The 42,798-nt window shown below is 69.8% G+C and carries 36 protein-coding genes and 1 riboswitch (1 of these 37 running past the window's edge); of the genes, 26 read left to right on the top strand and 10 right to left on the bottom strand.

Annotated features, from left to right (window positions below; all coding sequences use genetic code 11):
• Positions 1-135 precede the first annotated feature (135 nt).
• On the bottom strand, positions 136-735 hold the full coding sequence (locus ACWEF2_RS13555) for a histidine phosphatase family protein (RefSeq protein WP_453814946.1): 600 nt from the start codon (positions 733-735) through the stop codon (positions 136-138).
• A gap of 144 nt (positions 736-879) precedes the next feature.
• Between ACWEF2_RS13555 and ACWEF2_RS13550 the strand changes: the two genes are divergently transcribed.
• The 10 genes from ACWEF2_RS13550 to ACWEF2_RS13505 all read left to right on the top strand — a co-directional run bounded on the left by ACWEF2_RS13550 (position 880) and on the right by ACWEF2_RS13505 (position 12,182).
• On the top strand, positions 880-1,734 hold the full coding sequence (locus ACWEF2_RS13550; protein ID WP_453814944.1) for a Gfo/Idh/MocA family protein: 855 nt from the start codon (positions 880-882) through the stop codon (positions 1,732-1,734).
• A 139-nt stretch (positions 1,735-1,873) separates the two neighbouring features.
• Positions 1,874-2,024, top strand: a riboswitch (cobalamin riboswitch).
• A 68-nt stretch (positions 2,025-2,092) separates the two neighbouring features.
• Complete coding sequence (locus tag ACWEF2_RS13545; protein ID WP_453814942.1) at positions 2,093-3,034, top strand: ABC transporter substrate-binding protein; 942 nt, start codon at positions 2,093-2,095, stop codon at positions 3,032-3,034.
• Positions 3,035-3,220: 186 nt separating this feature from the next.
• Positions 3,221-4,186: a FecCD family ABC transporter permease gene (locus ACWEF2_RS13540; protein ID WP_453814963.1), complete on the top strand. Its 966-nt coding sequence runs from the start codon at positions 3,221-3,223 to the stop codon at positions 4,184-4,186.
• A 79-nt stretch (positions 4,187-4,265) separates the two neighbouring features.
• A complete protein-coding gene (locus ACWEF2_RS13535; RefSeq protein WP_453814940.1) occupies positions 4,266-5,039 on the top strand; it encodes an ABC transporter ATP-binding protein in 774 nt (257 codons plus the stop codon).
• Positions 5,036-5,890 (top strand): adenosylcobinamide amidohydrolase, encoded by an 855-nt coding sequence (locus ACWEF2_RS13530; protein ID WP_453814938.1) that lies wholly within the window; start codon positions 5,036-5,038, stop codon positions 5,888-5,890. The genes ACWEF2_RS13535 and ACWEF2_RS13530 overlap by 4 nt, the downstream gene beginning before the upstream one ends.
• Positions 5,891-5,952: 62 nt before the next feature.
• Complete coding sequence (locus ACWEF2_RS13525) at positions 5,953-6,537, top strand: Uma2 family endonuclease (protein WP_453814936.1); 585 nt, start codon at positions 5,953-5,955, stop codon at positions 6,535-6,537.
• A 488-nt stretch (positions 6,538-7,025) separates the two neighbouring features.
• On the top strand, positions 7,026-8,627 hold the full coding sequence (locus ACWEF2_RS13520; RefSeq protein ID WP_453814934.1) for a hypothetical protein: 1,602 nt from the start codon (positions 7,026-7,028) through the stop codon (positions 8,625-8,627).
• A 5-nt stretch (positions 8,628-8,632) separates the two neighbouring features.
• Positions 8,633-10,189: a serine/threonine-protein kinase gene (locus ACWEF2_RS13515; RefSeq protein ID WP_453814933.1), complete on the top strand. Its 1,557-nt coding sequence runs from the start codon at positions 8,633-8,635 to the stop codon at positions 10,187-10,189.
• 145 nt (positions 10,190-10,334) lie between these two features.
• Positions 10,335-11,474 carry a sensor histidine kinase gene (locus ACWEF2_RS13510; protein ID WP_453814931.1) on the top strand — a complete coding sequence of 380 codons (1,140 nt, stop codon included), beginning with the start codon at positions 10,335-10,337 and terminating at the stop codon, positions 11,472-11,474.
• A 45-nt stretch (positions 11,475-11,519) separates the two neighbouring features.
• Positions 11,520-12,182, top strand: coding sequence for a response regulator (locus ACWEF2_RS13505; protein ID WP_453814929.1), 663 nt, complete (start codon positions 11,520-11,522; stop codon positions 12,180-12,182).
• Here the strand turns inward: ACWEF2_RS13505 and ACWEF2_RS13500 are convergent.
• Entirely contained in the window at positions 12,122-12,826 is a 705-nt protein-coding gene (locus ACWEF2_RS13500) for a hypothetical protein (RefSeq protein ID WP_453814927.1), read from the bottom strand. The genes ACWEF2_RS13505 and ACWEF2_RS13500 overlap by 61 nt on opposite strands.
• Positions 12,827-13,453: 627 nt before the next feature.
• Between ACWEF2_RS13500 and ACWEF2_RS13495 the strand changes: the two genes are divergently transcribed.
• Entirely contained in the window at positions 13,454-14,197 is a 744-nt protein-coding gene (locus ACWEF2_RS13495; protein ID WP_453814925.1) for an NUDIX hydrolase, read from the top strand.
• 13 nt (positions 14,198-14,210) lie between these two features.
• On the opposite strand, the gene ACWEF2_RS13490 is transcribed toward ACWEF2_RS13495, so the two are convergent.
• A complete protein-coding gene (locus ACWEF2_RS13490; RefSeq protein ID WP_453814923.1) occupies positions 14,211-14,786 on the bottom strand; it encodes a hypothetical protein in 576 nt (191 codons plus the stop codon).
• Positions 14,787-14,973: 187 nt separating this feature from the next.
• On the opposite strand from ACWEF2_RS13490, the gene ACWEF2_RS13485 reads away from it, so the two are divergent.
• From ACWEF2_RS13485 to ACWEF2_RS13450, 8 genes are all read left to right on the top strand, one after another.
• Positions 14,974-16,806, top strand: coding sequence for a 5'-methylthioadenosine/S-adenosylhomocysteine nucleosidase family protein (locus ACWEF2_RS13485; RefSeq protein ID WP_453814921.1), 1,833 nt, complete (start codon positions 14,974-14,976; stop codon positions 16,804-16,806).
• Between the two features lie 392 nt (positions 16,807-17,198).
• A complete protein-coding gene (locus ACWEF2_RS13480; RefSeq protein WP_453814920.1) occupies positions 17,199-17,831 on the top strand; it encodes a hypothetical protein in 633 nt (210 codons plus the stop codon).
• Between the two features lie 199 nt (positions 17,832-18,030).
• Positions 18,031-18,543, top strand: coding sequence for a nucleotide exchange factor GrpE (gene grpE / locus ACWEF2_RS13475; RefSeq protein WP_453814918.1), 513 nt, complete (start codon positions 18,031-18,033; stop codon positions 18,541-18,543).
• On the top strand, positions 18,544-20,127 hold the full coding sequence (locus tag ACWEF2_RS13470) for an Hsp70 family protein (protein ID WP_453814917.1): 1,584 nt from the start codon (positions 18,544-18,546) through the stop codon (positions 20,125-20,127).
• 3 nt (positions 20,128-20,130) lie between these two features.
• On the top strand, positions 20,131-22,653 hold the full coding sequence (locus ACWEF2_RS13465) for a hypothetical protein (RefSeq protein WP_453814915.1): 2,523 nt from the start codon (positions 20,131-20,133) through the stop codon (positions 22,651-22,653).
• 4 nt (positions 22,654-22,657) lie between these two features.
• Positions 22,658-23,824, top strand: a complete 1,167-nt coding sequence (locus ACWEF2_RS13460) for a TRAFAC clade GTPase domain-containing protein (protein ID WP_453814913.1) — start codon at positions 22,658-22,660, stop codon at positions 23,822-23,824.
• A 4-nt stretch (positions 23,825-23,828) separates the two neighbouring features.
• Positions 23,829-26,069 (top strand): GAP1-N2 domain-containing protein, encoded by a 2,241-nt coding sequence (locus ACWEF2_RS13455; protein ID WP_453814911.1) that lies wholly within the window; start codon positions 23,829-23,831, stop codon positions 26,067-26,069.
• Positions 26,069-28,210 carry a TRAFAC clade GTPase domain-containing protein gene (locus tag ACWEF2_RS13450; RefSeq protein WP_453814909.1) on the top strand — a complete coding sequence of 714 codons (2,142 nt, stop codon included), beginning with the start codon at positions 26,069-26,071 and terminating at the stop codon, positions 28,208-28,210. The genes ACWEF2_RS13455 and ACWEF2_RS13450 overlap by 1 nt, the downstream gene beginning before the upstream one ends.
• 119 nt (positions 28,211-28,329) lie before the next feature.
• Here ACWEF2_RS13450 and ACWEF2_RS13445 read toward each other — a convergent pair whose 3' ends face one another.
• The 3 genes from ACWEF2_RS13445 to ACWEF2_RS13435 all read right to left on the bottom strand — a co-directional run bounded on the left by ACWEF2_RS13445 (position 28,330) and on the right by ACWEF2_RS13435 (position 29,968).
• On the bottom strand, positions 28,330-29,169 hold the full coding sequence (locus tag ACWEF2_RS13445) for an IS5 family transposase (RefSeq protein WP_453814908.1): 840 nt from the start codon (positions 29,167-29,169) through the stop codon (positions 28,330-28,332).
• 262 nt (positions 29,170-29,431) lie between these two features.
• A complete protein-coding gene (locus ACWEF2_RS13440) occupies positions 29,432-29,752 on the bottom strand; it encodes a transposase (protein WP_453814906.1) in 321 nt (106 codons plus the stop codon).
• A gap of 9 nt (positions 29,753-29,761) precedes the next feature.
• A complete protein-coding gene (locus ACWEF2_RS13435; RefSeq protein ID WP_453814904.1) occupies positions 29,762-29,968 on the bottom strand; it encodes a hypothetical protein in 207 nt (68 codons plus the stop codon).
• A 66-nt stretch (positions 29,969-30,034) separates the two neighbouring features.
• Between ACWEF2_RS13435 and ACWEF2_RS13430 the strand changes: the two genes are divergently transcribed.
• The gene (locus ACWEF2_RS13430; RefSeq protein ID WP_453814902.1) at positions 30,035-30,619 is read left to right on the top strand and encodes a hypothetical protein; all 585 of its coding nucleotides are present in this window, start codon (positions 30,035-30,037) and stop codon (positions 30,617-30,619) included.
• Between the two features lie 55 nt (positions 30,620-30,674).
• Here the strand turns inward: ACWEF2_RS13430 and ACWEF2_RS13425 are convergent, their stop codons facing one another.
• Positions 30,675-31,235, bottom strand: coding sequence for a toll/interleukin-1 receptor domain-containing protein (locus ACWEF2_RS13425; protein ID WP_453814900.1), 561 nt, complete (start codon positions 31,233-31,235; stop codon positions 30,675-30,677).
• A gap of 105 nt (positions 31,236-31,340) precedes the next feature.
• Here ACWEF2_RS13425 and ACWEF2_RS13420 point away from each other — a divergent pair, with 105 nt between their 5' ends.
• The 5 genes from ACWEF2_RS13420 to trpS all read left to right on the top strand — a co-directional run bounded on the left by ACWEF2_RS13420 (position 31,341) and on the right by trpS (position 40,628).
• Positions 31,341-35,555 carry a tetratricopeptide repeat protein gene (locus ACWEF2_RS13420; RefSeq protein WP_453814898.1) on the top strand — a complete coding sequence of 1,405 codons (4,215 nt, stop codon included), beginning with the start codon at positions 31,341-31,343 and terminating at the stop codon, positions 35,553-35,555.
• Between the two features lie 130 nt (positions 35,556-35,685).
• Positions 35,686-37,752: a DUF6421 family protein gene (locus tag ACWEF2_RS13415; RefSeq protein WP_453814896.1), complete on the top strand. Its 2,067-nt coding sequence runs from the start codon at positions 35,686-35,688 to the stop codon at positions 37,750-37,752.
• On the top strand, positions 37,749-38,387 hold the full coding sequence (locus tag ACWEF2_RS13410; protein ID WP_453814894.1) for an SDR family NAD(P)-dependent oxidoreductase: 639 nt from the start codon (positions 37,749-37,751) through the stop codon (positions 38,385-38,387). Before ACWEF2_RS13415 ends, ACWEF2_RS13410 begins: the two co-directional genes overlap by 4 nt.
• A 60-nt stretch (positions 38,388-38,447) precedes the next feature.
• The gene (locus ACWEF2_RS13405) at positions 38,448-39,512 is read left to right on the top strand and encodes a threonine aldolase family protein (protein WP_453814892.1); all 1,065 of its coding nucleotides are present in this window, start codon (positions 38,448-38,450) and stop codon (positions 39,510-39,512) included.
• A gap of 150 nt (positions 39,513-39,662) precedes the next feature.
• Positions 39,663-40,628, top strand: a complete 966-nt coding sequence (trpS, locus tag ACWEF2_RS13400) for a tryptophan--tRNA ligase (protein WP_453814891.1) — start codon at positions 39,663-39,665, stop codon at positions 40,626-40,628.
• 97 nt (positions 40,629-40,725) lie between these two features.
• Here trpS and ACWEF2_RS13395 read toward each other — a convergent pair whose 3' ends face one another.
• Together ACWEF2_RS13395 and ACWEF2_RS13390 are read right to left on the bottom strand one after the other, a co-directional pair.
• Positions 40,726-41,025, bottom strand: coding sequence for a DUF3467 domain-containing protein (locus ACWEF2_RS13395; protein WP_453814889.1), 300 nt, complete (start codon positions 41,023-41,025; stop codon positions 40,726-40,728).
• Positions 41,026-41,121: 96 nt separating this feature from the next.
• Positions 41,122-41,709 carry a DUF305 domain-containing protein gene (locus ACWEF2_RS13390; protein WP_453814888.1) on the bottom strand — a complete coding sequence of 196 codons (588 nt, stop codon included), beginning with the start codon at positions 41,707-41,709 and terminating at the stop codon, positions 41,122-41,124.
• A gap of 176 nt (positions 41,710-41,885) precedes the next feature.
• Between ACWEF2_RS13390 and ACWEF2_RS13385 the strand changes: the two genes are divergently transcribed.
• Entirely contained in the window at positions 41,886-42,599 is a 714-nt protein-coding gene (locus tag ACWEF2_RS13385) for a DUF3105 domain-containing protein (RefSeq protein WP_453814886.1), read from the top strand.
• A 193-nt stretch (positions 42,600-42,792) separates the two neighbouring features.
• On the opposite strand, the gene ald is transcribed toward ACWEF2_RS13385, so the two are convergent.
• A protein-coding gene (ald, locus tag ACWEF2_RS13380; protein ID WP_453814884.1) for an alanine dehydrogenase crosses the window boundary here: on the bottom strand, positions 42,793-42,798 show its end. Its footprint extends 1,110 nt past the window's final position; only the last 6 of its 1,116 coding nucleotides appear in the window; its start codon lies beyond the right edge, outside the window; the stop codon is at positions 42,793-42,795.

Below are 42,798 nucleotides of genomic sequence, written 5' to 3'. Positions count from 1 at the left end.
CTGACGTTCGGCGACGAAACGCTCCACATGGGGCTGACGCTGATGCTCGGTGTAGGCGACCTCGTCGCGGTAGAGCTCGTAGACGATGCGGGTCGGGCCGACGCACGGCAGCCGGCTCTCCGGCCCGGTGCGGCCTCAGACGGGAGCGTTCCAGCTCAGCACGACCGGTTCGGCGTGTTCGAAGCCGAGCCGCGAGTGGGTGCCGGTGTCCAGGCGGAAGAGGCGGCCGTCCTGGGCGGGCAGGCCGAGCCAGCGGGCACAGAGCACCCGCAGGAGGTGCCCGTGGGCGACCACGACCACGTCGCCGCCGACGGCGCGCGCCCGCCCTATCACCCGGTCGGCGCGTGCGCCGACCTCCGCCGCGCTCTCACCGGGGTGTCCGGCGTCGCCGGGCACGACCCCGTCACGCCACAGATACCAGCCGGGGCGCGCCTCGCGGATCGCCGAGGTGGTGACGCCCTCGTAGCCGCCGTAGTCCCACTCCCACAGGTCGGGGTCGATCTCATAGGCCGTGTGGCCGGCGAGCTCGGTAAGCCCGGCGAGTTCCGCCGTGCGGCGGGCCCGCAGCGCGGGACTGACCAGGATCAGGCCAAAGGGCCGGTCCTTGACCAGCGCCGCGAGCGCCCGCGCCTGCTCCTCGCCCCTGCCGGTCAGCGGCAGGTCGGTGCGCCCGGTGTGACGCCCGTTCCGGCTCCACTCGGTCTCGCCGTGCCGCAGCAGAATCATCTCGTCCATACGCCGCCCATCATGCCGGTACGGTCCGCGCCGACCGGCCGGCGCCCCGCGACCTTCCCTCCGGCCGGGGTGGGCAAACCCGGAAGCGGAGACATGTCGATCGATGTTCGTCGGCGCGTCAAGAGATCGTGAGAAGCTGAGGCGGTGACGATATCTGTGGGCTTGGTGGGCGCGGGGCCGTGGGCGGAGATGGTGCACGCGCCGATCCTGGCAGCCGGGCCCGACACGCGCCTGGTGGGTGTGTGGGCGCGGCGCCCCGAGGTCGCCGCCAGATTCGGTGTCCCCGTCTTCGAGCGGATCGAGGAGCTGTTCGACAACTGCGAGGCGGTCGCGTTCTCGGTGCCGCCCGCCGTACAGGCCGAGCTCGGCGTGCTCGCGGCCAAGGCGGGCAAGGCGCTGCTGCTGGAGAAGCCACTCGCGGCCGACCTGGACGGAGCCAGGCGGCTGGCCGAGGCGGTCGGCGAGGCCGGGGTGCCCTCCCAGATGGTTCTCACCTGGCGCTACTCGGAGGCCACCCGGGCGTTCCTGGCCAGGGTGTCGGCCGTCGAGCCGTTCGGCGGGCACGCGGCCAACGTCTCCGGCTCCATGCTCGGCGGTGACTTCGCCACCCCGTGGCGGCTGGAGCGCGGCGCGATCCTCGACGTCGGCCCGCACATGATCGACATGCTGGACGCCGCGCTCGGCCGGGTCACCTCGGTCCGCGCCCACGGCAACCCGAGGGGCTGGGTCGGCCTGCTGCTGGAGCACGAGACCGGCGCGGTCAGCGAGGCGTCGCTGTGCATGAGCGTGCCGGGTGAGACACCCCCCTCCCACGTGGAGGTCTACGGCCGGCTCGGCCGGGAGTCGATCAACAGCGACCGGCTCGGTCCCGACGTCTTCACCGTGATGCTCGCCGAGTTCGCCGAGACCGTGGAGCGCGGTGGCGGTCATCCGCTCGACGCCGCGCACGGCCTGCGCCTGCAGGAGATCATCGCCACCGCGGAGCGGCAACTCGGTTAGGGCCGCGGAGGGGAACGCACACCGGCCCGTGCGGGGAACGCCCACCGGCCCGTGCCCCGCTCATCGGCACCGGCCACACCTTCGCGCGAGGTTGGTCACTCGCCCCCGCGCAGAGGCGGGCCGGGAGAAATCCGGAGGCAAACCCTTGACGTCCGGCTGTTCTGCGGGATTGATAACGTTTGTCTGACGCGCAGCGTGTAGCGAAGTCCGGTGTGAGTCCGGCGCTGTCCCGCAACTGTCATGATCCTTTGGATCGAGCCAGGTCGCCTGCCGCCGCGCCGACGTCGTCAACCCTCGTGGAAAAGGGTGATCCGTCCCTTTCGCGGGTCCCCTGCTCCGGTGACTGAAAGGACCTCGCGTGAGGCCCGTACGTACCGTCTTCGCCGGCGCGCTCCTCGGCCTGCTGGCCCTGGCCGGGTGCGGTCAGAACTCCACCGCGTCCGTGAGCTCGGCCACCCCCGCCGCCACCGTCGCGCCGGGTTTCCCCGTCACGGTCCAGGCGGGCAACGGCCCGGTCGTGATCCCGAGCAGGCCCGAACGGATCGTCTCCCTGTCCCCCTCCGCCACCGAGAGCCTCTTCGCCGTGGGCGCGGGTCCCCAGGTCATCGCGGTGGACGACCAGTCCAACCATCCGGCCGAGGCCCCCAGGAGCGACCTGTCCGGCTTCCAGCCGAACGTGGAGGCGATCATCGCCAGGAAGCCCGACTTGATCGTGCTCTCCAACGACACCGACGGCGTCGTCGCCAAGCTGGGCAAGCTCAACGTCCCGGTGCTGCTGGAGCCCGCGGCCGGCAGGCTCGACGAGGCCTATGACCAGATCACCGACCTCGGAGCGGCCACCGGCAACAAGGCCAGGTCCACCGAGCTCGTCGCCGGGATGAAGAAGCAGATCGAGGAACTCGCTGCCGCCGCACCCAAGGGCAAGAACCTCACCTACTATCATGAGCTGGACAAAACCCCTTATTCGGCTACGTCTACCACTTTCATCGGCCAGATCTACGGGCTGTTCGGCCTGACCAACATCGCCGACAAGGCTCCCGAGGCGGCCGGCGGCTACCCCAAGCTCTCCGCCGAGTTCGTCGCCAAGGCCGACCCCGACCTCGTCTTCCTGGCCGACACCAAGTGCTGCGGCCAGTCCAGGGAGACCCTCGCCAAGCGCCCCGGCTGGTCCAGGCTTTCCGCGATCAAGAACGACCGGGTCGTCGCCCTTGACGACGACGTCGCCTCCCGCTGGGGTCCGCGCGTCGTGGACCTCGCCAAGCAGGTCGGCGACGCCGTCCAGAAGGCCACGAACAGCTAAGTGACCGACCTCCCCCGCGCCCCCGCCCCCTCCGCCGCCGCGGGCGGCACCTCGCCCGAGACGTCCCCGTCGAACCTCTCGGGCGACGGCTGGGAGCCGGGCGTCCCCCCCGGCGTCACGGTCCGGAGGGCGCCACGACTCCGCCTGCCGGCGGCGCTGGCGGCGTGCGGCGTCCTGCTGGCGAGCATGCTCGCAGGCCTGCTGATCGGCGCGGCGGACCTGGCGCCGCGGAAGGTCGCGCTGCAACTGCTCGACTGGCTGCCGTTCGTCTCGGTGGACTCGGGGCTGTTCCCGATCGAGCAGGGACTGCTCTGGGAGCTCCGGCTGCCCCGGGTCCTGCTCGCCGTGATCGTCGGAGGGCTGCTCGCCGCCGCCGGCGCGGCCTATCAGGGGGTGTTCCGCAACCCGCTGGCCGACCCCTACCTGCTGGGAGCCGCCGCCGGGGCCGGTCTCACGACCACGGCGGCGATCGTGCTCATGAAGGGCAACGACAACGCCCTGCTCATCCCGGTCGCCGCGTTCGCCGGGGCCATCGGCGGTGTGCTGCTCGCCTACGCGCTGGGCAACGTGGCCGGCCGGGGCGGCGGGACCGCCACGCTGGTCCTCGCGGGTGTGGCCGTGTCGTCCTTCCTCACCGCGATCCAGACCTTCCTGCAGCAGCTCAGGGTGGAGGAGCTTCAGCGGGTCTACGCGTGGATCCTCGGCGACGTCGGCGGTGACTGGAGTCACATCAGGCTGGTCATCCCCTACGCCCTGGTCTCGGTGGTGACCATGTTGCTGCACGGCAGACTGCTCGACGTCCTCTCCGTCGGCGACGACGAGGCGGCCAGCCTCGGCCTCAACGTCGTCCGGGTCAGGCTCGTCGTGCTGCTGGCCGCCTCCCTGGCCACCGCCTCGGCCGTCGCGGTCAGCGGACTGATCGGCTTCGTCGGCATCGTGGTCCCGCACGTGGTCCGCCGTCTGGCCGGAGGGTCGTACCGGACCGTGCTTCCGCTCTCGCTGCTCGGCGGTGCCGCCTTCCTGGTCCTGGCCGACCTGATCGCCCGGACCGTGCTCGCCCCCGCCGAACTGCCCATCGGCGTGGTCACCGCCTTCGTCGGCGCGCCGTTCTTCGTGGCCGTGCTGCGCATGACCAGGGGGGTGGAGACGTGAGCGGACGGTGCCGTCCGGTCCGGCCAGCCCGGCCACGCGACCTGCGGAACGCGGCCGGCCACGGGACCGGGGCGATCGCATGAGTCACGTCCGGGTGAAGGGCCTCTCCGTCGTCCTGGAGGCGCGGACCGTACTGTCCGGGGTTGAGTTCGAGGTGCGCGGCGGTGACTGGCTCGCCGTCATCGGCGCCAACGGCGCGGGCAAGTCCACGCTGCTCAAGGCGGTGGCCGGGGTGCTGCCGTACTCGGGCGAGGTGCTCGTCGACGGCCTGCCCGCCCGCCGGCTCAGATCCAGGGACCGGGCCCGGCTGATCGCCTACGCCCCGCAGGCCCCGGCGCTCCCGGTCGACATGACCGTCTTCGACTACGCCCTGCTGGGCCGCACGCCGTACATCGCCTATCTGGGCCGGGAGAGCCGGGGGGATCGGGAGGTGACCGGGTCGGTGCTGGAGCGGCTCGACCTGTCCTCGTTCGCCTCTCGCACGCTCGGCCGCCTGTCGGGTGGCGAGCGCCAGCGGGTCGTGCTCGCCAGGGCGCTGACGCAGCAGGCCCCGGTGCTCCTGCTCGACGAGCCCACCACGGCCCTGGACCTCGGACACCAGCAGCAGGTCCTGGAACTCGTCGACCGGCTCCGGCTGGCCGACGGGCTGACCGTGGTCACGACCCTGCACGATCTGAGTCTCGCCGGGCAGTACGCCGACTCGATGATGCTCATCGCGCGCGGTAGGGTGGCGGCCTCCGGCGCCCCGGCCGAGGTGCTGACCGAAGAACTGATCGGCCGGCATTTCGACGCCCGCGTCCGGGTCGCCGTCGGCGTGGGCGGCCGGCCCGAGGTCCACCTGGAGCGCCCTTGACCCCCGACCGTCACGACGAGGGTGTGGCCGAGCCCCACCCGGTACGGGCGATGAACCCGAGCCCCCATCCCGGACACCCGGGTTCACCGGGGAACCCGACCTCTCGTCCCGGGAACCCGAGCCCCCACGTGGAGGACTCGGTCCCCTACCGGGCCCCTCAGCGGGAGGGCGTGGTCGGGAGCGGTCCGGCGTGGACGCTCGGGCTGAGCCGTCGCCAGGAGGACGGGGCCCGGCTCGCCTCGCTGCTGTGGGAGTTCGGCCCCGGCTGGCGGGCCGTCTCCTCGGCGATGGTCGGCGGCGGCATCGGCCCCCTGCGATGGGTGCTCAACGCCCAGGTGATCGGCGGCTACTCGCGGATGGACCCGGTGAACCACCTGCTGGAGATGGCCCCGCGGGGACCCGGCGTCGGCATGCTGACCGCAGCCTCGGTGGACCGGTTCACCCGGGCGGAGGACGGGGGAGTGGAGGCGGTGGCCACCGTCGGCCTGCGCGTTCCCACCTGGGCCGCGGCCCCGGACGGCGTCCCCGATCCCGAGCTCGCGCCGATGTATCTCCCGGGGACGATCAACATCATCGTCGCCGTCCCGGTCGCGATGAGCGACGCCGCCCTGGTCAACGCCGTCATGACGGTCACCGAGGCCAAGACCCAGGCGCTGGCCGAGGAGGGTTTTCCCGGTACGGGCACCGCCTCGGACGCGGTCTGCGTGGCCGTACGCGACGCCGGCCCGCAGGAGCTGTTCGGCGGTCCCCGCTCGCTCTGGGGCGCCCGGGTGGCCCGAGCGGTCCACGACGCCGTACGGCAGGGCGCCCGGGACTGGTTCGATCGTGACAGGCTGGCTACTTTGGGTTAGGAAATTGCGGGAAGTAGCATGTGCACAGAGGCGAGATTCCCGATACTGAGTGGGTGACCGCGATGGCAACGACGGAGCCGACGGCCAGGCGGACTGTTCTTCCAGGAGAGCCGCCGTTCACCGTCAACGACCTGCTCAAGTTTCCCGACGACGGAAACCGCTACGAGCTCTTCAACGGGAGCCTGCTGGTGAGCCCCTCACCCACGCCTATGCATCAGTATGCAAGCCTGCGCCTTGTGCGGATCCTCGAAGACGCCGCACCACCGGAGTTTCAGCCGCTGCAGGAGGTCAACCTCGGGGTGGGTCCCCGTGACTTCTTCATCCCCGATCTCGTCGTGGTGCGGACGGAGACCGTCCCCGCGACGGAGCTGATGTTCGCGCCGGACGACATCCTGCTGGCGGTCGAGGTGGTCAGCCCGAGCACCCGGTCGAGGGACCGGCACATGAAGAAGGCCGCCTACGCGGCCGCGGGCATCCCTCTGTACTGGCGGGTCGAGCTGTCCGAGGGGCCCTCGCTGTACGTCCACGAGCTCGCGGGAGACGAGTACAAGCCGGCCGAGAAGCACGAGGCGGGCAGGACGGCCGGCCTGTTCGCGCCGTTCGAGGTCGGCTTCGACCCCGCCGTGCTTCTGCGTCCGCGCGTCTGATCGGGCGTCCTCCCGCGCGGTTCCTCCGCGTCCGCGCGCCTGATGGGATCTCCTCCCCGCCCGAGCGGGCCTTCCCACTCTCCGGCCCTTTTCCCCGCGCTCATGCCGTTGCCTCCGCCGACGCCCGCACCATGGACCCGCGGCGGCCTTTTCCCCGCGCTCATGCCGTCGCTCCCAGGCATCTCCCCCCGGCTCCCCCCGGCTCCCGCCGGCTCCCGCGGTGCTCACGCGCCCTCGCCTCCCGCCCTCCACGCGGCTCCGTGGTCGGCGAGTGCGAGCCGATTAAAGATCACGTGCCGAGGCCTGTCCGATATGGCGTTCTTTGTTCCGTAATGCGGGTGCTGTGGCTGCTGTGCCGGTGGGCTCATCCACCATGCTTGCTTGCGAAACGCGGGTTATTTCCTTATCAAGCGCTTGTCTATGCACCGTTCTATTGACTTCTGCACTACGGTTGCCAGGCTTGTCCTTATCCCCCATTGGGAGTGGCTATGCGGCGGTTCGGTGTTGCTCTGGCGTCCCTCGGTGGCCTCGTTCTGGTGGCCGCCGCGGCGATCCCTGCCCTGGCTCACGAACACCCCAGCGGGATCACCGACCTGGTGACCCCGGCGGTGGTCAGGATCGAGGCCAAGGCCCGCGTCGACATCACCCTGTTGGATCACATCGGCGAACTCGTCCACGTGGAACGTAGCTACCAGGTGCCGATCGGCACCGGCACCGGCACCGTGATCAACCCCGACGGGGCCATCGTCACCCTCACCGGAGTGGTCAAGACCGACCGGGACATCGCGGTGTACGCCGCCAACAAGATCTTTGCCGAGCACCACAAGGTCAAGATTCCCGAGGACTTCGAGCGGCACACGATCAAGGACGACCGGCTCAACCACCACCTGCAGGAGTGCTACCCGCCCAAGCAGCCCACGGCGACCTGCATCGTCGACGTCACCACCGAGATCCACGTCTTCCCCAACATCTCCCCGCCGGACAAGGAGGGGTTCAAGGCCGAGATCGTCCGCGCCGGGGACAGCCCCGACAGCCCCGCCGTGCTGACGCCCGTCGGGCGCGCCGACGGCGGCGCCGGGCTTCCTACGGCGCCGCTCGCCGCCTCGGTGCCCGACAAGGACGGTTCACCGGTGGCGGTCGCCGGGTTCGTCGCGCGGCCCGCGGTGAACCTGCCGGAGACCGTGGACATCGCCCATCTGCGTGCCGGAGGGGCCGGCGAGGGCGGCCGGCGGTTCAAGGACCCGCAGAACAAGGTCAACGAGCCGGAGAAGCTGGGGGCGCTGGTCGACAGGGGCCTGCTCGGCGGGCCGGTGATCGAGGACAAGAAGGGCGAGGTCGTCGGGCTGCTGATCGGCGGTGGCAAGGACGGCCGGATGATCGGGGTGCGGGAGATCACCAAGGCGCTGGCCGAGGCCAAGGTCGCGCCCAGGCGCGGCCCCATCGACGCGGCCTTCGAGCAGGCGCTGACCCGCTTCCACACCAAGTACTACGGCGACGCCGTCCCCGCCTTCCAGCGTGTCCTGGACCTCTACCCCGGACACACCGTGGCCGCGGCGCACCTGAAGACGGCCCAGCAGAAGCGCGGTACCGCCGAGGACGAGGGGGCCAGGAGGGCGGACGCCGCCGCGGGGGGCGGATCCACGCCTCCCCTGTGGCCGTTCATCGTCGGCGGTACCCTGCTGGTGCTGGTCGTGGCGGCCGTCGCCTTCCTGCTCTGGAGGCGCGACAGGTCCGACGAGGCCACAGGGGGGGATCCCGGGCCGGGCCGTCCCACCGAGCCGAGTCGTTCCGCCGGGACCGGTCCGCTTCCCCTGAGCCCGTCGTCTCCGCCTCGGCGGCCGTTTCCCGAGGAGGTGGCCGATTCCACGGTGGTGGTCAGCCGATCCTTCCCCGCGCTGCCCAAGGTGACGTCCACCTCGCCCGGCCTGCCGGTACTGGTCGCACGGGACCCCGGGGCCGAGCCGGGCGCGCGGGACACGGGAACCCGGCCGATGGACACCGCCGCCCAGAAGTACTGCACCGCGTGCGGGATGCGGCTGGGGCCCGCCCACCGCTTCTGCGGCTACTGCGGTCACCCGTCTGAGACGTGACGACCGTGAACGACAGATCCCTGATCGGCCAGGAGGTGGCCGGCTACCACATCGAGGACCTCATCGGCAAAGGTGGCATGGCCGTGGTCTACCTGGCGGTGGACCCCCGGCTCAACCGCCGGGTGGCGCTGAAGATCCTCAATCCACTGCTCGGCGAGGACGACCGGTTCCGCCAGCGCTTCGTCCTGGAGTCGCGGACGGTCGCGAGCATGGACCACCCCAACATCATCCCGATCTACGAGGCCGACTCCGCCGAGGATGGCACGCTCTACATCGCGATGCGCTACGTCGACGGCCCCGACCTGCGCCGCCTCTTCTTCGACCGGGGGCCGATGCCGATCAGCCAGGTCAACCGGATCTTCGCCCAGGTGGCCGCCGGGCTGGACACCGCCCACGCGCACGATCTCATCCACCGGGACGTCAAGCCCGCCAACATCCTGATCGCCGGCCACACCGAGGGCGACCACGCCTACCTCACCGACTTCGGCATCACCAAGCACCGCACCTCGATCTCCGGGCTGACCCAGACCGACCAGTTCATCGGGACCCCCCGCTACATGTCCCCCGAGCAGATCAACAAGGAGCACATCGACGGCCGCTGTGACCAGTACGGCCTGGCCTGTGTGGTCTACGAGGCGCTGGCCGGTCGGCTGCCGTTCCAGCGTGACAACGAGATCGCGCTGCTCTGGGCGCACCTGGCCGAGGCCCCCACTCCGCTCACCACGCTCCGGCCCGAGTTGCCCCTGGAGGTGGACGGCGTCATGGCGCGGGCACTGGCCAAGTCGCCCGAGCAGCGCTACGACACCTGCACGGAGTTCGTCGCCGAACTCCGTGACGCGATCAGCGGCCAGTCCTACCAGCTCACCTCAGGCCCCTCGACGGCGGAAAATCGGACGAAGGGCCGGGCCGAGCAGGGGGCGGGGAGAAAACGCGGGGAGAGGTCCGGCCGGGGCGGCCGGAACATCGTCATCGGCGCGGGGGTGGCGATCGCGACGGTCGTCGCGCTGGTGGCGGTGCTCGCCACGGTCCTGCGGGGCGGCGACGCGTGGACGCCCTACCCGGGTTCGGCCGCCGTGCCGATCGCGTTCGAGCACCCCGGCGGCTGGACCCTGCGCCCGCACGCCGACGTGTTCGTGATGGCCTCGCCGAGGGGGGAGGAGTTCGAAGCGCTGTTCGGCACGCCGGTCACCGCCGACTGGGCGGCCGTGAACGAGATCATCAAGGACTCCCCGGGGGAGGCCGTCGGGATCTACGCGCAGACCCTGGACACGCTCGCTCCCAACGGCGGGGTCCAGCAGCTTCAGGAGACCCTGCAGTCCTCGCTGCCCGGCACGGTCAACGTGTTCTCCGAGGCGGTGCAGGTGCGGGTGGGCGGGGCGTCCGCGGTACGGCTGGAGGGGTCGATCGCCGATCCGCAGCGTGGCGGCAAGCTCGACTTCACCGGGTGGGCGGTGGAGCGGCCGGACGAACCGGCTCTCATGATCTACTTCTGCGCGCCCGGCACCTGTGACAGCGCACTCGCCAACCGGTTCGTCCGAAGTGTGACCTTCCCGAGGTTCTGACTTGCGGACCACTTGCAAGCGGCTTGTCTGAAGGTTTTGTCCTATATGCAAGGAGGACACGAAGGCTTAGTCTCCCCGCATGGCGGTTCCCTTCCCCCCTGCCCGACACCTCCGCACGGTACTGTTCGTCCGGCATCTCCGTACGGTGCCGATAGCCGACCTCCTGATCGGTCTCGCGGTCATCGCCCTCGGCACGCTGGAGGCGTTCACCGTCGCCGTCGAGTACGGCGCGGCCGAGACACCCGAACTGTGGTGGATCGGCCAGGCGCTCGTCACCGGCGTGCTGATCTGGTTCCGGCGTAGGGCTCCGGTCGCGGTCTTCATCCTGATGATCCTCGCCCAGTACCTCTGGCACCGGCAGGGCTACGAGCACTGCCAGACCTGGCAGCTGGCCTCCCTGCTGATCGTCTTTCACACGGTCGGCGCCGAACTGACCGTCAGACGGAGCCTCGCCTGGGCGCTGACCGGTGTCCTGGTCTTCGACTCGGGCGCCGTCGACCACCGCTGGCTCCCCTTCGAGGAGGTCGTCTTCCTGACGGTCGTCTTCGGCGCCGCCTACCTCACCGGCCTGGCCGTGCACGCCTACGCCACCAGGGCCCGCCACCTGGCCGACCACGCCGCCCGTTTGGAACGCGACAGGGAGCGCCAGGCCGCCGAGGCCGTCGCCCAGGAGCGGATCCGCATCGCCCGCGAACTGCACGACGTGGTCGCCCACAGCGTCAGCATGATGGTCATGCAGGCCGGGGTGCTCCGCCGTACCGGCGACGGGAACGACGAGATGCTTCTCGGCATCGAACGGATGGGCCGTGAGGCGGTCGACGAGCTGCGCGTCATGCTCGGCGCGCTGCGCATGCCGCTCGACGAGGCCATCCCGCAACCCGGCCTGGACCTGCTGCCCGGCACGGTGAGCACACTCGTCTCCTCCGGCCTGCGGATCACGCTCGCCGTCGGGGGTGAGCCGGTACGGCTCGCGCCGGGCCTGGACCTGTCGGCCTACCGCATCGCGCAGGAGGCCCTCACCAACGCGGTCAAGCACGCGAGCGACTCCGAGATCCAGATCACCGTCTCCTACCGCGAGAACTCGGTGGAACTGGAGATCCTGGACGGCGGCGGTGGCGCCCCGTCCGAGCTGTCGACGGGCAACGGTCTCGTCGGCATGCGTGAACGCGCCGCGCTCTTCGGCGGCACGTTCGAGGCGGGCCCCCGTCCCGAGGGCGGCTTCCGGGTCCGCGCCTCCCTGCCGATCTCCCACCAGGAGGTGCTCGCCGATGAGCGGATCAGATAGGCCGACGACGAGGCAGGCCGGCGCACGGCCGGGCGAGGGGGAGAGATGAACGTCCGCATCGTGATCGCCGACGACCAGGCGATGGTCCGCGCCGGGCTGAAGCTCGTCGTGGAGAGCGAGCCGGGCATGGAGGTGGTGGGGGAGGCGGCCGACGGCATGGAGGCCGTCGCGGTGGCCCGCCGTACCCGTCCGGACATCGTGCTGATGGACATCTCCATGCCCCGCATGGACGGCCTCACCGCGGCCAGGCAGCTCCTCGACCGGCCGGACCCGCCGAAGATCGTCATGCTGACCACCTTCGACACCGACGAGAACCTCTACGCCGCGCTCCGCGCCGGAACCAGCGGATTCCTGCTCAAGGTCTCGCCGCCCGAGCAGCTCGTCGAGGCCATCCGCGTCGTCGTGGGCGGTGACGCCCTGCTCGACCCGGCCGTCACCACCCGGGTCATCGCCTCCTTCGCCGGTCGCCACGACCCCGCGCCGCCGCCGCAGCTCGCCCAGCTGACCCCGCGTGAGCTGGAGGTGCTGCGGTCCCTGGCCCGCGGCCTGACCAACGCCGAGATCGCGGGCGAGCTCTTCGTCGGCGAGGCCACGGTCAAGACCCATGTGGCGCGGGTGCTGATGAAGCTCCATCTGCGGGACCGGGCTCAGGCGGTGGTGTTCGCGTACGAGTCGGGGGTGGTGCGGCCCGGGGCGGCGGTCGGATAGTAGGAGATCCACTCCTCCCGGCTCATCCTGAGCATCGTGACGCCGAGCCGGCCCAGCGCGACCGCCGGGACGGCCCACGCCACGACCGTCGCCGGGCCGTACGGGATCACCAGGGAGGTCCCGTATCCGAGCGCCACGACGAGCGGCACCCACCAGTGCGCGAACCCGGCCCGCCAGACGCCGACCAGCAGGATGGGCAGCCCGAAGATGGCGAAGAAGAGCCAGGGCATCTGGAAGCCGAACACGATGCCGGGCAGGTTCAGCATCTCGTCGAGAATCCTGGCGCTCTCCTCGGGGCTGTGGTGCCGCCCCAGCCACCACTCCACCGGGTCGGTCAGCAGCATGCCCGACAGGTTGACGTAGCCGAGCACGGTGAGCGGGCCCACGATGTGCCCGAAGACCACCGCCCGGCGGCGCATCACGTGCAGCAGCCCGAGGGCCGCCAGGGCCATCAGCAGATAGGCCCAGTGGTACATGGCCGACTGGACCTGCGCCAGGGCCGGGTTGTCGCCGTAGCTGACCGCCTCCCGGTCGTCGCCCCAGGTGCCGGGGTCGAGGACGACGGCGATCGCCTGGAGGAGTGGGGCGACGATCAGCAATGTGCCGGAGGCCACCCGCCTGAAGTCGGCTGAGTCCTTGAACATGGGAGTTTCCTTGCTGTGCGGAACTGTCGCACAGGACGCTAGGCCGCCACCTCCCACCCGGTCGTCCGCCGCTGGACGGATCCGCGCTCCCTCTCACGGTGTAACTCCCACGGTGTGAACGGGCGAGGGGCGCGCCCGTGACGGCACGTCCTCGCGATCGGCGTGAGCGCGAGCCGGGTTCGTGGATGAGGTGGTGGCGATGTCGCTGGGACACAACTCAGGCAAGGGGATTCCGGTCCAGACGGCGCGGATCGCCTGGGCGAGCAACCCGCGGGGAACCCCGGCGATGTGGGTTCGGGACCGGGTCTACGTCATTGTCGCTACCACGGTCTGGCTAAGACCCATGTCCGGCATGTTCTCACCGCCGCAGGCGCCAACCTCATTCGGCTCAGTGAGTACCTGCCCCCGCGGCCACAGAGACCTATCAGTCACTTCCAGCGACTTTGTCAGAATCAGCCACCCACTACCTGACCCACCAAAGATCACCAACAGCATCCGAAATCAGTGCCGGAGCTCGAGGATCTTCGTGATTCTGGAGAAAGGTGGAAACAGGGGGATGTTATAATCGGCGTGGCCGTGATAGTGCCGTCGACTTGAGGTCAAGGCGACCTTAGATATCCTGTCGTTGTGATAAATCGGGCATTGAAGTATGACGGTACGACGTCCGCCGCGGTGACCGTGGACTTGGTGATCTTCACAGTTCGCGAGGCAAGCCTACGAGTCCTGTTGATCGAGCGGGGAAAACCCCCTTTCGATGGAGGACTCGCCCTTCCCGGGGGGTACGTACGGGTGGGTGAGGATCTTGATCAGGCCGCCCTGCGGGAGCTGGCCGAGGAGACCGGGGTCGACGGTCGCGCACTCTACCTCGAGCAGCTGCGCACGTTCGGCGCACCGGGGCGTGATCCGCGCTGCCGGACCTTCACCGTGGCCTACCTCGCGCTTGGCCCAGACCTGCCCACTCCGGTAGCGGGTACCGACGCCGTGGCCGCCCGCTGGGTGTCCGTCGAGAGTGCGCTCTCATCCGAGCTCGCCTTCGACCATCTTGAGATCCTCAAGGAGGCCCTCGATCGAGCCCGGGCCAAGCTGGAGTACACGACGGTGGCCACGGCGTTCTGCCGCGAGCCGTTCACCCTCGCCGACCTTCGCCACATCTACGAAGTGATCTGGGGGTTCCCGCTCGATCCCAGCAACTTCCGGCGCAAGGTGACCAGAGCCGCGGATTTCGTGGAGGCCATCGGGGAGTTCAGGACGCCGGAGATCGGCCGCCCTGCCGCGCTGTACCGGCGAGGGCGGGCCACGCTGCTGTTCCCGCCGATGCCGCGAGGGAGTGATACAGGCCACAGAGCCATCCCGTCGCCCATCACCGCCTGATGTCGCAGGTGGCTCAGATGTGGCCTCGGACGGCGTTTCGGGTGAAAATGACGGTCAGGAGTGCCACCCCGGCCGCTTCGAACACGATGAGCGTGGTCAACACTCCGGAGTGCGGCTCGCGGATCCAGGCGACGAGCAGGGCCGCGAAGGCCGTGACGCAGAAGAGCAGCAGGTCTGCCATGAGTTGCAGGATCTTGCGGAAGCGCCGCCGCCGGTCTGCTCGGTGACGTCGTTCCCAGCTGAACACCTCGGTCCGCAGGTCGCCGAGGCTGACGAGTTCGGGAGCAACATTTTCCCGTATGTGCCGTCCGATCGCGGTCACCCGGTCGTCGTTGATGAGATACGTCCAGCCGAGGATCATGCAGACCGGGGGGAGCAGGACGAGCACGGCTGGCGCTTGGGCCTGGATGACCGCCGCGATCACCAGGGCGAACGCGCCAAGCGTGGTGTAGGCGAGGTTATCGCGGGTGGAGATGCGGACCCGCTGCTCTTCCTTGAGTTGCTCGTACTCGATTATCAGCAGTTCGGACGCGACCATGCTGCGCGAGGGCCGGTCCGGACCCCCGTGTTTCCCGTGCGTGATGCGCATCCGGCGACTCCCCTAATTTAGGTCACCTCAACCATAAATATCGTTTCCTATTCAGGTCAAGGTGACCATTTGGTAGCCTTCTGGCATCGTGAGGAGTGATCAGATGACACCGGACCGGCCGCGGATCTCTTTCAGGACCGCATGGGAGGCTGCTGGGGCGGTCCGGCGCGCCGAAAGCGGGCGTGCGGTGGTCAACACCTTGCGCCCCAGAGGGATCTTTGGCCTGATCCGGGCTCGCGGGCCGTTGTCGGTGGTCATCTACACGGCGGCGCGGGACGGACGGTTAGTCTGGCGGAACACCGGCGCGTTCGCCGTACTGGAACCTCCGCACAACGCGCGTTTCTCCGGCCGGCCACGAGGTCTGCTGCATCTGGTCGACAGGCGTTGGGAGTTCCTCCTGTTCGCCGGTCCTCCGGCGGTGCTGCTGCTGTCGGCGCTCTCGGCGTTCGCGCTGCGGCAGTGGTGGCCGACGCTGCTGTGGGTCGCACTGGCGCTGCCCCTGCTGGCGCTGCTGCACGTCGCCGTGCTGGTGCCCGCGATGCTCGGGACCGTGGTCGTCAGGTGGATCCTGGGTCTGCCGATTCGCGGCCGCCCTGATTGGTGGACGGTGGAGGAGATGCGCTTCCTGTACTGGTCGATGCCGCTCTGCCACTGCGCGGACCCCGTCCGGGCGCCCGCTCTGCTGGGGCAGGTCACCCAGCAACTGCGCGACCTGGTGCGCGCCCAGGTCGCGCGCGCGGTCGAGGACCTGGGTGCGCGGACGAAGACCGTTGAGGTCAACGAATCGCTGCTCTGCCTCCTCTCTGGGACGACGACCGGCACGATGCGGGACGCGATCACCGCGGCGACGGCGGACTCCGCCGCCGGCCGGGAGGCCGGGGTGACGTTCCTGACCACCGGGTCGCGACCAAAGGCGCGCTCCCCAAAGGTGACCGATTCGGGCTCGGGCCTCGCGCTGTACATGCTGGGGGTCACGGCCGTGGTGGGGGCCGAGGCGCTCCAGGTGGCCGAATGGGAGCGGGATGCCTGCGCCGCTGACTGCGCGGGCAGGCCTGCGAGCTACGGCACCGCGTTGCGCTGGCTCGCGTGGCGCCTGGTGGCCGATACCCCTGCCGGCCTGGTCCCGGTCACGACCCAGGCATGGGTGCTCGGATGGCTCAACACGGTCATGGGATTCATGATTGTTCCGCTCCTGCTGGTCACCGTCTGGCGGGCGAGGACGGCGTACCGGGAACGAGTCGCCAGTTTCACACGAAGGATGGGTCCCGTGTTCGACACCTCGAACGTCTTGATCATGGTTGCCACTCCCGAGGAACACCAGGCGGTCCTCAAGGCCGTCACGGATGTCACCGGAGCCACCCCCGAGCGTCTCAACCTGGACCATCACACGGCGTTCGCGCTGGGCGTGGTGAGCCGTGCCCGGGTGCTGTTGGCGCAGACGCGCCCCGGCTCCACCGACCCCGGTGGCGCCACGCTGACCGCCCAGTCGCTGATCGACCAACTCGATCCCGACTATCTGCTGCTCACCGGAATCAGCTTCGGCCTGCGCAAGGGGGAGCAGGCGTTGGGCGACATCCTGGTCTGCACCCAGCTGCGGGTCATGGATCACAAGAAGATCATCGAGCCTGTGCCTGGAACGCCGGTCGAGATCATGAGAGGCAATCGGGTCTCGCCGTCCGTGACGCTGCTCGACCGGTGCCAGAACGCGCGCTTGGCGCAGGACGGCCCCAAAGTCCATTTCGGGCCGCTCCTGTCCGGGAATGTGCTGCTCAACTCCTCGACCGCGCGCAAACGTATGATCGAGGCCGAGCCCGATGCGATCGGCGGTGAGATGGAAGGGTTGGGCGTCTACGCGGCGGCGGCGAAGGGCAAGGTCGACTGGATCGTGGTGAAGGCCATCTGCGACTGGGGGATGGGCAAGACCGACCGCTGGCATCCGGTCGCGGCGCGCAATGCGGCGGAGTTCGTCCTTGACGTGATCAGCAACGGCGGCCTGGACAGGCCGCCCAGGCGGCTCTGATCGGATCATCTCCAAAAGTCACCTTGACTCTAAGTATCATCGACGATATGGTCATCATGACTTAAAGGTGGCGAGGGGTCCGCATCTCGGTCACCGGGCCAGTCCACAGAATGCCGGTTCTTACCTTTTGCGTTGCGAGGCGCGTATATATCCGAAAATAGACTTGCCTCTCAATAAATGTCGCTCTTGGCGGTGGCTGGCATCATATTTCCATTCTTCGTGGTACCTTCCAACGAAGGAGGTCGGTGATGTTTGATAATCGCCCACAACTCCCGGGGAATTCTCCGGGGCGGCTGCCCGGCGGGACCGGTGGGGATCCGCCGGGCAGATCGTACCGATTAGCCGGAAGCGTCATAGCTGGGATACTTCTTCTGACGGTCGTCGGGGCTGGTGTGGTCTGGTATCTGAACGGCGGCATGCACCGCGAGTCGCTGGAAGATGCCGTCCTGGCCGGGGCGCGGCAGACGCGGGGGGCCGTCTGTCTGGACGTGGCTGGAGACTTCTCCAGCTCCATGAGTGACAACGCGACCACCAGAGGCGAGGCGCTCGCTCTGCTGAAGCCCTTCATGAGCAGGCAGATGGAGCCAGGTGACCTGCTGTCCGCCGTCGCCTTCGCGAGCACGGCCTCGATGACTCTCGCCTCGACGAAGGCCGCGGACCTGAGCGGGGTTTCCGAATCGGTCGGAGACCAGGTGCAGGGCCAATACACGTACTTCGCCCCCGCCATCAGGGCGCTCGACCGCGGCCACACCAAGGAGGGCACGAAGTGTGTCCGGCGCGTGCTCGTCGCGATCACCGACGGTGAGTTCGCGGACGAGGTGAACCGGCTCGTGCCGCTCATCCAGCGATTCGACCGGGTCTACCTGGCTGTTCCCGGTGAAGCGTCCGATTATCGGCCGCCGCTCTTCGCCAGCAGCAGGCTGGGCGCCGTCGTCACCCAGGGGTTCGGCGGTGCCGAGGACCTCAGTCTCCTGTACGGCAGGGCGCTCGCGGCTGCCACCGGCCAGCAACTTGTCCGCCGTTAACCCAAAGCAATGATCCTATTTAGCGAATAGTGTCCTTTGGTTCATTTTCGCCTAATTCTACCCATATTTGCGAACTATGGAACAACAACTCCCTTCACTCAATCTGGAACTCCAAATGTCGAATTCTCCCCCCAGTAACGACGCGCTGCCGGAATCTTCTCCGACAACGCCCCTGACAGACCTCGATTCTGTTTTGATCGTGCTGGACCGGCTTACCGAGGAGATGAAGGCCGAGTTCAAGCGCGACCACGATCGGGCAGCCCATCGTGAGGAGGTCATCGACCGGCTGCACGCGGAGAACCAGGAACTCCGCCGGGGGCTGCTTCAGGAGGCTCTGACGCCGGTCCGGGCCGGCCTCTACCGTCTGTACGACTTCGTCGGCCGTGAGGCGACCAGGCTCCGTGACGCGCCGGAAGGCGCCCCCCACGTCGGATCCCTCCTGGAAGCCATTGCCGCAGAGGTGGCCGAGGTGCTGGCCAGGACGGGAGCGGAGCTGCTGGAGGTCGCTCAAGGCGACCCCTACGACCCGTCCCGGCACCGGGCGACCAGAGCAGAGCCGGGTCCGGAAGGCCTCGTGCTGGCGGTGCTCGCGGACGGCTTCCACCAGGGGGAACGGGTTCTACGCAAGGCCGACGTGGTGGTCGGCAGGGCCGCCGATGACCGTCCGGCGCAGCCGCAGAGCCCGCCGGAGCAGAGGAGAGAGGACAGATAGATGGCCGTATACGGAATCGACCTGGGCACCACGTACTCGTGCATCGCCAGCATCGACCATGCTGGCCGGGCAGTGGTGCACCGCAACCGCGAGGGCACCGACACCACACCGTCCGTGGTCTTCTTCGAGACGCACGACAACGTCGTGGTCGGCCAGCCCGCCAAGGACAGCGCAGTCATCCACCCCGACCTGGTGATCAACCGGATCAAGCGCGACATGGGGCAGGACGTCGCCAGGACCCTGCACCAACGGCCGTACACGCCCGAGGAGATCTCGGCGTTCCTGCTCCGGAAGCTGGCCGAGGACGCGCAGGTCGCGACCGGAGACGTGGTGTCGGACGTGGTCATCACGGTGCCCGCCTACTTCGGCGCGGCTGAGCGCGACGCCACCCGCAAGGCGGGTCGGATCGCCGGACTCAACGTGATCGGCATCATCTCCGAGCCCATCGCGGCCGCCATCACCTACGGGGTGCTCAACCCGGCCGAGGACTGCCACATCCTCGTCTACGACCTCGGTGGCGGCACGTTCGACACGACCGTCATCACCCTGAGGGGCGGCGACATCGAGGTCGTGTGCACCGACGGCGACCACCGCCTCGGAGGGGCCGACTGGGACGACTGCCTGGTCGAATACCTGGCGGAGCGCTTCAGGCAGGAGCATTCCGATGTCGGGGACCCGCTGGAGAGCAGCGTGACCGAGCAGGACCTGCGCAAGATCGCCGAAGATCTGAAGAAGACGTTGTCCTCCCGCGTCAAGCACGCGGTGCGCGTGATGCACGAGGGGCGGGTGACCACGGTAGAGCTGACCCGGGAGACGTTCGAGGGACTCACCCAGGACCTGCTCGACCGGACTGTGGCCATCACGCGGCGGACCCTGGAGACAGCACGGGCGAAGGGGGTCGACCGCTACGACCATCTGGTTCTGGTCGGCGGATCGTCGAGTATGCCCGCGGTGACCGAGACCCTGAAGAAGGAACTCGGCCTGACGCCCCGGCTCCAGGACCCCGACCTGTCCGTCGCCAAGGGAGCCGCCCTGTACGCGTTCGAGGAGATCTACCGGCAGCTGGTGACCTCCGGGGAACGTTCCAAGGCGGAGGCGATGGCGTTGGAGGCGGGGCTGTCGAGTACACAGCAGCGGCAGATCGAGGGCCGGACGATCAAGACGGTCGCCTCACGCTCGTTCGGCATCGTCACCACGAACGGACAGACCCGCCAGCGATATGTCGCCCATCTCGTGCACGTCAACGACCCACTGCCGGCCGCGATCACCGAGGGCTTCGCGACCCTGAACGACAACCAGGACACCGTGGCCGTCCGGGTGATGGAACAGGCGGGCAGCACGGAGTCCGAACAGCTCGACGACAACAACAAGATCGGGGAGGGTGAGCTGCGCATCCCGCCCGGCAAACCCGCCGGATTCCCGATTGAGGTGACGTTCTCCCTGGACACCTCGGGTCTGCTACACGTCACCGCCCGGGAGAACGAGCGGGGTCAGCAGCTGGACCTCGACATCCAGATCGGTGGCATGTCCGAGGAAGAGGTCGCCTCGTCGCGAGCTTCAATGTCCCAGATCCGTGTGAGCTGACACATGGCGTTCGATGACGCCCGGTACCTGCGGGAGGTGCTCGACCCGGCCCGGCAGGCCGGCGGCGCGCCTCCCGCGGACCTGCGGCAACGCTACCAGATCCAGGACACCATGAGCGCCGCCGAGATCACGGAGACTGTACGGCAGGTCCGGCAGTGCTGGCGGCGCTCGCGGCAGATGCTCAAGTTCCGCAAAGTGATCGACGCCCTGGAGGTCGAGCACGCCGAACGCTACGCCACGATCTTCGAGGCCGTGGCAGGAGGCGACTCGGGCCCGCTGCGGGCCGAGATCAAGCAGTCCGCGGAGCGGGACGGCAAGCGCCTGGCCGACGTCCGGCGACGGCTCGACGACGCCGCGGGCAAGCTGCGCCTGTTGCCCCCCGACGTCGTCGCGGGCATCGCCAAGTCGGCCGGGGTCACCCTCCAGGACGCCGGCAAGCTGGCGGCCAAGCTGGGCATCGGCGTGCGCGAACCCGACGAGCTTCTCCAGTCGCCGCCGTACGCCGCCTACGCCAAGGTCCGGGCCGCTCTCGACACCCTGGGCCAGCGCCACCTGCTCGGCTTCGTTTTTCCCGACCAGCCGACCGGCATCCGGGTCCTGGGCGCGATCCCCGGGATCCTGGAGCAGGTCGCCAAGCTGGAGCGGGACGCGCAGCGCAAGACGCGTGGCCCGTGGACGGTGAGTGCGGACACCGTCTTCTCGGGCCTGCGTAACACGCCGGATCCGGAGGTGCTCCTGAGATACGACATGACCGCGAGGCTCCGGGAGCGCGTTCGCGAGCACCCTTACGACGACACGCTGATGCGGCACGCCACCGACGACCTCGGCCTCGATCCTCAGGACGCCAAGCGGCTGATCTTCGCGATTCGCCAGGAGACCGGTGTGACCGGAGGCCCCGCCGGGCGGCTGCGCGAACTCGTCGACGCCGGGGAGATACAGACGGCCGCCGACTTCGTGGAGGCGCTGCCCGCCGACGCGCTGGTCGGAGAGGCGGCCGAGCTGGCCACGGAGGTGCGTGCCCGGCTGGCGAAAGCCGTACAGCTGCGTGACGCCGCACAGGCGGAGGCTGACCCGGATCGGGCGTGGATGATGCTGGAGGACGCTCTGAGCCGGGCTCCGGACCTGCCGGGGGCCGAGGACCTGTTCGCCGGGCTCGCGCCGCAGCCCCCGGTCGATGTGCGGGCGCGCCTGGAGGGCGATGTGGTGGTCGTCACCTGGCAGGCGTCGCTGTCGCGCGCCGGTGAGATCGGCTACGAGGTGTTCCGGAACGGCGTCCCGTTCGCCGAGGTGACGCGGCCCGGAGCGCGTGACGAGTGCCTCCCGGTGAACAAACCTGTCACCTATTCAGTCGTCGCCCGGCGCAGGCAGGCCGCCTCGGCTCCCGTGGCCTGCGCCGCGCTGACGTTCCGGCCCGAACCGGACGGGCTGCGGCTCACCGCCGTGGACGGAGTCGTCATCGGCCACTTCCGCTCGCCCGCCGGGGCCCTGCGCGTGGTCGTCACCCGTGACGGCAGGCCGATCCTCGTGGAGGGCTCGGGCTTCCGGGACCGGAACCTGCGCAACGGGACCACCTACGAGTACCTCGTAGCGGCCGTCTACCCGGACGGCCGGGGAGAGGCGGTCACGCCCGGCCTGCGCAGCGCCGTCACCCCGCAGGCCAGGCCGGAGCCCATCGCCGAGTTCACGGTGGAATCCGACCCGGGCGGCCGGGACGAGCTGGTGATCCGCTGCGCCGAGCCGCCGTCGGGCGTGCTGGAGTTCCTGGCGCTCCCGTCCGAGCCTCGCTGGCCGTACGGGGCGAGCGTCCCGATCGAGGAGGTCCGCGCGGCCGGTCGGGTACTACCTGCGACGCCCACGCGCACCGGGCACGTACTGCGGTCGGTCCAGGTGTCCGGCGTGCTCCTGGTTGTCACCGTGGTGGGAGACACGGCGAGCATCGGGGCTTTCCGCGAGCACGTCAACCTGACCGCCCCGCGGCAGGTGAGCGCAGTACGCCGAGGCGGTGTGGTCCATGTGGGCCTGGAATGGCCCGGGGACGTGCCGGAGATCGAGGTCCGGTGGGGCCGCGAGCGGCTGATGGTCAACGCGGCCGCTTACCGGAGCCAGGGCGGAATCCGCCTCGACGTCCCGGAAGGAGAGGCGCCGATGATCGAGCTCGCGCCGACGACGGTCGTGAAGGGGACGCGGATCCGCGGCCCAGCGGTCCTCGTGCCGCTGCTCGCCATCGTCCCCATCAGGTACGACCTGCGGAAGAAAGGGCTGCTGGGGCGCCGTGAGCTGGTCGTCGACGTGACCTCGGATCGTCCCGCGCGGATAGCGCGGCTCGTCCTGGTGATCAAGGCGGGCCGGATCCAGCCCAGCTCGGCCGACGACGGCCGGGTGCTCGGTGAGTGGTCGGCCGTCGACACCCCGACCCGGCTGGTCGTCCCGCGGCCCAGGCAGTCCAGGCCGTACTGGCTGCGCTGTTTCGCCGAAGGCCAGGTCGAGCTCATTGACCCCCCGATACGCGTCCTGAAGGTGGGGTGAAGCCGTGATCACGTGCCCGTACTGCTTCGTCAAGACTCCGAGCAAGCGCATCGCCTTCCGCTGCCTGGGGACGACCGGGCGTACCGCCGGCTGCGCACCGGTGCCGGACCAGGCGCTCGGTGTGTTCCGCGGCGGCTCGACCGTGCCCGCGCTTCCGCCGGTGTTCGCTGTACGGCGGCCGGGCCGCAGAGCCGTCTGCCCCACCTGCTCCCGTGAGACCGCGTGGCGGGTCTGCCCGTCGTGCCACAGTCGGCTCTCCGCCGAGTACTGCGCGAACCCCGGCAAGATCGTCGCGCTGGTGGGGGCCAAGCATGCGGGCAAGAGCACCTACATCGCGGTCCTGATCCACGAGCTGATGAACCGGGTGGGAGAGGAGCTCAACTCCTCGCTCGTACCGTGCGACGACCGGACCATCGAACGCTACAAGCAGGACTTCGCCCGCCCGCTGTACGGCGAGCGCAAGCTGCTGGTCAGCACGCAGTCCTCCGCCAACGCCCCCCGCGACCCGCTGGTCTACCTGTTCACCCGGACTCTCGGCGGCCGACTGCGCAGCCGTACGGCCTCGCTGACCCTCGTCCTGTTCGACACGGCGGGGGAGGACCTGCGCCAGCGCGAGATCAGCGAGCTTCACCTGCGCTACTTGAACGCCGCCGACGCCGTGATCTTCCTGCTCGACCCGCTGGAGCTGCCAGGCGCGCAGACGGCCCTGAGCGGTGCGGCCAGGGAACGCGGCGGGACGCTCGCCGACGATCTCATGAGCGATCCGGCGGACGTCGTCGTCCGGGTGACCGAGATGCTGCGCAAGCGGAGCGGCGGCCGGCTGGCCATCCCCGTGGCCGTCGCCCTCAGCAAGATCGACGAAATGCGGGAGTCGATGGAGCGTCAGTCGGCGCTGCACCGAACCCGCGACCAGATCGGAGCGCTCGACCTGAACGACAGGGAAGCTGTGGACGAACAGGTCCGCGCGCTGCTCTACCAGTGGCAGGCGGGAATGGTGGACCGCTACCTGAACCAGCAGTACACCGACTACGCCCTCTTCGGGTTGTCCTCTCTCGGCGCGGTGCCGGAAGGCGAAACGGTCGCACGCAGCGGAATCCGCCCCTATCGCGTCGAGGATCCCCTGCTGTGGCTGCTGTATCGGTTCAAGATGCTCGACGGTATACGGAGGTAGCCCCGTGGCTTGGCAACTCCACTACACATCCGCGGAGGCTGGACCGTCCGGGCGCGCTGGCTTCCAGATCACGGCCGAGACGCCCGGAGTGCCGGCCGGGCTGACCTCGCAGGTCACGCCGTATCTCACCTACCGGCCGCCGCCGAGCATGCCGACGGCGCCCACACCTGACCAGATCCGCGCCATGCCGGTCGCGCTGTCGTACGGGCTCATCGGCCACCGGTTCGCCCTGGCCCGGTGCGTCTACCTCGGCCAGGACTACTCGGGCCGGTATGGGAACTTTCTGGGCCACGCCCTGATCTTGGGCGAGGACGACCTGGTCGGGCTGCGGCCGATCGAGTTGTGGCGGGCACCGCTGTGGGCGGACGCCCCAGTTCGGCCCGGCACCGAGCTGCCCGAGCTGGCCAACCCGATGCCGGGCACGGCGCTGGACCCCGAGTCCTTGGGGCAGTGGCTCAGGTCGAAAGGGCCGGACGCCTACCAGCGGCTGGGGATCCTGCTCGAACTCACGCGGCGCAGCCTCACCCAGGGGCACGGCCGGCTCGTCCTGGTCAGCGAGGACGGCGACGAGATCGTCCGCTGGATCGCGGTGATCTCCTATTCGCTGCCGTGGGAGGCGGTGACCCGGCTCTCGTTCGTCACCTACAGCGGGGACCCGGCTTCGACCGCGCAACTCATCGTGGGTACCACGCCGGACGTGTGGATCCCCTCCGATGTGGACGCGACGGTCGTCACCCTGACCGGGGAGCCGCAACCGATCGAGACCGGCCGGTTCTCCGACACCATGCGGGAGCTCTGGAGGTCCATGGACCTCGGCGGAATCGACGAACTCTCAGCGTTCGACGCGGACGACCCCGATACGGCGGCGGCGCTGGTGGCGCTCTGCCTGACCGGCACCGAACTCTCGGAGGCCGAGCAGTCGGCGATCGTCGAGTTGGTCGGCGGCGACCTTCCCGAGTGGGTGTGGCCCCTGCTGGGTCAGCGGGCCGAGCTGCTTGGCTATCCGCTGGCGGCGGCGGTCGCCGCCCACGGCCCGGCCGAGGCCTCCGGCCCGTGCGCCGCGCGCTGCGTCCTGCTGGCGCTGCGCGACCCGGGACTGGCCCCGCCCCGCGGACCGCTGCCCGACTCCTACCGAGGGCAGATGACGGTCGCGGCGCGCGCCGAACTCGACGCCGCCGACAGGCTGCCCCACTTGGTCGGCATCCTCCGGGTGGCGGACACGACCGGTCTCGAGCTTCCCGCCAGGCAGGTGGAGCGGGCCGCGGCGACCCTGGTCAGGTCCGGGCTCATCGGGGTCGCCGAGCAACTTGACCGCACCCCGTCTGGTGGGCGCGAGGCGCTGCTGGCGGGACTGGTCTCCGGCCTGGAACGCGCCCTGCCCCAGGTGCGCGCCGAGGTGCTTACGGCGGAGCTGTGCCGGTCGCTCGCCGACCGTGACCTGCGGTCCGCGCCCGCCACCAGCACCGTCGTGATCGCCTGGCAGGTCGAATCGGGACGTCTCGGCCGCGTGGACGCGACCGCCCGGCTCTTGGCTCTGGCGCACCCGCCGCAGGCGCTGGCCGAACGGGAGACGACGCTGGCGGGCCTCTGGCGAGAGGATCCGACGACCGCCGAATGCCGCCGGGTTATCGAGGCGGCCGGTGCGCGGATCCAGAGTTCGCCCACCCTGAGCAGCCTGCCGGCACGCCTGTTCGTACGGGTCGGGCTGAAGGGCCACGACGCCGCCGACATCGCCGGTCAGGTGCGGGACGCTCGACTGCCCGGATCCGCTGCCAGGGACGCCGAGGCGGTGCTAATGGCCACCGGGCTGGCCAGCATGAGCACGCCCGGCCACGCCGCCGGAGCGGTGGATCGCCTCACCGACCTGCTCCGTCACGGTGACCCAGGACTCACCGGCGTGGTGCTTGCATGGGCGGCGAAGGCGCTGGCCCGGCAGGACGTGATGTTCCGGATGGCGCTTCTGCGGAAGCTGTCCGGCCCGTCCCTCGGGTGGCTGCTCGACGCGTGGCTGGGTGGACGCGCTAACCGGGACGAGCAGGCGGCCCTGCTGGAGATCGCGATCCGGCTCCGTCGGTCCGGGTTGGTGATCGCTCCACTGGAGGAGTGGGCGCAGGCTCTGGTGAACAGCTGGTCGCCGTTCGGGTCCATGGAGAGCCGGTTCAAGCACGACCGGGACCTGTCTGCAGGGCTGCGGGAGCTCATGAAGCCCAGACGACGGGGAATCCTGCGCCGAGGGGGCAGCTGATGTGGCTCTTCGCGTTCATCTTCGTCGCGTGGCTCCTGGCCATATTCATCGGTGTGTTCGCCGCGATGACGCTCTTCCCGCTCGTCCTGCTGGGCAGCACGCTCGTCGCGGCGGGTCTCTACCTGACGCAGGCGTGGGCGATCCTCGTGCCGGACGTGTCGGGGGGGCCGTCGCCGGTGGCCCAGCCGGTGGGCGGGAAGGAGCACGATCCGGCCTACCGGCACTACTTGGCCTCCCAGGTGTGGAAGGACTGGCAGGCGATCCTCCGCAACACGACCCCGCTCATCGGGGCCAAGGCCGAGGCGGGGCTGCGAAAGGTCACGAGCACCCTCCTCGGTGGCGAGCAGGCGTGGTTCCTGTTTCCGATCTGGCTGGGCATCTGCGGCGGAATCGTGGCGGCCGCGGTTCCCGTCCTCGTCATCGGCGCACTGATCATGGCCCTGTACATGGGGGTGGTCGCGCTGGGGACAGCCGTCTGGCTGATCTGCGTGGGAGTGCTGCGAGCCATCGAACAGGTGTTCATGCTGGTCCACCGGATCCTGCAGACCTGCCCCTACCCTGAGTGCTACGCGCGGTTCACGCTGCCCGTCTATCGGTGCTCGAATTGCGGGACCAAGCACCGACGGCTGACGCCCAACCTCAACGGCGCCGCCCGGCACGTCTGCCGGTGCGGCACCCGGCTGCCGACGACCATCCTGCTCGGTCGCTACCGCCTCCAGGCGTACTGCCCGAACTGCGACCGTCAGCTGCCCACTCGGGTCGGCCGGGTGCGGATCGAACCGATACCCTTCGTGGGCGGTCCAGACGCCGGCAAGACGACGTTCATGGCGCTCGCTGTCAACACCGTCCACAGCGCGGTGAACACGGCGGGCGGCACAGCCCTCTTCGCCGACAAGGGCGACGAGAAGGCCTTCCAGCACTTACGCCGGGAGCTGGCCACGGGAAGGATCAGCAAGACCCTTAACGGCATGCCCAAGGCCGTGATGCTGGACGTGGCGATGCCCGGCAGGTCCCGGGGCAGTCGAATTCTATACCTCTTCGACCCCTCAGGCGAGCACTACACCGGCGCCAGCAAGGTCGAGGAGATGCGTTTCCTCGCGCACGGAGAGGCCCTGATCCTCGTCATCGATCCCTTCGCGCTCCCCGGGGTGCGGGACAACCTGCTGGAGTTCGAGCGGAGGGCCCTGGAGACCAGAGGAGTCGTGCTGTCGCCCGAGGACCCGGCCGACACCTTCACCCGGCTGCGCAACGAGCTGGCCGGCCGTGCCGACGGAGGCTCACAGCGCCGGGTCGCGGTCGTCCTCACCAAGGCCGACCTGCTCCGGACGACGACCTCCGGGCGCGGGATCGACGACCTGCCCGGCTGGCTCACGCTGATGGGCCTCGGCAACCTTGTGAGAGAGGTGGCGCACCAGAGCGCGGAGGTCCGCTACCTCGCGTCGGGGCTGCCGCCCCGGGGCCCGGAGATCGCCGAGCTGATGGGCTGGCTGGCCGGTCTGCGGCTGAGCGGAGCCGCCGAGGAAAGCAGCTGGGAAACCGCCGAGCTGACGGCAGGGGACGCGCGCAGGCCCTGGGACGTCAAGCCGCGTCCGACAGGTTGCCCGCCATTGAGCTACCTGCTCTTCCGGCGCACGCTCGCCGGTGCCACGATGGTGACCTCGACTCTCGTGCTCGCCCTGCTCAGCATGCTCCTGCTGAGGCTGTGGGTGACGGGCGACGATTCGACCGCGCTGGAGGCCGCGACCGCATCCACCCTTCCGCAGACACTGCCGGTCCCGAGCACCAAAACTCTGGCCGGGCACTGGCGCGGAACCGTCCACCAGCCCGGCTCTGGCCAGTACCGGGTCGATCTTGTCCTGACCAAGAAAGCGTGGCTCGGCGAGAAGGCTGGCACTGTGGAGTACCCAGGACTCAAATGCTCGGGAACCGTCACCCTCGAACCGGTCAATGACCCCGTCGGGACGACAGTCGTCCGTGAGGAGATCACCAAGGACACCGGTCGCGGATGCGCGCCACTGGGGTGGATCGCGCTCAACCGGACGTTAGCGGGAAAGCTCGGCTTCCGGTGGTTCAAGAGTTTCGAGGACATCGCACAGGGAGGGAGTCCCGCAGCCTACGCAACGCTGACGAAGAAGCCGTGACAGAAGGCCGGACCCAATCGCCGCCGACAGCCGGCTAGAAGAATGAGTCCAAGGGCAGTCCACAATGTCATCACTGTTAAGTGAGTGTTTGATTCCGTGATTTCTGTCTGATTGTGGTTTCAGGCACCTCTCCAGGTTGGGGTGGACTCGCGGGTGAGGCGGCGGGTCATAAGGTCGATCATGGCGATGTGAATCATGGCTTCGGAGCGGGCCGGTAGGGCTTCGTAGTCGCGCGCCAGGCGGCGGTGGAACATCAGCCAGCCCAGGGTGCGCTCGACGACCCAACGCCGGGGCAGGGCGGTGAATCCCCTGGTGGCGGGGTCGCGGCGGACGACTTCGACATCGATGCCCAAGGCGGCACCGCCTTCGATGACCTTGGTGCGGTAGGCGCTGTCGGCCCAGGCTTTGGTGATCGTCGGGTTGTCTGCGGCGGCCTGGGTCAGCAGGGGAAGGCCGGCTGCGCCGTCGGAGAGGCCGGCAGCGGTGACCATGACTGCCAGCAGCAGGCCAAGGGTGTCGGTGACGATGCTGCGCTTGCGGCCGGCGATCTTCTTGCCCGCGTCGTAGCCCTGGCCGGCGGCGGGTACGTTGGCGGAGGTCTTGACGCTTTGGGCGTCGATGACGCAGGCCGTGGGGTCGGGATCGCGGCCTTCTGCGGTGCGGGCCAGACGCCGCAGCAGACCGTTGAGCTGGGTGAAGACGCCGTGGTTCTGCCAGTGGGCGAAGTAGCCGTAGACGCTCTGCCAGGGCGGGTACTCGTGCGGCAGATAGCGCCACGGGATGCCGGTGCGGTCGACGTAGAGGATGGCGTTCATGATGGCGCGCAGATCGTGTTCGGGCGGGCGTCCGATGTCCAGGCCTTGGCCGCGGCGCTCGGCGCGCCAGGCGCTCAGCGTGGGTTCGATGAGCGCCCAGCGGGCGTCGGACAAGTCACTGGGGTACAGTCGCCGCTCGGCCATGCTTCCGACGTACCGTGTCCCGCATCGGCCGCCCAGACCTCGATGGGGATCCCTCACTGACAGGTAAGGACAGGGCACCGCGTCTTGGGATGAGACAGGATTTTCCTGGGCGAGACCGGCGCTCGATGGTCTGTTCCTTGAAGGCTGCTGTTCCGAAATCCATCGAAAGCGCACAAGTCAGGCGTGCGGGCTATCGGACGGATCGAGTGTTTCACCATCTCCTGGGATCAAACACTCACTAAGAGGGTGTCTGAAAAGTTCCTTAATGGCATGATGATGGCGTAGCGCCCCGTCTGGAAGTACGGGAGGCCGCCGATGCCGAGGAAGTGCGCTGCGTATCCGACGGACCTGTCCGATCCCGAATGGGAAACCCTTGCCCCGCTGATCCCGCAGGCCAATCCCGGATCGGTGGCCCGCCCCGGCGTCCGCGTTCGGTGCGGGTGACGCGCTGGCGCACCGCAGTGAGCGCCTGGTTGGTGAGCGCGACCAGGTGGAAGTGATCGACGACGAGGACGGCGTGCGGCAGCGCCTGGCGGATCGCGGTGCGGTAGCAGGCGGCCTGGTCGATCGCCACGATGCGCACCTGGTTCTTTCAGCCCTGGCCGCGAGTGTTGAGCCAGTCCACCACGGCTTCGCCGGTCCGGCTGGCGGCCTGGCCGACCAACCCACCCGAGCCCGGCAGGTTGACGAAGTTGGTCTCGAACAGCTTGGTCCGCGCCCATCGGCCGGTCGCCTCGTTCTTGATCCACCTTGGCCTGCCCCGGCGGGTTTCGTCGTAGCGCCTTTCGAAATGTTTCACATGGTCTTCCGGCACCTCGGTAAAGTCGACTAACTGGCTGGTGGTCGCTTTTATGTGGATGGTGAGATGAAAAAGGCGCTGAAGGTGACGGCTGTGGTGGTTATCGCCGCCGTGGTGGTCGCCGGGTGCACGTCCGGCGATTTCAGGCCGCCGATTTCGGTGGATTCCGCAGTCGCCGATCTACTGAAGCGGCCACTGGCAGGTCCCGAGGTCGCGCGTGGCGCCGCGTGCCCGGTCACCAAGGTCGTGACGCGTCCCACGCCATTGGTCGGGGAGCTGCTGGGGGAGGGGCCGGTGCGCCCGGTGATGGGTTCCACCCTGCGGTACGACGGTGAGGATCGGGGAACCCTGTTTGAAGACAGCGGGTGGGGCGGGCGGAAAGTGCTGTGGACCGCCGTTCCCGACCTGTCGGGTCCCGCTGTGATCAGGGGGCGGCGACTGGACGGCGACGACCCCGTGGGGTTCGACGGTACGGAGGGTCAACCACTGGACAGCAAGATCGTCATGCTCCCGGATCCTTCGGCGGAGGGTTGGCGAGATCGCCCCGGTTATGTCCGGCTGAAGGCGCCCGGCTGTTACGCCTTCCAGGTCGACACGGTCAAGGGCTCCTCGGTCATCGTGTTCCGCGCGGTCGGACCTACCGTCACCTGATCCTCCACCTCGGGTCGCCTCGGGCCTTCGCGGCGCATCCCGCCTGTTTGGAGGGTCACGCCGTTCTCCGCAGGGCTTCGGCCAGCTTGGTGACGCGCTGATCGTAGGTTGCCTCCGAGACGTCGCGTAGGTCGCTGTAGAAGCGGGTCCTGGCGAACTCCGGCAGGTCCACGTCCTTGACGAGGACCGGGATGAAGAGCCGGCCGGTCTCGAAGGATCTCTGCATCAGCAGGTAGTACTCGTTCCGCACCCAGCCGCTGGCCATCGAGGCGGGGCTGAAGACGAGCATGCCGTGCGACGAGTTCCTGATGGCCTCCTCCACGCCGTGGACCAGGGGCATGCCCGGGGTGAGCGCCACCTCGTCGAGGGCGATGTGCAGTCCCCGTCGCCTGAGCCGTTCGGCCAGGTCCCTCACCAGGTCGCCGTCCTCGTGGGCGTAGGAGATGAACACGTCGTAGCCGGTCGTCACGGGAGGCGTCCCCGCGTCGGAGGGCGCCGGGGTGCGGGGCGCATGTCTCCTGGAGAGCCGGTCGCGCACCGGCACCCAGGCGAAATAGGCGCCCGCGATGCCCGCCACGGCACTGATCACGGCGATGGTCAGCCCCGCGATGTCCATGCCTTCAGGCTATGAGGTGAGGCGTTTCCATGGTCGGAAGTCGCAGTAAGTGGTCAACTATCCGTATACGTAATCCCGCATTTGCGTCAAGGCGGTGAAGACTTCGTGAACGAACCGGTGGCGGAGACCTATGACGTCTTCATCGTGCACGCCCAGGACGACCTCGAATGGGCCAGGCAGGTCCAGGCGAGGCTGTCGGAGGACGGGTTCCGGGCGGCGCTTGAGGACTACCTGCCCGGCGACATCATCGTGCGCAGGATCGAGGAGCTGATCCGCGCGTCCAGGACCTGCGTGTTCGTCTACAGCCGGGCGATCGAGGCCGACCCGATGGCGGACGCCAAGTACGCGGCCCTGGTCTCGGAGGCCGAGGCGCGGAGGTTCGTCCCGGCGCTGCTCGACGACGTCCCGCTGGGGCCGTTCGCGGCGTCCAGGAAGCCGCTGGACTTCCGGGGTGAGGACCGGGACGGGCCCTATCGGGAGCTGCTGCGCGTCCTGGGCGTGGACCGTTCCGCGGGGATCCCGCTCCCGTCCCACCGGAGGCACCGGCTCGAAGGCGCGCGGGAGGTGCTGCTCGGGATCGGGCGGGACGCGGTCGTCTTCGCGCCGGGGGAGTCGCAGGAGGTCTCCCATCGGCCGGAGCCGTTCAGCCGTGCCGTGGAGGAACGGGTGTGGCAGCTCGACCGGGCACGGCGGGGCAGCGGCGGGCTGCCCGCCCCCACCAAGGACGGCACGGTGGCCGGGCGGCCGGGGGCGCTGCTGGAGGCCAGGCTGGGTGAGGCCGGGGCGGAGCTGGGGGAGACCTTCCTGGCGGGAGCGGCGGGGAAGGCGCTGGCCGCCGTGATCACCGAGGCGGAGGCGGAGAACCGGGCGCTCCGCCTCGGGCTCCAGGTGGACGACGAGTTCGCCGGGCTGCCGTGGGAGACGCTCGTCCTGCCGGGCCAGGCCGAGCCGCTGGCGCTGCACCCGCACGTGGAGCTCTTCCGTCACCTCCCGGGCGCCGGATGCCCCACCGCGATGCGGATCCTCGCCCCGCTGCGGATCCTGGCCGTGGTCGCGGCCCCCGAGGGGCCGGACAGCGGGCCGCTGCTCGACCTGGAGGCGGAGCTGGGGGTCATCCTCGACTCGGTCGAGGAGGCCCGGCGGCACGCCGCCGCGCACGTGCGGATCCTCAACGAGGGCACCCTCGACGCGATCGAGACCGCGCTCAAACAGGAGCGCTTCCACGTGCTCCACGTCTCCTGCCACGCCGGGCCCGACGCGCTGCTGCTGGAGGACGAGCACGGCGGGACCGACCGGGTGACGGCCGCCCGGCTGGCCGGGGCGATCCCCCGGGACAGAGGGGTGCCGCTGGTCGTGCTCTCCGGCTGCTCCACGGCCCTGGACGTCCGGGAGGGCGACGGCGGGGCCGCGCTCGCCGGGCTGGCGCGCGGGCTGTCGGAGGCCGGGGTTCCGGCCGTGCTGGCGATGACCGCGCCGGTGACCGACCGCTACGCGACCCTGCTCAGCGGCGCCCTCTACCGCGAGCTGGCCGTACGGCCGGAGCCCGACGTGCTGACCGCGCTGTCCGAGGCCCGCCGGGACCTGGAGCGGAGACGCCGCGACGCGGACGGCTGGGAGTCGGACCTCGTGGAGTGGGCCACCCCGGCACTGTTCCTGCGCGGTCCGTCCCTGTCGCTCTACGACGTGACCGAGGGGGTGGACGCGGGCCTCAGGCCGCCGAAGGTCGTCTCCTTCGCCCCGGGCGTGGTGGTCAGGGACGTCGGTGACTTCGTCGGCCGCCGCGCGGATCTCCGCACGCTTCTGGCCGCGCTCCGCGGCCGTCCCGGCGTGCTGCTGCACGGGATCGGCGGCGTCGGCAAGAGCAGCCTGGCCGCCGAGCTGAGCCGCCGCCTCCGTGACGACGCCGGTCTGGTGGTCTCGGTCGTCGGCCGCGCCGGCCCCGACCAGATCATGAAGGCCGTCGGGGACAGGCTCCTGGCCGTCGCCTTCGCCTTCGGCCCGGAGGGGGAGGAGCTGCGAAACCTGGCCCTGTCCCTGCGTGAACCGGAGTATCCGCCGCCGGTACGGCTCGACGCGCTGGGCCAGGCCCTGGCGAGGATACCCGCGGCCCTGGCCGGGAGGATCGGCCTTCCCCCGATCACCCTGCTGCTCGACAACTTCGAGGACAACCTCGACCGTACGGCGGGCTTCTCCTTCCTGGACGGCGATCTGCCGGGTTTCCTGGCGGCGTGGCTCCGGGCCGGGAGGCTCATCGTCACCAGCCGTCACCCCTTCACACTGCCCGGCGACTCCGGTGATCTTCTCCACCCCCATCACCTCGGGCCGCTCTCCCTCGCCGAGGCCCGCAAGCTGATGTGGCGGCTGCCCGGCCTGGACGCGCTGCCGGAGGCGGAGCGGCAGCGGGCCTGGCTCGACGTGGGCGGTCATCCCCGGACGCTGGAGTATCTGGACGCGCTGCTCCGTGGTGGTGAGGCCCGCTTCCCCGACATCACCCGCCGGATGGAACGGCTGCTCGGGGAGCGCGGTCTCCCCGACCCGGCGGGGTGGCTGAGTGGTGCCGGCTCCGGGCTGGACCTGGCGCTGGCGGAGGCGATCACGCTGGCGGTGGACGACACGCTCCTGCGTGATCTGGTCGGGCTGCTGGACGACCTCTCCCGCGAACTGCTGATCGGGGCGTCGGTGTACCGGCTGCCGGTGGACCGGGTCGGGGTGGCGTGGCCGGTCGGCACACCGGTGGAGGCGGATCCGGCGCGGGAGGAGAGGCTGCGCCGGCTGGACGAGCTGGTGAAGCGGGCCGGTGAGAACAACCCCGAGGTGAGGGTCGAGGAGCTGGGATTGTCGCAGCGGGAGCTGGAACAGGCGTACGAGGACGTGGCGTCCTGGCAGGCGCCGCAGGTGGTCGAGCCGCGGGGAGTGGACGAGGCCCTGGAGAGGCTCGCCCGGCTGGGACTCCTGGCCCCCGGCAGCCGTTCCGACGGTCCCGGCGGCCCCGACGCTCCCCACGGCTCCGGTGGCTCCGGCGCGGAGCGGCTGTTCACGGTGCACCGGTGGACGGCGGCGACGCTGGCCCGCCCGGAGATCACCCCGGCCGAGCGGGTGCAGGCGGCGCACACCGCCGCCGCGCGGTTCTGGAGGTGGCGGGTGGAGAACCGGCCGCGGGATCCGCAGCGCAACCTCGTCGAGATGCTGGAGCTCCGGTTTCACTGTCACGCCTCGGGTGACCTGGACGCCGCCGCGAGGGTGACGGACCAGGTGTGCGAGCGGCTGCACAGGTGGGGGGCGTGGAGCTGGGCGGAGCAGCTCTACGAGGAGGAGCTGACCTGGTTTCCCGTCGCCGGCCAGGAACGGGCCGTCTGCCTCCACCAGCTCGGGGTGCTCGCCCACGATCGGGGTGAGTTCGACCGGGCGCTGGAGTGCTACCGCCGGGCTCTGGCCGTCGCGGAGGAGGTCGGCGACCGGACCAGGATGGCCGCGAGCCTGCATCAGCTCGGGGTGCTCGCTCACAATCGGGGTGAGCTCGGCCAGGCGGTGGAGTTCTCCCGCCGGTCCCTGGCCCTCCATGAGGAGATCGGTGACCGGCTGGGCGTGGCCGCCGGGTACGGCCAGCTCGGGGTGCTCGCCCACGATCGGGGTGAGTTCGACCGGGCGGTGGAGCACTACCGCCGGTCCCTGGCCGCCCACGAGGAGATCAAGGAGCAGAGGGGCGTGGCCCACATCCTGCACCGGCTCGCCATGGTCGCCCAGCAGAGGGGGGAGCCCGGCCGGGCGCTGGAGTACTACCGCCGGTCCCTGACGATCAGGGAGGAGATCGGTGATCGGGGTGGTCTGGCCGCGGGCCTGCACCAGCTCGGGGTGCTCGCCCACGGCCGGGGTGAGATCGGGCAGGCGGTGGAGCACTATCGGCGGGCCCTGGCCATCCACGAGGATCTCGGCGACCAGGTGGGCATGGCCGCGGGGTACAGCCAGCTCGGCGTGCTCGCCTACCAGCGTATGGAGTTCGACCGGGCGCTGGAGTACTACGGCCGGGCCCTGGTCATCACCGAGCGGCACGGCAACCGCGCGGGCATGGCCGTCGGCTACAACCAGATCGGCGGGTTGCACACCGAGGCGGGCCGGGCGGCCGAGGCCCTCGCCTACACCGTGGCCGGTCTGGTCATCCAGGTCGAGCTTCAGTCCCCCGACGTCCGCAACAGCCTGTACTGGCTCGGCCGGCAGCGCGAGCTGCTGGGCGAGGGGGAGTTTGGGCGGCTGCTGGCCGAGTATCTCGACGCCGAGTCCGTAAACACCGTTATCGGCTGGCTCGACCGGCCCCCGGGATGACCCTTGGCCGTCGTTCCGGCCCGGGAAGATCCTTGATCTGCGACCGGGGTGGACCGTAAGGGATGTGTCAACACCTGGGCATATTGTGTATATTTTCCGTCATAAGATCTCATTTGAGGGAGGATTTACCGTGCACGCTTTCCCGCGGGTGCTGTTCGACGAGGCACACAACGAGTCGTGGACCATCCGCAGGGACGTGGCCGAAACGATGAATCCGGGCCACCCGGACGACAGCAGCTACGCCCGCGCCGCGCAGCTGCTCCGCCGCCTGGGCCACACCGTGGCCGCGCACACCGAGGGACCGGTCACCCCGGCCCTGCTGAGCGCGCAGGACGTCCTCGTCATCGCGCACCCCTCCGCGGAGCGCTGGGAACGTACCACCGGACTGGGCAGCCCCGTCCTCCCCGTCGAGGAGCTCGACGCGATCGAGGACTACGTGAGCGGCGGCGGCGGGTTGGTCGTCCTGGCCGAGTGCGAGCAGGAGAAGTACGGCAGCAACCTGGAGGAACTGCTCGCCCGGTTCGGTGTCGGCGTCGAGCACACCACCGTCCAGGACCCGCGCAACGCCCACAACGGCGTGGCCGCCTGGGTGCTGGGCGTCCCCGGCCGCCCCGCGGAGCACGACCTGCTGGCCGGGGCCCGCCGGGCGTGCTTCTACCGGGCCGGCGCCCTGACCGGTCCCGAGCACGCGACCGTGCTGTTCTCGACGTCCCCCACCGCCGACCCGGCGGGGGCGCCGCTGGCGCTGGCCGTACGGCACGGCGAGGGCAGGGTCGTGGTCGTCGCCGACTCCGACCTGTTCGGCGACGACTCGATCGGCGACTACGACCACGCCGCGCTCTGGGGCAACCTCGTCACCTGGGTCGCCCGCGTCCCCGTCCCCGCGGCGACGAGGGAGCCGGAGGCCCGGGCCGCCTTCCGGGAACTCAAGGAGGCCGTCGAGGCGCTCAAGCCACTCCAGGCCAAGGACGGCTCCATCGAGGGCGACCGCGACCGGGCGGCCGGGCTGATCGCCGAGATCGCCGACCACGTGGTACGGCTCGCCCCCCGCTTCCCCCACGACGAGACCTACCTCGCCGCGGTGGTCGCCGACCTCCGCGGGTGGGTGGAGCAGGGTCTGGGCGTGCCCGACTTCCTGGACTCCCTCAACGCCTTCCACCCCGACGCCCAGCGGGTGGACGGGCTGGAGCACCTGGTCGTCTTCCCGATGTACACCCAGAACGGCACCACCTTCCGCTATATCGAGGCCGTCTGGATCCGCACCGTCTGGCCCGAGTGGCTGGCCGAGCTGGAGCGCGGGCGCTACGACAACCCGCTCTTCGTGCCGATCGCCTTCGAGGACTTCACCTCCGGCTACGACACCAACTCCGCGGTGCTCTTCCCCGAGACCGTCGCCGTCCGCGAGACCCCGGCCCGCTTCACCTGGGGCGGCATCTTCTGCGACCGTGAGGCCGCCAGGTTCCGCGCGGTGAGCAGGGCCGCCGCGACCACGCTCAAGCTGGCGCTGCCGCCGGACGCGGCCAGGCTGATCGAGTCGCAGGAGCTGGCCCAGGACACCTTCGTGCTCTGGGACCTGATCCACGACCGCACCCACAGCCACGGCGACCTGCCGTTCGACCCGTTCATGATCAAGCAGCGCATGCCGTACTGGCTGTACTCCCTGGAGGAGCTCCGCTGCGACCTGACCGCGTTCGGTGAGGCCGTGCAGCTGGAGCGGGAGGGCGTGCCGCACGCCCGCTACGTCCAGCTCGCCATCCTGTTCGACCGGCTGTTCCGTTTCCCCATCACCGGCGAGCGGGTCCGTAACTACGACGGCCTCGGAGGTCAGCTCCTCTTCGCCTACCTGCACCGCAACGACGTCGTCCGCTGGACCGACAACCGGCTGAGCGTCGACTGGGCCCGGCTCGCCGACGGCGTCGCGGACCTGCGCGGCGAGGTGGAGAAGCTCTACCGCGACGGGATCGACCGCGCCAAGCTCGCCCACTGGCTGGCCGCGCACCAGCTCGTCGCGGCCTACGTGGAGCCGCACCCGGCCTCCGTCTGGCACCGCGGCGTGGACGCGCTGCCGGTCGAGGGTTTCCCGAAGACCGTGGTGGACGCGGTGCTCCCCGACGAGTTCCCCCTGAGCATGTTCTACGAGGCCCTGCGCCGTAAGCTCGGCGATGTCGTCGAATCCACGAAGGGGATCCGAGCATGATCATCCTTGTTGCCGGCGCGGCCGGTCCCGCGGGCCGGGCCGTCGTACGACGCTTCACGGACAAGGGCCACACGGTCATCGGCGTCGACAGGTCCGGCGCCGCCGGGACGCTCCCGGTCGACCTGCTCGACCTCGACGCCGTGAAGCGGCTCGCGGCGGACATCGAGGCCGAGCACGGCAGGGTGGACGGCATCGTGCACCTGGTGGGCGGCTGGCGCGGCTCGGCGACCTTCGCCGAGACCAGGCTGGAGGACTGGGACCTGCTGCACGACCTGCTGGTCCGCACCCTCCAGCACGTCACGCTCGCCTTCGAACCGCTGCTCAAGGCGAGCGGGCGCGGCCGGTTCGCCATCGTCTCGGCCAAGGCAGCCGAGCGCCCCACCCAGGGCAACGCCGCCTACGGCGCCGCCAAGGCGGCCTCCGAGGCCTGGACCCTGGCCTTCGCCGACGCCCTGGAGGGCACCGGCTCCACGGCGAACATCCTGGTCGTCAAGGCGCTGGTGAACCAGGCCATGCGCGAGGCGAACCCGGAGCGGAGCTTCCCCGGGTACACCGACGTCGACGACGTCGCCGAGGCCGTCGACGCCCTTTGGGACACCGACGCCAACGGCACCAGGATCGACCTCACCCGCTGAGGGCGAGAGGCACGACAGCGGCCGGCCACCAGCCGCCGGCCGCTCCGCTGAGAGGAAGAAGTGACGGACGCGATCCGCAGGCACGACCCCCGGGTGAAGGGCTTCGCCAGCGACAACTACGCCGGGGTCCACCCGGAGATCCTTCAGGCGATCGCCCTCGCCAACGAGGGACACCAGGCCGCCTACGGCGACGACGTCTACACCGAGGCGCTCCAGAGGATCTTCAGGGGGCACTTCGGCCCGGAGGCCGAGGTCTGGCCGGTGTTCAACGGCACCGGCGCCAACGTGGTCGCGCTCCGCGCGATGACCGCGCACTGGGAGGCGGTGGTCTGCGCCGAGTCGGCGCACGTCCACACCGACGAGGGCGGGGCGCCGGAACGGTCGGCGGGGCTCAAACTGCTCACCGTCCCCACCCCGGACGGCAGGCTCACCCCCGAGCTGATCGACACCCAGGCGTGGGGGTTCGGCGACGAGCACCGCGCGCAGCCCAAGGTCGTCTCGATCACGCAGACCACCGAGCTGGGCACCCTCTACACCCCCGAGGAGATCGCGGCCATATCCGAGCACGCCCACGGGCTCGGCATGCTCGTCCACCTCGACGGAGCCCGCATCACCAACGCAGCCGCCGCGCTGGACGTGCCGCTGCGCGCGTTCACCACGGACGCGGGGGTGGACGTGCTCTCCTTCGGCGGCACCAAGGCCGGGATGATGTTCGGTGAGGCCGTCGTGGCGCTCAACCCCGACGCCGTGCGCGGCCTGCGCTACCTGCGCAAGACCGCGATGCAGCTCGCCTCCAAGATGCGGTTCGTCTCTGTGCAGTTCGAGGCGCTGCTCGCGGGCGACCTGTGGCTGCGCAACGCCCGCAACGCCAACGCCATGGCCACGCGGCTGGCCGATGCCGTACGGGAGATCCCCGGCGTTCAGGTGCCGCGCCCGGTGCAGGCCAACGCGGTCTTCGCGATCCTGCCGCCCGAGGTGACCCGGCGCCTGCAGAAACGCTTCCGCTTCTACATCTGGAACGAGGCCGTGGGCGAGGTGCGGTGGATGACCGCGTTCGACACCACGGAGGCCGACGTGGACGCCTTTGCCGCCGCGGTGGCGAAGGAGATAGGATCCCTGCCATGAACACGCACAGTCTGGGTCTGTGGCGGGCCGCCCAACGGCGGGCCCGCTAGCCAGTCCAGACTGCGCAACCAGACGGCCGCCGTGAACCGGCGGCCGTTTCTCGTTGTCACGCCCCCGGTGCGCGGCGGTCCTTCCACCAAAGGAGCGACCATGACCAAGCGGGCCTTCTCCGCGTTCAAACCGACCGGACACCTGACGCTCGGCAACCTCCTGGGCGCGATCGTGCCCGCCGTACGGCTCCAGGACGAGGCGGACTGCGTCTACGCGGTGGCCGACCTGCACGCCCTGACCGTCAGACACGACCCCGACCGGCTGCGCGCCCGCACCCTGGAGGCGGCGACCCTGCTGCTCGCCTGTGGTCTGGACCGGTCGCTGGTCTACATCCAGTCACGGGTGCCCGCCCACACCGAGCTGGCCTATCTGCTGGAGAGCACCGCCTATTTCGGGGAGATGCGGCGGATGATCCAGTTCAAGGAGAAGTCCGCGGGTCAGGAGGAGGTACGGCTGTCGCTGCTCACCTACCCCGCGTTGATGGCCGCCGACATCCTGCTGCACCGGGTGGACCTGGTGCCCGTGGGGGAGGACCAGCGCCAGCACGTCGAGCTGACCCGGGACCTGGCCCTGCGGTTCAACCGCCTGTACGGCCAGACCTTCACCGTGCCCGAGGCCGTTCACCCCCGGCTCGCGGCCCGGGTCATGGACCTGACCATGCCCACGGCCAAGATGGGCAAGTCCGACGGCTCGGTTGCCGGGACGATCTACCTGCTTGACCCGCCCGCCGACGTTCGCCACAAGATCATGCGAGCGGTGACCGACTCCGGCACCGAGGTCCGCCATGACCCGCTAGACAAGCCCGGCGTCTCCAACCTGCTCACCCTGCTCGCGGTCTGCTCGGGGCAGCCGATCGACTCGTTCGCCCACCAGACGTACGGCGCGCTCAAGCGGGAGACCGCCGATGCGGTGGTGGAGACGTTGCGACCCGTCCAGGAACGCTATGCGGAGCTGTCGGCCGACCCGGCCGAGCTGGCGCGGACCCTCGCCGCCGGGGCGGCCAGGGCCGTCGAGCGCACAGCGGACCTGATGGTCGCGGCCCGCCGGGCCATCGGCGTGCTCTGAGAGGCCGGTGGGCGTCGCGTGTCCGGGACCCGGTGGACCTCACGGACCTCGGGGCCCCGGTGGACGACCTCGCGGGCCGGTTCTCCGAGCGGGGCCGTCAGCCCTTGTGGCCGGTTTCGTGCTCGTAGGCGGTGAGCTGCTGTTCGAGGGCCTTCATCAGCTCGAACACCTGACTCGGCGGAATGCGGATCCGGCTGACGATCCGGGTCGGCACGCTGACGAAGTGCTGCCCGGACGAGGGGTCGTTGGCGAGCTGAGGCGGTCTGGTGATCACTGCGAAGTCCAGGACGAAACCATCCTGGGTGTGCCACACCGAAGCGAAGTTGGCGTACTGCCCGGATTCCACCTCGGCGGAGATGCTCACCTCCAGGCGGTTCTCCGGTTCGTCGTTCACCATGCTGTTCTGTCTCCTCCGGCCAGGTTGGCTCCATGCTGCCCTGGCCGGGAACCGGCCGCGCAGGGACGCGCCGACGTCATCAAAGGGCCGACGTCGTCAAAGGATGGAGGGCAGCGGCTGGGCACCGCGCTGCCGCAGCATCTCGGTCATCAGTTTGATCTCTCCGGTCTGGCCGTCGACGATGTGCCGTGCCGTGGCGGCCACCTCGTCACGGTCCGACAGTCTCAGCAGGCCCCGGCTCATCTGCACGCCGCCCTCGTGATGGCGGATCATGAGCTGGAGGAAGAGGATCTCCTGCTCCTTGCCGGTGGCCTCGCGGAGCCTCGTGAGCTCCTCCTCACCGGCCATGCCGGGCATGGCGGCGGACGCCGACGCGCCGTGGCCGTGACCGGCCATCCACGCCATCGACGGCCGCTCGCCGGACTGGTCGAGCCCCCACTGCTGCAGCCATCCGCTGAACATCCCCCGCTGGGCGGTCTGGGTGACGATGATGTCGTAGGCCAGCCGCCGCAGTATCTCGTCCTCACTGCCGTCCCTGACGATGAAGGACATCTCGACGGCCTGGGCGTGGTGGACGGCCATGTCGCGGGCGAACCCCGCCTCCGGCGAGGCGTCGGTGGGGGCCGTGCCTCTCCCGGTCACCAGCAGCAGGACGGCGGCCGTGGCCAGACAGGCGAACAGCACCACGAGCGCCGTGCGGCCTCCGGGCCTCGTAATGTTTTCAACGGGGGTTTCCATCGCCTGCCCAGAGTACCCACTATGGCGAATCGTCGCTGTATCACGCATTGTGATTCCTTTATTCTTCACATACCTGGTTAGGGCATAGTGTGACCCGAAGTTGGTTGCCGCCTGGAGGGTCGATGTCGAAGGAAAAAGCGCAGGCGAGGCGGGAGAACCTCGCCCGGATGCGTGAGGAGCAGAAGCGCAAGGAGCGCCGGGCCGCGTTTCTGATGTGGGGCGGTGGCGGTCTGGTCATCGTCCTGCTCGTCGGTCTCGTCGGCTTCTACCTGGTCAACGAGCGGGCGACGACCTCGCTGGACGGCGTCGTCAGCGCCAAGTACCCGGGCGGCATGCACGTCCAGACCAAGGTGGCCTACAAGGAGAACCCGCCGATGGGCGGTGAGCACAACCCGGCCTGGCAGAACTGCGGGATCTACGACCAGCCGGTCAACAGCGAGAACGCCGTCCACTCGATGGAGCACGGTGCCGCGTGGATCACCTACCGCCCGGACCTGCCCAAGGACCAGGTGGCCAAGCTCAAGGAGATGGCCTCCAAGGACTACATGCTGCTGAGCCCGTACCCCGGGCTGCCCGCCAAGATCGTGGTCAGCTCCTGGAACAAGCAGCTCAGGCTGGAGAGCGCGGACGACCCCCGGCTGCCCAAGTACATCGCCAAGTACCGGAACAACAGCGCCGAGACGCCCGAGTTCGGCGCGTCGTGCAGTAGCGGTGTGGGCACCACCACCGCCGAGGCCCCGATCCCGACGGTGGCCCCGACGACCAGCCCGTCCCCGCACGACCCGTCCAAGGCCCCCGTGCCGACCTCGTCGCCCGGCGCCACGCCGGCCTCCTGACCCGCCGGCGCCCCAGGCCGTTCCGCAGGGTCCCCGGTGGGGCGGGTACGGCCGGTGCCGCGCCGGCAGGGCTCCCGAGCTGGCGCCCCCGGCCGCCCCGGCGGTGGTTCTCCGCGTCACGTGTCGTGTCACGGGTACGGTCCCCGCTCACCGGCGGGAGCCGTACCCGCCGGCACCCCGCCGGGCATCTCGGTCAGCT

It is taken from the genome of Streptosporangium sp. NPDC004631, from assembly GCF_053601935.1.
Note: the sequence above shows the minus strand (reverse complement) of the source record. Positions and strands in the feature narration are given on the sequence as shown.

Excerpts from the sequence above, each read along its gene's own strand:
- ACWEF2_RS13540 (WP_453814963.1), top strand. The coding sequence starts at position 3,221 with ATGCTCGCAGGCCTGCTGATCGGCGCGGCGGACCTGGCGCCGCGGAAG.
- ACWEF2_RS13430 (WP_453814902.1), top strand. The coding sequence starts at position 30,035 with ATGAAAAAGGCGCTGAAGGTGACGGCTGTGGTGGTTATCGCCGCCGTG.
- ACWEF2_RS13385 (WP_453814886.1), top strand. The coding sequence starts at position 41,886 with ATGTCGAAGGAAAAAGCGCAGGCGAGGCGGGAGAACCTCGCCCGGATG.
- ACWEF2_RS13410 (WP_453814894.1), top strand. The coding sequence starts at position 37,749 with ATGATCATCCTTGTTGCCGGCGCGGCCGGTCCCGCGGGCCGGGCCGTC.
- ACWEF2_RS13490 (WP_453814923.1), bottom strand. The coding sequence starts at position 14,786 with ATGCGCATCACGCACGGGAAACACGGGGGTCCGGACCGGCCCTCGCGC.
- ACWEF2_RS13395 (WP_453814889.1), bottom strand. The coding sequence starts at position 41,025 with ATGGTGAACGACGAACCGGAGAACCGCCTGGAGGTGAGCATCTCCGCC.
- ACWEF2_RS13520 (WP_453814934.1), top strand. The coding sequence starts at position 7,026 with ATGCGGCGGTTCGGTGTTGCTCTGGCGTCCCTCGGTGGCCTCGTTCTG.
- ACWEF2_RS13555 (WP_453814946.1), bottom strand. The coding sequence starts at position 735 with ATGGACGAGATGATTCTGCTGCGGCACGGCGAGACCGAGTGGAGCCGG.
- ACWEF2_RS13470 (WP_453814917.1), top strand. The coding sequence starts at position 18,544 with ATGGCCGTATACGGAATCGACCTGGGCACCACGTACTCGTGCATCGCC.
- ACWEF2_RS13445 (WP_453814908.1), bottom strand. The coding sequence starts at position 29,169 with ATGGCCGAGCGGCGACTGTACCCCAGTGACTTGTCCGACGCCCGCTGG.
- ACWEF2_RS13505 (WP_453814929.1), top strand. The coding sequence starts at position 11,520 with ATGAACGTCCGCATCGTGATCGCCGACGACCAGGCGATGGTCCGCGCC.
- ACWEF2_RS13465 (WP_453814915.1), top strand. The coding sequence starts at position 20,131 with ATGGCGTTCGATGACGCCCGGTACCTGCGGGAGGTGCTCGACCCGGCC.
- ACWEF2_RS13525 (WP_453814936.1), top strand. The coding sequence starts at position 5,953 with ATGGCAACGACGGAGCCGACGGCCAGGCGGACTGTTCTTCCAGGAGAG.
- ACWEF2_RS13425 (WP_453814900.1), bottom strand. The coding sequence starts at position 31,235 with ATGGACATCGCGGGGCTGACCATCGCCGTGATCAGTGCCGTGGCGGGC.
- trpS (WP_453814891.1), top strand. The coding sequence starts at position 39,663 with ATGACCAAGCGGGCCTTCTCCGCGTTCAAACCGACCGGACACCTGACG.
- ACWEF2_RS13500 (WP_453814927.1), bottom strand. The coding sequence starts at position 12,826 with ATGTTCAAGGACTCAGCCGACTTCAGGCGGGTGGCCTCCGGCACATTG.
- ACWEF2_RS13450 (WP_453814909.1), top strand. The coding sequence starts at position 26,069 with ATGTGGCTCTTCGCGTTCATCTTCGTCGCGTGGCTCCTGGCCATATTC.
- ACWEF2_RS13535 (WP_453814940.1), top strand. The coding sequence starts at position 4,266 with ATGAGTCACGTCCGGGTGAAGGGCCTCTCCGTCGTCCTGGAGGCGCGG.